The sequence below is a fragment of the Phaeobacter sp. PT47_59 genome, assembly GCF_028890025.1.
GTDB lineage: Bacteria > Pseudomonadota > Alphaproteobacteria > Rhodobacterales > Rhodobacteraceae > Phycobacter.
In genome coordinates this window covers 1-47,439 of sequence record NZ_JARCJL010000027.1, presented here as the reverse complement: position 1 = coordinate 47,439, position 47,439 = coordinate 1, and the positions used below count along the sequence as shown (strand labels likewise).

General features: G+C 63.0%; 48 protein-coding genes, 4 tRNA genes and 1 riboswitch. Of the genes, 30 read left to right on the top strand and 22 right to left on the bottom strand.

What is annotated here, in order from left to right:
- The 4 genes from PXK01_RS18650 to PXK01_RS18635 all read left to right on the top strand — a co-directional run bounded on the left by PXK01_RS18650 (position 1) and on the right by PXK01_RS18635 (position 2,860).
- A tRNA-Gly gene (locus PXK01_RS18650) sits at positions 1-75 on the top strand.
- A gap of 149 nt (positions 76-224) precedes the next feature.
- A tRNA-Gly gene (locus PXK01_RS18645) sits at positions 225-299 on the top strand.
- 188 nt (positions 300-487) lie between these two features.
- Entirely contained in the window at positions 488-1,840 is a 1,353-nt protein-coding gene (locus PXK01_RS18640; protein WP_274861252.1) for an aminotransferase, read from the top strand.
- A gap of 147 nt (positions 1,841-1,987) precedes the next feature.
- A complete protein-coding gene (locus PXK01_RS18635) occupies positions 1,988-2,860 on the top strand; it encodes a calcium-binding protein (protein ID WP_274861251.1) in 873 nt (290 codons plus the stop codon).
- 53 nt (positions 2,861-2,913) lie between these two features.
- On the opposite strand, the gene PXK01_RS18630 is transcribed toward PXK01_RS18635, so the two are convergent.
- Positions 2,914-3,153 (bottom strand): Lrp/AsnC family transcriptional regulator, encoded by a 240-nt coding sequence (locus tag PXK01_RS18630; protein WP_274848312.1) that lies wholly within the window; start codon positions 3,151-3,153, stop codon positions 2,914-2,916.
- A gap of 214 nt (positions 3,154-3,367) precedes the next feature.
- Here PXK01_RS18630 and hisB point away from each other — a divergent pair, with 214 nt between their 5' ends.
- Positions 3,368-3,955 carry an imidazoleglycerol-phosphate dehydratase HisB gene (hisB, locus tag PXK01_RS18625; protein WP_274848313.1) on the top strand — a complete coding sequence of 196 codons (588 nt, stop codon included), beginning with the start codon at positions 3,368-3,370 and terminating at the stop codon, positions 3,953-3,955.
- 7 nt (positions 3,956-3,962) lie between these two features.
- Here hisB and PXK01_RS18620 read toward each other — a convergent pair whose 3' ends face one another.
- Entirely contained in the window at positions 3,963-4,598 is a 636-nt protein-coding gene (locus PXK01_RS18620; protein WP_274861250.1) for a DUF2306 domain-containing protein, read from the bottom strand.
- Positions 4,599-4,703: 105 nt separating this feature from the next.
- On the opposite strand from PXK01_RS18620, the gene PXK01_RS18615 reads away from it, so the two are divergent.
- Positions 4,704-5,312, top strand: a complete 609-nt coding sequence (locus PXK01_RS18615; protein WP_274861249.1) for a TetR/AcrR family transcriptional regulator — start codon at positions 4,704-4,706, stop codon at positions 5,310-5,312.
- A 55-nt stretch (positions 5,313-5,367) separates the two neighbouring features.
- Entirely contained in the window at positions 5,368-6,006 is a 639-nt protein-coding gene (gene hisH / locus PXK01_RS18610) for an imidazole glycerol phosphate synthase subunit HisH (protein ID WP_274861248.1), read from the top strand.
- 13 nt (positions 6,007-6,019) lie between these two features.
- On the opposite strand, the gene PXK01_RS18605 is transcribed toward hisH, so the two are convergent.
- Positions 6,020-6,748: a helix-turn-helix transcriptional regulator gene (locus tag PXK01_RS18605; protein WP_274861247.1), complete on the bottom strand. Its 729-nt coding sequence runs from the start codon at positions 6,746-6,748 to the stop codon at positions 6,020-6,022.
- A gap of 132 nt (positions 6,749-6,880) precedes the next feature.
- Here PXK01_RS18605 and PXK01_RS18600 point away from each other — a divergent pair, with 132 nt between their 5' ends.
- From PXK01_RS18600 to PXK01_RS18590, 3 genes are all read left to right on the top strand, one after another.
- Positions 6,881-7,417 carry a peroxiredoxin-like family protein gene (locus tag PXK01_RS18600; protein ID WP_274861246.1) on the top strand — a complete coding sequence of 179 codons (537 nt, stop codon included), beginning with the start codon at positions 6,881-6,883 and terminating at the stop codon, positions 7,415-7,417.
- A 361-nt stretch (positions 7,418-7,778) separates the two neighbouring features.
- Positions 7,779-8,651, top strand: coding sequence for a calcium-binding protein (locus tag PXK01_RS18595; protein ID WP_274848319.1), 873 nt, complete (start codon positions 7,779-7,781; stop codon positions 8,649-8,651).
- 151 nt (positions 8,652-8,802) lie between these two features.
- Positions 8,803-9,054, top strand: coding sequence for a WGR domain-containing protein (locus PXK01_RS18590; RefSeq protein ID WP_274861244.1), 252 nt, complete (start codon positions 8,803-8,805; stop codon positions 9,052-9,054).
- A gap of 24 nt (positions 9,055-9,078) precedes the next feature.
- On the opposite strand, the gene PXK01_RS18585 is transcribed toward PXK01_RS18590, so the two are convergent.
- Positions 9,079-9,477 carry a DUF2147 domain-containing protein gene (locus PXK01_RS18585; protein ID WP_274848321.1) on the bottom strand — a complete coding sequence of 133 codons (399 nt, stop codon included), beginning with the start codon at positions 9,475-9,477 and terminating at the stop codon, positions 9,079-9,081.
- 160 nt (positions 9,478-9,637) lie between these two features.
- On the opposite strand from PXK01_RS18585, the gene hisA reads away from it, so the two are divergent.
- The 4 genes from hisA (at position 9,638) to PXK01_RS18565 (ending at position 12,097) form a co-directional block, all read left to right on the top strand.
- Positions 9,638-10,360, top strand: a complete 723-nt coding sequence (hisA, locus tag PXK01_RS18580) for a 1-(5-phosphoribosyl)-5-[(5-phosphoribosylamino)methylideneamino]imidazole-4-carboxamide isomerase (protein WP_274861242.1) — start codon at positions 9,638-9,640, stop codon at positions 10,358-10,360.
- A 124-nt stretch (positions 10,361-10,484) separates the two neighbouring features.
- Positions 10,485-10,967, top strand: a complete 483-nt coding sequence (locus PXK01_RS18575) for a DUF2867 domain-containing protein (protein ID WP_274861241.1) — start codon at positions 10,485-10,487, stop codon at positions 10,965-10,967.
- Between the two features lie 39 nt (positions 10,968-11,006).
- On the top strand, positions 11,007-11,768 hold the full coding sequence (hisF, locus tag PXK01_RS18570; protein ID WP_274861239.1) for an imidazole glycerol phosphate synthase subunit HisF: 762 nt from the start codon (positions 11,007-11,009) through the stop codon (positions 11,766-11,768).
- Between the two features lie 11 nt (positions 11,769-11,779).
- Positions 11,780-12,097 carry a phosphoribosyl-ATP diphosphatase gene (locus PXK01_RS18565; protein ID WP_274861237.1) on the top strand — a complete coding sequence of 106 codons (318 nt, stop codon included), beginning with the start codon at positions 11,780-11,782 and terminating at the stop codon, positions 12,095-12,097.
- Between the two features lie 370 nt (positions 12,098-12,467).
- On the opposite strand, the gene PXK01_RS18560 is transcribed toward PXK01_RS18565, so the two are convergent.
- The 4 genes from PXK01_RS18560 to rlmB all read right to left on the bottom strand — a co-directional run bounded on the left by PXK01_RS18560 (position 12,468) and on the right by rlmB (position 14,943).
- Complete coding sequence (locus PXK01_RS18560) at positions 12,468-12,938, bottom strand: CoA-binding protein (RefSeq protein WP_274861236.1); 471 nt, start codon at positions 12,936-12,938, stop codon at positions 12,468-12,470.
- Positions 12,939-13,166: 228 nt separating this feature from the next.
- Positions 13,167-13,640 (bottom strand): YHS domain-containing (seleno)protein, encoded by a 474-nt coding sequence (locus PXK01_RS18555; protein WP_274861235.1) that lies wholly within the window; start codon positions 13,638-13,640, stop codon positions 13,167-13,169.
- A 146-nt stretch (positions 13,641-13,786) separates the two neighbouring features.
- Complete coding sequence (locus PXK01_RS18550; RefSeq protein WP_274848331.1) at positions 13,787-14,080, bottom strand: hypothetical protein; 294 nt, start codon at positions 14,078-14,080, stop codon at positions 13,787-13,789.
- Between the two features lie 71 nt (positions 14,081-14,151).
- The gene (gene rlmB / locus PXK01_RS18545; RefSeq protein WP_274861234.1) at positions 14,152-14,943 is read right to left on the bottom strand and encodes a 23S rRNA (guanosine(2251)-2'-O)-methyltransferase RlmB; all 792 of its coding nucleotides are present in this window, start codon (positions 14,941-14,943) and stop codon (positions 14,152-14,154) included.
- 120 nt (positions 14,944-15,063) lie between these two features.
- Here rlmB and PXK01_RS18540 point away from each other — a divergent pair.
- Positions 15,064-15,147 (top strand) — tRNA-Tyr (locus PXK01_RS18540).
- 162 nt (positions 15,148-15,309) lie between these two features.
- On the opposite strand, the gene PXK01_RS18535 is transcribed toward PXK01_RS18540, so the two are convergent.
- The 8 genes from PXK01_RS18535 to bioB form a co-directional block, all read right to left on the bottom strand.
- Complete coding sequence (locus PXK01_RS18535) at positions 15,310-15,831, bottom strand: DUF2478 domain-containing protein (protein WP_274861233.1); 522 nt, start codon at positions 15,829-15,831, stop codon at positions 15,310-15,312.
- Positions 15,832-15,960: 129 nt separating this feature from the next.
- The gene (locus PXK01_RS18530; protein ID WP_274861232.1) at positions 15,961-17,997 is read right to left on the bottom strand and encodes an ABC transporter permease; all 2,037 of its coding nucleotides are present in this window, start codon (positions 17,995-17,997) and stop codon (positions 15,961-15,963) included.
- Entirely contained in the window at positions 17,994-19,049 is a 1,056-nt protein-coding gene (locus PXK01_RS18525) for a quaternary amine ABC transporter ATP-binding protein (RefSeq protein WP_274848471.1), read from the bottom strand. Before PXK01_RS18525 ends, PXK01_RS18530 begins: the two co-directional genes overlap by 4 nt.
- 11 nt (positions 19,050-19,060) lie before the next feature.
- Positions 19,061-20,020: an ABC transporter substrate-binding protein gene (locus PXK01_RS18520; RefSeq protein ID WP_274861230.1), complete on the bottom strand. Its 960-nt coding sequence runs from the start codon at positions 20,018-20,020 to the stop codon at positions 19,061-19,063.
- 372 nt (positions 20,021-20,392) lie between these two features.
- Positions 20,393-21,691, bottom strand: a complete 1,299-nt coding sequence (gene bioA / locus PXK01_RS18515) for an adenosylmethionine--8-amino-7-oxononanoate transaminase (RefSeq protein WP_274861228.1) — start codon at positions 21,689-21,691, stop codon at positions 20,393-20,395.
- Entirely contained in the window at positions 21,692-22,321 is a 630-nt protein-coding gene (gene bioD, locus PXK01_RS18510; protein ID WP_274848340.1) for a dethiobiotin synthase, read from the bottom strand.
- On the bottom strand, positions 22,318-23,481 hold the full coding sequence (locus PXK01_RS18505; RefSeq protein ID WP_274861226.1) for an 8-amino-7-oxononanoate synthase: 1,164 nt from the start codon (positions 23,479-23,481) through the stop codon (positions 22,318-22,320). The genes bioD and PXK01_RS18505 overlap by 4 nt, the downstream gene beginning before the upstream one ends.
- Complete coding sequence (gene bioB / locus PXK01_RS18500) at positions 23,478-24,470, bottom strand: biotin synthase BioB (protein WP_274861224.1); 993 nt, start codon at positions 24,468-24,470, stop codon at positions 23,478-23,480. The genes PXK01_RS18505 and bioB overlap by 4 nt, the downstream gene beginning before the upstream one ends.
- A 218-nt stretch (positions 24,471-24,688) precedes the next feature.
- Positions 24,689-24,817, top strand: a riboswitch (TPP riboswitch).
- A gap of 121 nt (positions 24,818-24,938) precedes the next feature.
- Here bioB and thiC point away from each other — a divergent pair.
- The 7 genes from thiC to thiD are packed head-to-tail and all read left to right on the top strand — an operon-like array spanning position 24,939 to position 30,980.
- Positions 24,939-26,759, top strand: a complete 1,821-nt coding sequence (gene thiC / locus PXK01_RS18495; RefSeq protein ID WP_274861222.1) for a phosphomethylpyrimidine synthase ThiC — start codon at positions 24,939-24,941, stop codon at positions 26,757-26,759.
- Positions 26,756-27,724, top strand: a complete 969-nt coding sequence (locus tag PXK01_RS18490; protein ID WP_274861220.1) for an FAD-dependent oxidoreductase — start codon at positions 26,756-26,758, stop codon at positions 27,722-27,724. Before thiC ends, PXK01_RS18490 begins: the two co-directional genes overlap by 4 nt.
- Positions 27,693-27,890, top strand: a complete 198-nt coding sequence (gene thiS, locus PXK01_RS18485; RefSeq protein WP_274861218.1) for a sulfur carrier protein ThiS — start codon at positions 27,693-27,695, stop codon at positions 27,888-27,890. The genes PXK01_RS18490 and thiS overlap by 32 nt, the downstream gene beginning before the upstream one ends.
- A gap of 3 nt (positions 27,891-27,893) precedes the next feature.
- Complete coding sequence (locus tag PXK01_RS18480; protein WP_274861217.1) at positions 27,894-28,661, top strand: thiazole synthase; 768 nt, start codon at positions 27,894-27,896, stop codon at positions 28,659-28,661.
- Positions 28,661-29,254: a thiamine phosphate synthase gene (locus PXK01_RS18475; RefSeq protein WP_274861215.1), complete on the top strand. Its 594-nt coding sequence runs from the start codon at positions 28,661-28,663 to the stop codon at positions 29,252-29,254. The genes PXK01_RS18480 and PXK01_RS18475 overlap by 1 nt, the downstream gene beginning before the upstream one ends.
- Positions 29,251-30,225 carry a HesA/MoeB/ThiF family protein gene (locus tag PXK01_RS18470; protein WP_274861212.1) on the top strand — a complete coding sequence of 325 codons (975 nt, stop codon included), beginning with the start codon at positions 29,251-29,253 and terminating at the stop codon, positions 30,223-30,225. The genes PXK01_RS18475 and PXK01_RS18470 overlap by 4 nt, the downstream gene beginning before the upstream one ends.
- Positions 30,222-30,980 (top strand): bifunctional hydroxymethylpyrimidine kinase/phosphomethylpyrimidine kinase, encoded by a 759-nt coding sequence (gene thiD, locus PXK01_RS18465; RefSeq protein ID WP_274861211.1) that lies wholly within the window; start codon positions 30,222-30,224, stop codon positions 30,978-30,980. The genes PXK01_RS18470 and thiD overlap by 4 nt, the downstream gene beginning before the upstream one ends.
- A 12-nt stretch (positions 30,981-30,992) precedes the next feature.
- Here the strand turns inward: thiD and PXK01_RS18460 are convergent, their stop codons facing one another.
- The gene (locus tag PXK01_RS18460; RefSeq protein WP_274861209.1) at positions 30,993-33,542 is read right to left on the bottom strand and encodes an ATP-binding protein; all 2,550 of its coding nucleotides are present in this window, start codon (positions 33,540-33,542) and stop codon (positions 30,993-30,995) included.
- Positions 33,543-34,000: 458 nt separating this feature from the next.
- Here PXK01_RS18460 and dctP point away from each other — a divergent pair, with 458 nt between their 5' ends.
- The 5 genes from dctP to PXK01_RS18435 all read left to right on the top strand — a co-directional run bounded on the left by dctP (position 34,001) and on the right by PXK01_RS18435 (position 39,662).
- Positions 34,001-35,098: a TRAP transporter substrate-binding protein DctP gene (dctP, locus tag PXK01_RS18455; RefSeq protein WP_274848349.1), complete on the top strand. Its 1,098-nt coding sequence runs from the start codon at positions 34,001-34,003 to the stop codon at positions 35,096-35,098.
- 94 nt (positions 35,099-35,192) lie between these two features.
- Entirely contained in the window at positions 35,193-36,515 is a 1,323-nt protein-coding gene (locus PXK01_RS18450; RefSeq protein ID WP_274848350.1) for a TRAP transporter small permease subunit, read from the top strand.
- 3 nt (positions 36,516-36,518) lie between these two features.
- Positions 36,519-37,874, top strand: a complete 1,356-nt coding sequence (locus PXK01_RS18445) for a TRAP transporter large permease (protein WP_274848351.1) — start codon at positions 36,519-36,521, stop codon at positions 37,872-37,874.
- 328 nt (positions 37,875-38,202) lie between these two features.
- Positions 38,203-39,243, top strand: coding sequence for a fatty acid desaturase (locus tag PXK01_RS18440; RefSeq protein WP_274861208.1), 1,041 nt, complete (start codon positions 38,203-38,205; stop codon positions 39,241-39,243).
- A 140-nt stretch (positions 39,244-39,383) separates the two neighbouring features.
- Positions 39,384-39,662 (top strand): hypothetical protein, encoded by a 279-nt coding sequence (locus PXK01_RS18435; protein WP_274861206.1) that lies wholly within the window; start codon positions 39,384-39,386, stop codon positions 39,660-39,662.
- Here the strand turns inward: PXK01_RS18435 and PXK01_RS18430 are convergent.
- The 3 genes from PXK01_RS18430 to PXK01_RS18420 all read right to left on the bottom strand — a co-directional run bounded on the left by PXK01_RS18430 (position 39,644) and on the right by PXK01_RS18420 (position 42,966).
- Positions 39,644-40,528, bottom strand: a complete 885-nt coding sequence (locus PXK01_RS18430) for a DMT family transporter (RefSeq protein ID WP_274861204.1) — start codon at positions 40,526-40,528, stop codon at positions 39,644-39,646. The genes PXK01_RS18435 and PXK01_RS18430 overlap by 19 nt on opposite strands.
- A 146-nt stretch (positions 40,529-40,674) precedes the next feature.
- Complete coding sequence (locus PXK01_RS18425) at positions 40,675-41,706, bottom strand: TRAP transporter substrate-binding protein (RefSeq protein ID WP_446728373.1); 1,032 nt, start codon at positions 41,704-41,706, stop codon at positions 40,675-40,677.
- Between the two features lie 69 nt (positions 41,707-41,775).
- The gene (locus PXK01_RS18420) at positions 41,776-42,966 is read right to left on the bottom strand and encodes a cytochrome P450 (protein WP_274861202.1); all 1,191 of its coding nucleotides are present in this window, start codon (positions 42,964-42,966) and stop codon (positions 41,776-41,778) included.
- A gap of 130 nt (positions 42,967-43,096) precedes the next feature.
- Between PXK01_RS18420 and PXK01_RS18415 the strand changes: the two genes are divergently transcribed.
- Positions 43,097-44,002 (top strand): LysR family transcriptional regulator, encoded by a 906-nt coding sequence (locus PXK01_RS18415; RefSeq protein ID WP_274861200.1) that lies wholly within the window; start codon positions 43,097-43,099, stop codon positions 44,000-44,002.
- Between the two features lie 3 nt (positions 44,003-44,005).
- Here the strand turns inward: PXK01_RS18415 and PXK01_RS18410 are convergent, their stop codons facing one another.
- Complete coding sequence (locus PXK01_RS18410; RefSeq protein ID WP_274861198.1) at positions 44,006-44,998, bottom strand: hypothetical protein; 993 nt, start codon at positions 44,996-44,998, stop codon at positions 44,006-44,008.
- A 164-nt stretch (positions 44,999-45,162) separates the two neighbouring features.
- On the opposite strand from PXK01_RS18410, the gene PXK01_RS18405 reads away from it, so the two are divergent.
- Positions 45,163-45,597: a hypothetical protein gene (locus PXK01_RS18405; RefSeq protein ID WP_274861196.1), complete on the top strand. Its 435-nt coding sequence runs from the start codon at positions 45,163-45,165 to the stop codon at positions 45,595-45,597.
- A gap of 70 nt (positions 45,598-45,667) precedes the next feature.
- Here PXK01_RS18405 and PXK01_RS18400 read toward each other — a convergent pair whose 3' ends face one another.
- Complete coding sequence (locus PXK01_RS18400) at positions 45,668-46,543, bottom strand: hypothetical protein (protein WP_274861194.1); 876 nt, start codon at positions 46,541-46,543, stop codon at positions 45,668-45,670.
- Between the two features lie 171 nt (positions 46,544-46,714).
- Between PXK01_RS18400 and PXK01_RS18395 the strand changes: the two genes are divergently transcribed.
- Positions 46,715-46,790 (top strand) — tRNA-Thr (locus PXK01_RS18395).
- The last annotated feature ends 649 nt before the right edge of the window (positions 46,791-47,439 follow it).

The window sequence follows — 47,439 nt, the reverse complement described above, 5'->3', positions numbered from 1 at the left end:
GCGGGCGTAGCTCAGGGGTAGAGCATAACCTTGCCAAGGTTAGGGTCGGGCGTTCGAATCGCCTCGCCCGCTCCATTCGAAACAAAGGGCCGCCTTCTAGGGCGGCCTTTTTGTTTGCCCCCTTTCGCCCCCTTCGGAATGGCAAAACAAATTCACAGCAGAGCGACATTTTCCGCTTGCAGGCTGCGGGCGGATTTCCTATTCACCGCCCACCGAATGGCAGCGCGGGCGTAGCTCAGGGGTAGAGCATAACCTTGCCAAGGTTAGGGTCGGGCGTTCGAATCGCCTCGCCCGCTCCATTCGAAACAAAAGGCCGTCCCTTGGGGCGGCCTTTGTGTTTTCAAGGGTACAGCACCCGCCTTCCGCCTTTTGATCAAATTCCTTTTGACGCCGCAGCGAAATCGGGCCAATGCTTGCGCCAGCGGCATATCGCCAGTCTTTCCGACCCGCGCCCGCCCTTGCGTTTCTTTCTCAAAGGAGTTCAGCCATGGCCCCTGTCATCTATCCCACCACCAACCTCACCGCGACGGAACAGCTGTGCCTGGACCATGCCAAGGGGATCTATGTCTACGACAAGGACGGCAAGGAATATATCGAAGGATTGGCGGGCCTGTGGTGCACCTCGCTGGGCTATGGCAACGCGGAGGTGATCGAGGCCATTACGGAGCAGCTGACCAAGCTCTCGTTCTCGCACACCTTCGGCGGCAAGACCCATGAGCCGATCCAGCAACTGGCGGATAAGCTGAAGGCCATGGTCCCGGTCGAGGATGCCTACTTCTTCTTCGGCAACTCCGGCTCGGACGCCAATGACACCCACTACAAGATGCTGCGCTACTACTTCAACGCCATCGGCAAGCCTGAAAAGCGCAAGATCATCACCCGTGAGCGCGGCTATCACGGGGTGACCGTGGCAGCAGGCTCTCTGACCTCCCTGCCCGCGAACCTGGCGCATTTCGACGCGCCGGTGGAGGCGCTGCATATCCTGCGATCGGATGCGCCGCATTACTACACGGGCCGCAAGGGCAACGAGACCGAAGCGCAATTCGTGGACCGCATCATCGACAACCTGGAACAGCAGATCATCGCCGAAGACCCCGATACCATCGCCGCGATGATCGTGGAGCCGATCACCGGTGCCTCGGGCGTGATCGTGCCCCCCGAAGGCTATTACGAGAAGCTGCAGGCGGTGCTGCGCAAGCATGGCATCCTGGTCTGGGCAGATGAGGTGATCACCGGTTTCGGCCGCACCGGCAATGATTTCGGCTGCACCACCATGGGCATCAAACCGGATCTGATGACCTTTGCCAAACAGCTGTCCTCGGCCTATTTCCCGATCTCGGCCAGCGTCATTCCCGGCTGGATGTACAAGGAAATGGTCGCCCCTTCGAACGAGGTCGGCGTCTTTGGTCACGGCTATACCTATTCCGGCCACCCCGCCGCCTGCGCCGCCGCCCTGAAGACGCTGGAAATCTACGAGCGCGACAACCTCTTTGGCCATGCCGCCGAGGTGGGTGAGCACATGCAGGACCAATTGCGCGCGATTTTCACCGATCACCCGCTGGTAGGTGAAGTGCGCGGCAAGGGTCTGATCGCCGCGCTGGAACTGGTCTCGAACAAGACCACCGGCGCCAGCTTTGAAAAAGGCGCCGCGGGCGCCGTGGCGCAGAAGCTGTGCGAGGAAAACGGCCTGATCCTGCGCGCGGTTGCGGGCAATGCCGTTGCGCTGTGTCCGCCGCTGATCATCACCAAGGCCGAAGTGGACGAGATGCTGAAGCGGCTGAAGGCCTCGATCGATACCGCCTATGAGCGGCTGAAGGACCAGGGGCTGATCGCCGCCTGATCGACTGATACCGCTTGCGCTCTTGAACAGCGGGGAAAACCGGGGACGGTTTTCCCCTTTCGTGTTTCGGGAAGAACTCCATCCTGCAGGTGATTTACATTTCTTCGCCCCGCCCTGTGTCGGGGATCAGTCATTTGGAGTTCGCTAATGGTACGTTATGTTGTCGATGGTCGCCAAGTTACAGATCAGGCCGGTAGCGGCATTGGCTGGCTGTCCTTTCAATTTCGCTTGGGCGCCGAGGTCACCGATACATCTGCAACCGGGTTTACCTTGAACCGGCCTCAGCTTCCGGCCATTCCCGGCCTGCCCAGCACCCCGGACCCGGCGCCAGATGTCTATTCGGGCACCAATCTCACATTTACCGATGTGACCCTGTTCGGCACCACGCTTGCCACGCCCAGCTCGGGAACCATCACCAGCGTCAGGGAGGCGGGCACCGATTTCACCACCATAGCGACCGGGCTGAACATCGATGCCGCCGATTTCTACCGTGTCTCGGCAACATCGGGAAATCGCGACAATGTACGCCTGCTGGAACAGGTCTTCAGCGGCAGCGACGAATTCCTTGGCGGCGACCTGCGGGACAAGTTCAACGGCTTTGCGGGCAACGACGACATTGATGGCCGCCTTGGCAATGACAGGCTCTGGGGCGGAAAGGGCCACGACACGCTGACCGGCGGCAATGGCAATGACAGCCTCAAGGGCGGTTCAGGAAACGACTTCCTGCGGGGCGGTCGTGGCAACGACACCCTGGAAGGCGGCAAGGGCGATGACCGGCTGCATGGCAGTGTGGGCGAGGACGTCTTTGTCTTCAAAGGCGGGCGCCTGGGCACCGACACGATTGAGAACCTGAACATCCGACAGGATCAGATCCAGATCCAGCATCGCTCGGTCACGGATTTCTCGGATCTTACCCTGACCCAGGTCGGCAGCGACACCCATGTGGAATACGCAAATACGACCATCATTCTTGAGAACGCCGACCTAGCAGGTCTCTCAAGCACCCTGTTCATTTTCTGAAGTAAAAAGACCGGGATGGGGTCTGGCACAGGTCCGACCCCATCCGTGTTCGATCAGAACACCTTGTAGGTCATCGTGGTGAGCGAGCGCTCGATATTGGGGATCACCAGCAGGTGGTCGTTGATGTATTTACCGACATCCTCGCCTTTGGGGATGTAGAGCTTCATCAACAGATCGTATTCGCCGCTGGTGGAGTAAAGCTCGGAGTGGATTTCCCGCAGCGCGATCTCCTCGGCGACCTTGTAGGTGGTGCCGGGTTTGCAGCGGATCTGGATGAAAACGCAGGTCGACATGGGCGTCCCTTTATTGGGTTTTCCGGAAGAACGATTTGGCCGCAAAGCTGGCACAGCGCGCAGGCAGGCGCAATCCCACACATGTGGATGCAACAGATGCCGGAGTTTCGTCCTGCGCGCTCTTGAGTGCCATGGCCTGACAGCCCTATAAGCGCAGCACCGGCCCAAAGGCACCACATGGCACTTGGGCAGCTTGACGAAGGATGGCCCGCCGATGCGCACCGCTCAGATCACCCGTTCCACCGCCGAGACCGAGATTTCGGTGGAGATCAACCTTGATGGCACCGGGGCTTACGACAACCAGACCGGTGTCGGCTTTTTCGATCACATGCTGGACCAGCTGGCGCGGCACTCGCTGATCGACATGACCATCCGCGCCAAGGGTGACTATCACATCGACGATCACCACACGGTCGAGGACACCGGCATCGCGCTGGGTCAGGCTTTGGTCAAGGCCCTGGGCGACAAGAAGGGCATCCGCCGCTATGGCGAATGCCACCTGCCGATGGATGATGCCCAGGTGCGCTGCGCGCTGGACCTGTCGGCGCGCCCCTTCCTGATCTGGAACGTGACCCTGCCGACGCCCAAGATCGGCACCTTCGACACCGAATTGGTGCGCGAGTTCTTCCAGGCACTCAGCACCCATGGCGGCATCACCCTGCATATCGACCAGATCCACGGCTTCAACAGCCACCACATCGCCGAGGCGACCTTCAAGGCCGTCGCCCGCGCCCTGCGCGACGCGGTCGAGACCGATCCGCGCAAAGGCGATGCGATCCCCTCGACCAAGGGCGCGCTCTGACGCGGCCTTATGCCGTGGCGCCCATCGGCGCGCCACGGCCCCGGCGCAGGATCCATTCGGCCAGCACCAGATTGGGCACCCAGGCCAGCCAGCAGATGATCGGATAGCTGGCCTCGAACCCCACCGTGACCGCTCCGATCGGCAGGTAGATCCGCAGGGTCACGGCAGCCAGCGTCAGCGCGGCGGAGCGGATCATCCAGACCCGGTGCTGCGCGATCCGGCGGGCCATGGCGTGCCGGATCGCCACCCCCGTGGTCCAAAGCCAGAAAACCGACAACAGCCCCAGGCCAACCGCGGCCACCGGCCCCTCTTCGGTTGTATAGGCCAGCCACAGGCCACTCACCCCCGCCAGAAGAATCGCAGCGCCATAGAGGCGCCCCAGCCAGCGGTGCACCGCCGGGCGCGCCTTTCGCAGACCGTTCGAGAATTGCAGCGGCAAGAGCGCCAGCGCAATCGGCGCAAGCCCAATGTGCAGGTAGAACATCAAGGGCCGCTCCAGCGCGTGATGCAGCATCGCGGGCATCACCAGGGCGATATCGGCAATCAGGAAGCGATAGGATCCGACCGCGATCAGCAGCGCCGAGACCCACATCGCAGTGACGACCCATTTCGGATAGTCCTTGATCCTTGTTTTGGTCGGCATCTTCTCTCTCCTTGCACCATTGGTCGGGTAAATCTTTACACTGTCAAGTCCATCCAACATAGGCCACAACTTGACGGCGTCAAGATCTCCGGTGATAAAGCTGCCATGACCAAAGGACCCCTGAAGAGCCGCCATCACCACGGCGACCTCAAACCTGCGCTGATCAAGGCGGGTATCGATCTATTGGAGGAAGGCGGGATCAATGCGCTCTCCTTGCGCAAATGCGCAGCCCGGGCCGGGGTCTCCCATGCGGCCCCCGCGCATCACTTCGACGGTCTGGCGGGGCTGAAGCAGGCCATCGCCGAAGAGGGCTTTCACCTGTTCTCCTCCTACCTGCAGGGGGCCTGTGACAGCGGCCCGCAGGACCCCAAGGGGCGGCTCAGGTCGCTGTGCCGGGGCTATCTGCAATTCGGGCTGGATCACCCGGGCATTCTGGCGGTGATCTTTGGCGATCAGGGGCTGGCGGGGCTTGTGCATGGCGGTGGCAAGGAAAAGGCCGACGCCTATCTGACCCTGCGCGCGGTGGCGGCGCCCTTTGTGGCCCCCGGACAGGATCGGCTGGTCGTGGAAACCCAGATCTGGTCGCTGATCCACGGCTTCACCCTATTGTATCTGGCCGGAGAGTTCGGCAGCCCGCCCCCGCCCATCGACGAAGGGCCATTCGCGCAGGTGATTGCCTTGCTGGGCGCGTTGCACCCCGCATCCGCCCCTTGACCCCGCAGCCATTATTGGCCACTTCACAACGGGCAAGACAGGAAGGACCCCGGCAATGCTGACGGCGATCATCGACTACGAAAGCGGCAATCTCCACTCTGCCGAAAAAGCCTTTCAACGCATGGCGCAGGAAGTCGACGCAGGCGAGGTGGTAGTGACCTCCGACGCCGATGTGGTGGCCCGTGCCGACCGGCTGGTGCTGCCCGGCGATGGCGCCTTTCCCGCCTGCGCGGCCGAGCTGCGCGGTCACAAGGGCATCTATGATGCCATGGTCCACGCGGTTGAGGACAAGGGCCGCCCCTTCCTTGGCATCTGCGTCGGCATGCAGCTGATGGCCACCACGGGCCATGAATATGAGGACACGCCAGGTCTTGATTGGGTCGGCGGCGATGTTGTGAAGATCACGCCACAGGATCCTGCCCTGAAGGTGCCGCATATGGGCTGGAACGATCTGGTGATCGATCATGATCACCCGGTGTTTGCGGGGATCTCCTCGGGCGATCACTGCTATTTCGTGCACTCCTATCATTTCCGCGTCAGCGATCCGGCAGAACGGCTGGCGCATGTGGACTACGGCGGCGATGTCACTGCGGTCATCGGCAAGGGCACCATGCTGGGCATGCAGTTCCACCCGGAGAAAAGCCAGCACGTTGGCCTACGGATGATCGGCAACTTCCTGACCTGGAAACCCTGATCCGAGTGCCGGGTCAGGCAGCGCCTTTGCGCAAGCTGACCGGCGCACAGCCATAGGCACGACGAAAGGCGCGGGTAAATCCTTCGGGCGTCTCGTAGGCATAGCGCCGCGCCACCGCCTCGACCCGGTCGCCGCGCAGAAGATCCTGCCGCGCCAGGGTCAGCCGCCAGCGGCGCAGATAGCTGATCGGCGTTTCGCCCAGCTGCAGCGCAAACAGTTCCGAAAACCGCGACGGCGACAGACCGGCCTCGGAGGCCAGATCCTGCATGGTCCAGACCCGACCCGGATGATCATGCATCGCCACGATCGCGCGGGCCAGACGCAGATCCGACAAGCCAGCCAGCAGCCCCGGCTGCGTCGTGCCGACCTCGATCAGATGGCGCAGCAGCCGCACCATGGCCGCCTGGCCAAGGCCCGCCAGGATGCTTTGCGCCCCGCAGCGGCGCAGCTCCACCTCCTGCCGGATCAGATCGAGGACCGCCCGCAGCTCCGGCGCCTGGTCAAGCTGTACCTCCACCCGGTCCGGCAGCGCAGCCACCAGCGGATTATGGGCCCCCGCCCACTCCACCCGCAAGGCAAGGCAGGCCTGCGGCGCGGGCGGCGCGGCCGGGGTGCCGGGGTGAAAGACAAGATGCGACAACCCCGCCGCCCCATCGCCATAGGCAAGCAGAGTGGCAGTCTCGGGCTCTGCCAGATCCACCGCCATGCGAAAGCGCGCCATCAGGCTCGACAATCTGTCCATTCCCGCTCCTCCAACCGGAAGTTTCGGAATAAATGTCAGATTATTCGGAATTATCAAGCATGAAATTGGTTCATAGAGAGCGCACCACCACTCACGGGCACACCGCCCGCTGTCAATCGAAGGAGACCTTTCATGCTGATGCCACGTCAGAAAACCCCGAACCTTTCCCTGCCCCTGTTGGGCGGGGGCACCTTCGATCTGGCCACCGAGACCAGCAGCCGCGGCACCGTGATCTGCTTTTACCGCGGCCTGCATTGCCCGATCTGCGCCAACTACCTGAAAGAGCTGGAAAAGAAGACTGCCGATTTCGCAGAACGCGGTGTCGGCACCATCGCCATCAGTTCGGACGGAGAAGAGCGCACCCGCGAGATCGCCGAAAAGGTCGAGGCCAAGGGCCTGCGCTTTGCCTATGACCTGCCCCTGCAACTGGCCAAGGACTGGGGGCTCTATATCTCCACCTCGCGCGGCAAGACCTCCATTGGCATCGAGGAACCGGCGCTGTTTTCCGAGCCCGGCCTGTTCATGGTGACGCCCGAGCAGACGCTTTACTACGGATCGGTGCAGACCATGCCTTTCGTGCGGCCGCATTTCTCGGAACTGGTCTCGGCGCTGGATTTTGCCATCGCCAACGACTACCCGGCGCGTGGCGAATACACCGGCGCGCTCTGAGGTCTTCCCCCTCATGCCGGAGTTCAGGATCAATGGACCCGGCGCCCAAGCAAACACCCCTGACACCGGGCCGCCTTTGGGCGGCCCAAACCGTTCGCGCATATCGTATTCCGGCAATATCGGCTCCTGCAAAAACGGCCGGATCCGCGCCCATCATTCTTGACAGATTTAATCGGTTAAAATAGCACGTCAGTGCCAGGTATCGGAAACGCCAACCAGAGCCTTCCAGTCGTCGTGCCAAGCGAAGCATCGCGCACAGGCTAACCCAGCAATTCGCAACACTTCGCAATGCAATCACTCGGGGGACCGAGCCGTGGCAGCTTTTGCCATGGCGACAGCCATCCCCGGCACAGGAGATGCCATGACGATCACCATTACAACCGGGCACCGCCAGGTCACCGATTTCAGCGCCTATCTTGAGGATTACACCGAAAACTTCGAAGCAGCCGGACGCGGCGCCTTCTCGAACGGGGTCACCGGCGACTATGCCCGCTCCGAAGCGGAACTTGGCGAAACCGCCGATGACAGTGCCCAGGCCTATATCATGCGGGACGAAGTCACCTACAGCATGAGCACCCACACGCTGAGCGGGTCGGTCAATCAGGTCGAATTCGGATACGGGGCAACAGCAACCGAGGGCGCAGGCGGCACGGCGCTTGAACTGGAACAGCTGGATTACTCCATCGAGTTTTCCCCTGCCGTCACCGGCAGCGATCTGATCTATGCCGTCATCAATGCCGATCTGGCCGAGCTGGTCAACCACCTGAAGGATGACGACATTCTCTTCAAAGGCGCGGCGGGCAAGGATGTCTTCACCGGCTATGCCAACGATGACACCCTGAAGGGCTTCAAGGGGGCCGACAAACTGTCTGGCGGCAAGGGCGACGACACCCTGCTGGGCGGCGGCGGCAAGGATCTCTTGCGCGGCGGTGAAGGCGACGACGCCCTGAACGGCGGCAAGGGCAACGACAAGATCTTCGGCGGCTCCGGGTCCGACACCTTCGTCTTTGCCGGAGAGTTCGGCCGCGATGTCATTCGGGATTTCGAAACCGGTGTGGATCAGCTGGATCTCTCCGCCCTGATGGATGAGGCAGGCAGCCTGCAGGACTTCAAGGACGCAAGCCGCGAAGCCAATGGCAACGTGATCTACGACCTTGGCGACGACGGGCAGAATGTCATCGTCCTGAAAGGTGTCAGCCTGGACGACCTGTCGGCAAGCGACTTCATCTTCTGATCCTCGGATCTGTTCTCCTACCCCTTCGTTCTTTGCGAGGGGGTAGGCCTATCCGCCTGTATTCGCGGCCCGATGCATGCGTCCGGCAATGGACAGGCTGCGCGCTTCGGGGCATATGGGGTGACATTGAAACCCGTTCAGGCCGCGCCCCTTGCAGATCAGACTGGAAAAATTCGACCACCACGGCGGGCGCCATCGCTATTGCGTGCTGAGCCTGAGCCAGACCCTGTTTGGCGATTGGTGCGTCAGCCAGGCCCTGGGGCCGATCGCCGCCCCCGGCGGGCGGGAACGGCGCAGCTATTTCAGCCACCACTGCGAGGCGCTGCAGCTGTTCGAGGCCGCGCGGGACCACCACCTTGGCCGCGGCTATGTGCCGATCCCGGTGCAACTGGGGCTGCTTTGATGTGCAGCAGCCAGCCCCGCCCGATCAGTTGACGCGTGTCCAGGTCTGGCCACGGCAGATCAACCCGCCGGCAACACAGCCCTTCACCTCCAGCTGGTTGCCATTCAGCGACATCTTGGACTTATAGGTCTTGTCCGCATCCGGCGCCCAGATCTTGCCACCGGAATAGCTGCCGTTGCCGTCAGCTTTCATGTCCCAGATCAGCCGCTTGCCGAGGTGTTCATAATCGGCTGTCACCCCGCCCCCGGCGCCATAGGCCTTGGCGATAGTGCCGCAGATGCTGGCACCGCAAGGGGCGATATCCACGTGCAGGTAGCCGCCTTCCTCGCCCTCCTGGGTTTTCCACTTGCCCGCAACCTGATCGGCCCAGGCGCCGGTGGCCAGTGTCAGCGCCATCGCCACCCCGTATGTGAATGTCTTCATGGTCTATCCTCCCTCTTTGATCCCAGTTTGGCGCGACAGCCCCGTTTCAGGCAAGGTTGACTTTGGGTCGCGTTGCAATCCCGGCGCCTGCCTGCCATAGAACCGGCAAAACCCTGCCACTTCTCAGGGCCGCCCCTGACAGATCACAAGGACCCTCGACATGATCCTTTACCCCGCAATCGACCTCAAGGATGGCCAGGCCGTGCGCCTTCTGCACGGGGACATGGACAAGACCACCGTGTTCAACGACAACCCCGCCGCCCAGGCGCTGGAGTTCGTCGCGGCGGGCTGTGAATGGCTGCACCTCGTGGACCTGAACGGTGCCTTTGCAGGCGAGCCGGTCAACGCCGCCCCGGTCGAGGAGATCCTGAAACAGTGCAAGGTCCCCGCGCAGCTGGGCGGCGGCATCCGCGACATGAAAACCATCGAGAACTGGATCGACAAGGGGCTGGCGCGCGTGATCCTGGGCACCGTGGCGGTCGAGAACCCCGATCTGGTGCGCGAGGCCGCACGTGATTTCCCCGGCAAGGTCGCCGTCGGCATCGACGCCCGCAACGGCCGCGTCGCCACCAAAGGCTGGGCCGAGGAAACCGATGTGATGGTCACCGATCTGGCAAAATCCTTCGAGGACGCAGGCGTTGCGGCGATCATCTACACCGACATCATGCGCGATGGCGCCATGAAGGGACCGAATGTGGAGGCGACAGCGGATCTGGCCAATGCGGTCTCGATCCCGGTCATCGCTTCGGGCGGGGTGTCCTCACTAGATGACCTGCGCGCGCTGAAATCCTGCGGTGCGCCGCTGAACGGCGCCATCTCGGGCCGCGCGCTTTATGATGGCGCCATCGACCTGGGTGAGGCGCTGGCTCTGTTGAAAGACTGACCCTACAGCGCCAAAGCAAAGCGGCTTTCAGATCAGACCCGGTTGCCCTGCGGCACCGGGTCTCTTTGTCTTGCCTGTCCAACTGCGGTTGACTGCCCCTATTGATTGATCAGACAGGTGCCCCATGGTCGCTATTTCGAAAACCCCATTGCCCGGACACGCTCGCCTTTGGCAGGAGGTTCAGCCCGGAGATTTCATCGACGGATACGCCGTTCAAAGTCCCCTTTCGCCCCGCGCCGCTGCCGATCTGGGTTTGACCCTGCCGAACTGGGGGCAGGCGCTGCTGAAGCTGCGCAACCGTATCGTGGCTCCCCTCGGCCTCAAGACCGACGTCTCTGACCAGGGTGCGGATGCGATCTTTCCTGTGGTCCATGAAGACGCCCAGGAACTGATCCTGGGCACGAACGACCGGCACCTCGATTTCCGCATCTGCGTGATGCAGGAGGCAGGCCGCATCCACATGGCGACCTGGGTTCACCGCAACAACCTTCTGGGGCGCTTCTACCTCATGGCAGTGATGCCCTTTCACGTGCTGATCGTGCGCGATTCGATGCGCCGCATCGCCAGACACTCCGCCCCGATTGCATCCGGGCCCCGCGGTCAGTAAAGACAGAGCAACACTGCCGCGATCAAGGGCCAATACCTAATGCTGAAAACCCGCATCATCCCCTGTCTCGATGTTGCCGATGGCCGCGTGGTCAAGGGCGTGAACTTCGTCGGTCTGCGCGACGCGGGCGATCCGGTGGAGGCCGCCAAGGCCTATGATGCAGCCGGCGCTGACGAGATCTGCTTTCTCGACATCCACGCCACCCATGAAAACCGTGGCACCATGTTCGACATGGTGCGCCGCACTGCCGAACAATGTTTCGTGCCCCTTACGGTGGGCGGCGGCGTGCGCAGCAAGGACGACGTGCGTGCACTGCTGCTGGCGGGTGCGGACAAGGTCTCTTTCAACTCCGCCGCCGTCGCCAACCCCGACGTGGTGGCCGAGGCCGCCGCGCAATTCGGCAGCCAGTGCATCGTGGTGGCGATCGACGCCAAGACCGTCGCGCCGGGCAAATGGGAGATCTTCACCCACGGCGGACGCCGCGAAACCGGCATCGACGCGGTGGAATTCGCCAGGACCGTGGTGGCCAAGGGCGCAGGCGAGATCCTCCTGACCTCGATGGACCGGGACGGCACCAAATCCGGCTTCAACCTGCCCCTCACGCGCGCCATTTCCGATGCCGTGGATGTTCCAGTGATCGCCTCGGGCGGGGTCGGCACGCTCGATCACCTGGTTGAAGGCGTCACCGAAGGCGGTGCCTCGGCGGTGCTTGCCGCCTCGATCTTCCATTTCGGGGAATACACCATCCAGGAGGCCAAGGAGCACATGGCCGCCGCCGGCATCCCGATGCGGTTGAGCTGAAAGGGAAAGTGATGCGCCTCTTACACGACCTCGAAGCCACCATCCTCTCCCGCAAGGGCGCCGATCCCGACACCTCCTGGACCGCGAAACTCCTGTCCAAGGGCCCCGAAAAATGCGCCGAGAAATTCGGCGAGGAAGCCATCGAGGCCATCATCGAGGCGGTGAAGGACGACAAGGCGAAACTCGCCAGCGAAGGCGCCGATGTGCTCTATCATTTCCTGGTGATGCTGGCCGCCCGCGACGTGGCGCTGGACGATGTACTTGCAGTCCTGGCTGAGCGTCAGGGCCTCAGCGGCATCGCAGAAAAGGCTGCCCGTCCAAAGGGCTGACCCCACACCCGGAGCGCAAGCAAGGAAGCCCTCCCGCGCCTGCGGATGCCCCGGCTCCGCCGGAAACCTCCTGGCAGCCTTGGGCCCGGCAGCGCGCCAGAGGCGCCCTGCGCCCACGCGAGATAGAGACCGCCCCCCGATCTGATCCGGGTCAAGGGCCGCGCCTGCGGCCGCGCGGCACGCGCGGTTCACCCTTGAGGCGGTTCTGATCGGAGATAAACTCGATATGGCGCTTCAGGGCAGACCTGCCCCTGAAGCGCCTCTCAGCGACAAGAACCGCCGCGCGCCAGCGCGGCGCGCGGCCCAACGGGAGCCTGCCGATCTATGATCTGCAAGGCGACGGACGGGAGCCCTCCCCTGCCCGCAGCCCCTAAAGTTTCGAGGAAATGATCCCGGTGGCAAAACCACCCATGCGCAGCTCTCCGAACAGGCGCTGGTATTCGATCTTGGGACAGCGGTTCTGGATCACATCGACCCCGCGCACCTCGGCCTGAGCCGCGGCTTCGGCATGCTGCACACCGATCTGCATCCAGATGGTCTGCAGGTCCGGGAACAAGTCCAGCGCCTCTTCCACGATCGCAGGCACCGCTTCGGACTTGCGGAAGATATCGACCATATCCACCGGCACATCGATCTCCGACAGGCTGGCGCGCACGGTCTCTCCGAACAGCCTCTTGCCCGCATGGCCCGGATTGACCGGGATCACCCGATACCCCTTGAGGCTCAGATAACGCGCCACATAGTAGCTCGGGCGCACCGGATTCGTCGAAACGCCCACCACGGCCACCGTCCGGGTGCGTTTCAGGATCTTGCGCAGATGGTCATCGCTATAGTCGGTCATGGCCAGACCCTACTGCGCAACCTGCCTGCGGAAAACCCGAATTCGACCGCGCCACCGCCTCGAAACACTGCCAGGCATGACATACACGCTCCCAACAAAAAAACGCCCGGGACAGTTCCCGGGCGAAAGGTATGGAACGAGGGACAGTGAAAAAGCTCTCCGGTTGTTCCACTCCGAAGGCCTGATCTTCATGTGGGGGGCGCGACGGCCGATTTAAAGAGGCATCCGCTACTGTCGCAGCAGCCGGGGCCAATGGTCGCGGGCCTCGGCAATCATCTGACCGGCCCGCGCCCGCCACAGATCGCGCGCCGCAGCGCTGTGCAACAGGAACAACTCCCCATCGACAATCATCCAGACCTGCGGATCGCCACTGCTCAACCGCCCCTTCGACATGGCATAGGCGCAGTAGCCGCCGAACCTGGGCGCATAGGCCCGCGGGTTCATCTCGAACCGCAGCTGGTTGCTTGCAGAGGCGAACCTCCAGGTAACCCCTTTCCAGGTCACGGAATATCGCAACTCTCCGGCCACCGCATTGCCGCTTTCGAAATAGGCAACCGTGTCAAAGCCACCAATGGCAATCCCTTCGCGGGATGAAAACAGCATCATGTCGGCCATGGCCGGTTTCGGCTCCAGCCATGAGACAAGGCCAGCAAGCAGAAGGCACAGGCGTAAAACCAGGGGACGCAGGATCAAGTGGCGCACTCCACAACAGGGGTCAGGACAGCGACAGTCTGCCCCAGACATATCGCGCTGCAAAGATATGTGACGCAGTTGTGATCGCAAAGGCGGCGCGACGTCCCTCGCGGTGACAGCCCCGTTGCGGCCCGGCCCCAAAAATCGGCAGGAGATCAGTCGAAGATATCCTCGATCACGTCAAAGGCTTCGGACATCATCTTTTGAAACAGGCTTTTGCGTTTCTTGGGTTTCTTTGCCTTCACCGGCTTGCGCAGTGGCTTGTCGGGAACCGGCTGATGAGAGACCTTCGGACGGGGCGCGGCCCCGGATACCCCTGCGGGCGCCTTTGCCCCCTGGCCCGGGGTCAGGGGGCGGGCCTTTTGTGCCGACAGCGGCGCCCCGCAGGTGCCGCAGACCAGGGCCGACACGCCGCCGCCCCGGCCGCCCGAGATAAAGGCCGACTGCACGCCGCAATAGCAGCAGCTGATGATCTTTCCGCCCGGAATGCTCGAATGTACGATGCTTGCCTCCTATGCGCTCAGGATCGCTCCTTTGATGCATATAGGGCGATGGCCGCCGCATTTGAGACGTTGAGCGAGCCAAATCCGCCGCCAAAGTCGATTTTCACCAGGAAATCCACGGTTTCCTTGGTCTTCTGCCGCAGACCGGGCCCCTCGGCGCCCAGCACCAGAGCCACCGGCATGTCCTTGCGCCCCTTCAGCACCTGCTCGATGGTCTGCTCGGCCTCACCGTCAAGCCCCAGCACCAGAAAGCCCATGTTCTGCAGTTCCACGATGGTGTCGGCGAGGTTGCGCATACGCAGGTAGGGTTGCCGCTCCAGCGCGCCGCTGGCGGTCTTGGCCAGGGCGCCGGTTTCGGGTGCGGAATGATGGCGGGTGCCGATCACCGCACTGGCGCCCAGAACCTCGGCCGAGCGCAGGATGGCGCCGACGTTGTGCGGGTCGGTCACCCGGTCCAGCAGCAAGACACGCGGCACCTCGGCACCGATGCAGTTTTCCGCAAGGCTGCCCCAGTTCAGCGGTTTCACCTCCAGCGCCGCCCCCTGGTGTACCGAACCGGGATCAATCGGCGCCTTGAAACGGCGCGGATCCACCACCTCGGGTTCGATCCCCGCTTCCGCGATGGCCTCTTCCAGCTTGTTTTTCGCATTGAGCGTCACGATCAGGCGCAGTTTTTCCCGGGCCGGGTTCATCAGCGCATCGCGCACCGCATGCAGGCCGAACAGCCAGACGGTTTCGCTCACGCCCGCCTTCTTGGCCTGTTCCTTTTCGATCACCCACTGGGGTTTCTTGGTGGGTTTCTTGGACATGGATCTCTCCTGCAAAAGGAATTTCTGGCCAGCGCGGAAAACTTGGTATTTTCCTGTTGACGCCCGTTTGTGGCGCTAGTAATCACGCCTCCACGTCAGGTGCAACACTCACCTGACAGTGGGCGACAGGCCGCAAGGTGTGGCAGGGGACTGTAACTCCCTCGCGGAGACGCACGCCTGGTTCGATTCCAGGGTCGCCCACCATCTTTCCTCTCTTTGTTCAGATGACTGACAGGTTACGGGATGATGGTGGCCGCCGCCATCCGGCAGCTTGAGATTTCTTGAACACGGCCCGACAAGCAAGAAAAACCCGGACGCAATGCCGGGCCATCTCTTTGAAATTATTATCATATCAGAGACTGAAGCCTAGTCCGCAGTGGCCTCGACGGCTTGCATCACCCAGACTTCCAGCGCATCCAGATCGGCCTCGGCCGCCTCGGCCATGCCGCCGGAAAAGTCCTTGAAGGCCTCCACGTTCATCCGATTCACACCGGACACAACCGGAATGCCCATGGCCAGCGCCTCACCGATCACGGGGCGCATGCCGCGCCCGTCGGCCTCGTGCTTGCCGAACTTGTTGACCAGCAGAACCTGTGGCGCGGCGGCCTCCGCCAAAGACTTGCTCACCAGCCCCACCGCCTGCTCAAGGGCGCCGGGGTTCAACCGGCAACCGCGCGCCTCGGGGCCCAGGGATTGGGAGATTCGGATCACCTCATCGCCCGGCAGAACCCGCACATCCATGTCGCAAAGCTTGTCATCGTAGCATTCCGTATTGGTCTGCACGATTCCCGCCAGCCGCAGGCCCCGCGCCTGCAGCCGTTCTGCAAGGGCCGTCAGCAGCCGGTCGGTGGCGCCGCGTTCGGTTGTCATGACATAGGCGAGGCTCATCAGCGTCTCTCTTCCCTCTTGTTCGGTTCCGCGAAAGAGACCCTAGCGCTCTTTTTTGAACCAAGCCAGAGGCGCATTTGCCACGCCGCAGATCATGCGGCGCGGCAATCGTGTTGCGGGCAAATGGACCTACAGTCCCAGGGCCTTGCGGCGTTCCTCGGCAAAGCCCTGCACGATACGGTCCGCGATCAGGGCGAGAATCGCCATCGCCGCCCCGGCAGAGATGCCAAGCCCCACATCCGCCTGCCCCAGCGCCAGATAGATCGATTGTCCCAGCCCCGTGGTGCCGATCAGCGCCGCGATCACCAGCATGGCAAAGGCATAGAGGATGGTCTGATTGAGCCCCAAGAGAATGGTCGGCGCCGCATAGGGCGCACGCACATCGCGCATCATCTGCCAGCCGGTCGCGCCAGAGGCGGTCGCGGCCTCGATCATCTCCTCCGGGGTCTCGGTAAGGCCATGGCGGGTGTAGCGGATCATCGGCACGATGGCATAGGCCATGATCGCCAGGAAGGCCGAGAACTCACCGATCTGAAAGACCATCAGCACCGGGATCAGGAAGACGAACAGCGGGATCGTCTGCAGCATGTCGCAGATCGGGCGCACCACGCGCCAGACCATGGGCGACACCGCCAAAGCCAGCCCGATGGCGCCACCCAGCACCGCGCAGGCAAAGACCGAGGCGCCCGAAAGATAGAGCGACAGCAGTGCGCGCTCCCACAGGCCCGACAGAAGGATCGTCGCCAATAGTACGACCGACAGCGCCGCCAGACGCAGACCGCCCGCCACATAGGACAGTGCGCCCACGCCCACCAGGACGAAGGGCCAGGGCAGCTGGGAAATCCCGGTCTCCAGCATACCTGCGGCGATCAGGATCACGACGCCAAAGGTCAGCTTGCCCCGATAGGCGCAATAGAGGCCGACAAGGGCCGCAACTCCAAACAGCGCAAGGCTCATGCCAGAGGTCCAGACAAAACCCCAGGTAAAGGGCAGCACCGCCTGATCAAACCCGATCCGAAGCGGCAAAAGCACGTAGAACATCACGCCATTCTTGATGGCGGTCAGCGCTTCGGCATTGGCACTGGTAAAGGCCGACAGCCCTGCATCCACGCGATCTGCCGTGCTGTGAAACAGGCCGTAGGCACCCGGATCCTGCACCTGACCGTAGAACACAAGGCTTGCGATCACGCCGATCCCCAGGATCGCCAGCGACACACGTCCGTCGTAGCTGCGACGTTTCTCATCGGCCAGCGTGCCGCTCATCCGGTCGATCAGGATGGCGAAGATCACGATCACCATGCCGGCCAAAAGGCTGGCGCCGAACTGCGCCTTGCGCATAGTCAAAAGGACTTCCCAGCCGATATCGTCAAAACCGCCGATGACGGCCGCGATGATCACCATGGACAGGGCCGCCATCAGGCATTGGTTGACGCCCACCATGATCTGGGTGGCGGCAGCGGGGATCTCCACCTGGAACAGCTGCTGCGTGCGGGTGCCGCCCGCCATGATCGCGGCTTCCTTGATTTCCGGTTCGATCCGCTGCAGGCCCAGCAACACATTGCGCGCCATCGGCGGCGCAGCATAGATCGCCGAGGCAATCAGCCCCACGACAGGGCCAAATCCAAAGAGCACCAGCAAAGGCGTAAGATAGGCAAAGGTCGGCACCGTCTGCATCACATCCAAGAGCGCCTGCACCGGCGCGCGGACACGTGGGTATTCATTGGCCAGAACCCCGATGGCGCCGCCAATCAGCAGCGCCAGCGGCACCGAAACCGAGACCAGCGCCAGCGTATTCATGCTTTGCGGCCAATAGCCCGAGGCGAGCACCGCCCCAAGCCCCACAGCCGCCATCAGCGCCATGGTCAATCCGCCCAGCCGCCAGGCCAGCGCCACCGTGGCCGCAATCAGCAAGGGCCAGGGCGTGGCGCCCAGGATCCAGTTTGCCGCCTCCATCGGATAGGCCATGAGGCTTGAGAACAGCCGCGCCGAGGGTTTGATCAGGGCCAGAACGGCCTCCATCGCCGTTCCAACCCACTCGGTCGCGGGCAGCACCCAGCCCTTGGGGAAGGCGATCAGCCAGGGCGCCACGCCCTCCAGCGCCAGGCACAGGGCGCCCACCGCCAGCGCGATCAGCGCAGCAATGCTGCCTTTGCTGAGGCGCATCATGCCGCCGGGTCCACCTGCAGGGCGGCGGCAAGATCCGCCGGGTTCACAACCCCCAAGAGCGCGCCATCCTTGTCCCGGACCGGGACGGGTTCATATAGTTCCATGCAACGCGCCAGCGCCGCATCCAGGGTCATGTCGCGGCGCAGCCCCGGATCGTCCGGCCCATGGGGCAGATCGCTCCCCGCCTGCATGACCGAAGCCACGCGCGCGTGCTGGCCCTTGGCGACATCCTTGGAGAATTCGCGCACGTAGTCATCGACCGGGTTCAAGACGATGTCCGAGGGCGTGCCAATCTGCACGATCTTGCCATCGCGCATGATGGCAATCCGGTCGGCCAGCTTCAGCGCCTCGTTGATGTCATGGGTGATGAAGACGATGGTGGTCTTCAGCTTGGCCTGAATATCCAGGAACTCATCCTGCAGCTGGCGGCGGATCAAGGGATCCAGCGCCGAAAACGGCTCATCCAGGAACCAGACGGAACAATCCGCCACCAGGGATCGCGCGATACCGACACGTTGCCGCTGCCCGCCGGACAGTTCCCGCGGGAAGTTCTTTTCCCGCCCGCCAAGACCAACCAGATCGATCACCTGCTGCGCCTTGGCAAGACGCTGCTTCTTGCCCATGCCCTGCACGCGCAGGGGATAGGCAACGTTCTCGGCCACGCTCATGTGGGGGAACAGGCCGAAATGCTGAAACACCATGCCAAGCGTCTTGCGGCGCATCTCGATCAGCCGCTTGGGGCTTGCGGCGCGGATATCCTCGCCCTCGATCAGGATTTCGCCGCCGGTGCCGGGCAGAAGCTGGGAGATACAGCGGATCAGCGTCGATTTCCCCGAGCCGCTCAGCCCCATGATCACGAAGAGCTCCCCCTCCTGCACCTCGAAGGTGGCGTCCTGCACCGCAGGCGTCAGCCCCTCGGCGCGCAAGAGCGCGGCGGCCTCATCGGCGGAGCCGGTGGAAGACAGCGCCCGCTTCAGAGCGCTGTCTGCATTGGCGCCGAACACCTGCCAGACATTCTGGCAGGTGATGGCGGGCGTTGCCTGTCCCGACACGGTGTCTTGGCTCACTTCAGGGCGGCGTCGACAACCGGGCGCCACTTGTCCTCATTGGCAGCCATCCATGCGGCGACCACCTCTTCGACCTTGCCGCCATCGACATCCACGGCGCCCATCATCGGCTGCTGGTCTTCCACCGCCAGGGTATAGGCGGAGAGGATCTCATGGGCAGCAGGCCAGGTTTCGGCCAGGCCCGACCAGCCTGCCTTGAAGATGCGCGAGGGCGCGAAATCGCAGTCATTGACGGCATTGGGGTTCGGACCCCAGGCCGGATCGGTGAAACAGGCCTCTTCGCCCACCGGCAGATCGACGAATTTCACGTCATAAGCCGACATCGCCCAATGGGGCTGCCAGAAGGTGATCAAGAGCGGCGTCTTGCGCTCGGTCGCGGCGCGCAGTTCCACGATCAGCGCGGCTTCGGAGCCCGCAGGCACCGCCTTGAAGGGCAGTTCCAGCCCGGTCATACGGTCGGCACCCGGCGTGCCCCAATCTGCGGGGTAATCCACCAGGCGGCCCTGCGGCAGGGTTTCGGCAGTTGCAAACAGCGGCGCGCAGTTTTTTAGCGCCTCCCAGGCGGGCAGGCCCGGGCAGAGGTCCGCCACATGCGCCGGGTAGGCAATGCCTTCCTTGGCATTGAGTTCCAGGTCACCCAGTTCCTCGACGGTGCCTTCGGCAACCTTCTTGGCGTATTCGTCCGAGACGTTGGAGGACCAGATCTCCAGGGTGGCGTGAATGTCACCGTCCGCAATCGCCTGGAATTGGTTCATCATACCCGCAGAGACATATTCGACCTGATACCCGGCGGCCTTCAGCATCTCACCGGCGATATGGGTGGTCACATGCTGGCCGGTCCATTCGTTCATCGCCAGCTTGATCGGCTTGTCCACGGCGCCAAGATCGGCGGCCCCTGCGGCGCCTGCCAGACATGCAGCTGCACCCAGCGTCAGTGCAAAGGAAGTGGTTTTCATCGATGTCATCCCTGTTCGTTTTTCCGCGCGGCCTGAAGTAGCTGTAGCGCGCTCTGGTTTTCCTTGGTCATCCATAATCGCGGATAATGGTCGCGCCAGACGACATCGCCACGATCCGAGCCGGAGCCTCTTGTTCTGGTGATCCAGTGTGTCCGGCTCCTAACCTTGTTTTTGACCTCAATGCGACCATTTGTCGAGCATTCGCGGCGATCGGAGGTAATTTTCCTGACTCTCCATTTAATTTTTTGGATGAAAGCTCAAATTCACGGGCGCAAGTCCCCGCACAAAGTCCGCAAAAGCTCAGCGTCAGGAAGAATCACCCGAAGGGGCACCCGGCGCGGAGACATCGCCCGATGAGCAAGCTCCCCGCCGTCACAGGATCCCTGCAAGGCGGCGCATTGCACCGGTGATCTGGCTCAGCTCACCCCGCGTCACCACGAACGGCGGCATGGCATAGATATTATGGCCGAAGGGACGCAGGAAGACGCCCATGTCCGGCGCCAGGGCATGGGCCTCATCCGCAGACACCCGTTGATCCAACTCGATCACCCCGATCGCCCCCAAAACCCGCACATCGCGCACCCCGGGCAGATCGCGTGCCGGGGCCAGTTCATCCCGCATCTGCGCCGCAATTGCCGCGATGCGCGCCTGCCAGTCCTGCCCGGTCAATAGATCAATGGCGGCGCAGGCCGCCGTGCAGGCCAGCGGGTTCGCCATATAGGTGGGGCCATGCATGAAGATGCCGGGATTGCCGCCGCCGATCCCTTCGGCCACGCGGTCATTGGTCAGCGTCGCCGCAAAGGAAATGTGCCCGCCGGTCAGCCCCTTGCCAAGGCAGAGGATATCGGGTTCCACGGTGGTGAAGCCGGTCGCAAACATTTCTCCGGTGCGGCCAAAGCCGGTGGCGATCTCGTCAAAGATCAAGAGGATGCCGAATTCATCACAGAGCGCCCGCGCCTGATTGAGGTATTCCGGGTGGTAGAAATACATGCCGCCGGTGCCCTGCACCACCGGCTCCAGGATGAAAGCGGCGATCCGGTCCTGTCCGGCCTCCAGCACACGGCGCAGTTCCGCCAGCCCGTTCAGGGCCGGATCCGCGACCCACGCCTGATCCAGGCGCACCGGCGGGCGGGAAACGAAATGCTGCACGCTCAGCGCGCCCTGGAACAAGTGATGCATGCCGGTATCGGGATCACAGACGCTCATCGCCTTCCAGGTGTCCCCGTGATAGCCCGAGCGCACGGTGGCAAATTCGCTGCGCCCCGGATGGCCCAAGGCATGCTGATATTGCACCGCCATCTTCATCGCCACCTCGACCGAGACCGAGCCGCTGTCGCAATAGAAGATCCGCTGCAGGCTGTCCGGGGTGATCTCCAGCAACCGCCGCCCCAGCTCCACCGCCGGATCATGGGTCAGACCGCCGAACATCACATGCGGCAGCCGGTCCAGCTGCGCCTTCATCGCGCCCGTGATCGCCGGATGGCGATGGCCGTGCATCATGCACCACCAGGAGGACATCGCATCGATCAGCCGGGTGCCGTTGTCCAGGGTGATATGCACGCCTTCGGCCTCTTTCACCAGGAAGGTCGAGCCGGGCCTGGTGACATTCGTGTAAGGATGCCAGAGGTGTTTCTGGTCAAAGGCAAGCGGGGTGAGAGCGGTTTCTGGCATTCAGATCAAGGCTTTGCGAATGGTATCTAGATCGATATGGGCCGCGCAGGCCGAACGCAGGGCATCCGGCGTCAGCGGAGCGATGACAGGCAGGCGGCCAAGGTGAACCACCTTGCCGAACTGGCAGATGGTTTCTTCCACCTGCGGCGCCGGATCGCCGCTGAAGATCACTCCCACAACGGGGCAGTTTCGCGCACGCAGCGCCTCCAGCGACAAAAGCGTGTGGTTGATCGTGCCAAGGCGGGTTGACGCACAAAGCACCACCGGCGCCTGCCAGCGCGCAAAGAGATCGACATAGAGCGCCCCGCGGTTCAGCGGCACCATCAGCCCCCCTGCCCCTTCGACCACCAGCGGCCCATAGACCTGCGGCAGGTCGAGCGCATCAAGGGCAATCTCCACGCCTTCGGCCTCGGCCGACAGATGCGGCGAGGCGGGAAGCTGCAGCCGATAGGCCTCGGGCAGGATGTGGCAGTTTGCCATCCCCGCGACAAAGGCGCTGTCGGTCTCTTCTTCCAGCCCCGACTGCACCGGCTTCCAGTAACTCGCGCCCAGCGCCTGCACCAGCGCAGCAGAGATCACCGTCTTGCCAATGCCGGTGTCGGTGCCGGTGACCACCAGCGCGCGGCTCATGCCTGTACCTCCAGCACCTGCGCCAGATCCTGGAACATCTCCGTGACCACCTCTTTTGGCGTGTTGAGGGTGACCGAGATCCGCAAGCGAGACGTGCCTGCGGGCACCGTGGGCGGGCGGATGCCGCGAATGTCGTAGCCACGTGCCTGCAACGCGGCGGCCACCTGCATCGTCTGCCCATCTTCGCCAAGGATCACCGGAAGAATCTGGCACTGAAGGCCTTCAATTCCGCAGAGCCGCGCCGCCTCGGCATGGGCGTGGTGGATGCCATCCCAGGCGCGCTCCAGCCGGTCACTGCCGCTTTCCAGCAGCCCCAGCGCCGCGCGCACCAATGCGGCATTCAGCGGCGACGGGGCGGTTGCAAAGATGAAGTTGCGCCCCTTGTTGATCAACATCTCGATCAGTACGTGTGGCGCGCAGATCAGGGCCCCCGAGGCCCCCAGCGCCTTGCCGCAGGTATGCAGCGTGATGACGTTCGCGCGATGCGCAAACCCATGCGCCAGACCACGCCCCTGCGGGCCGAACAGGCCGGTGGCATGGGCTTCATCCACCACCAAAACCCCGCCCGCGCTATCGGCCAGCGCCATCAGCTCGGCCAGCGGCGCAAGGTCGCCATCCATGGAATAGACCGCCTCGACCGCGATCCAGACCTGACCGGTGCCGCCCTGGCTGCGCCAGTCCGTGACGCGCTGCGCCGCGTCCGCGGCATCGTTATGGGCAAAGCTCTGCACCTCGGCCCGGCCCAGCCGCATGCCATCGCGGGTGCTGGCATGAATCAGATCATCATAAAGCACCAGATCGCCCCGCTGCGGCAGGGTCGAGAAGATCGCCACATTGGCATTGAAGCCGCCACCCATGAACAGCGCCGCCTCGCTGCCGAAGAAGGCAGCAGCTTCGTCCTCCAGCAGATGGTGCTCGCTGTCATTGCCGCGCAAGAGGCGTGAACCGCCCGCACCTACTGGAACCCCGCGCTGCAAGGCTGCCATAGCGGCGGCGCGCATTTCGGGGCTGGCCGCAAGGCCCAGATAGTCGTTCGAGGAAAAGTCATGCCCCGCGCGCGGGATCAGGCGGCGGTAGCGGTCCTGCTGCGCCAGACCGTCAAGCAGCGCCTGTTGGCGCGGAAACTGGGCCGTGAGCGGTTTGAGGGCCGCAGCGGTCATGCCTCTGCCTCGCCGATACGCCCCTCGCAATGGGCCGCCATGGCCTTGAGGCCCAGCCGGTCAAACAGCTGCTGGTCCTTGTCCTCTTCGGGGTTGTCCGCCGTGAGCAGCGTCTCCCCCACGAAGATCGAATTGGCGCCCGCAAAGAAACACATGGCCTGCAGCTCGTCACTCATGTCGGTACGGCCGGCAGACAGGCGCACATGGCTGTTGGGCATCAGGATCCGCGCCATGGCGATGGTGCGCACAAACTCGATGGGATCGAGTTTGGCCACATCGGCCAGCGGCGTGTCCGGGATCGGGATCAGCATGTTGACCGGCACCGAATCCGGGTGTTCGTCCAGGGTGGCCAGCGCCAGCAGCATGTCGATGCGGTCCATCTGTTCCTCGCCCATGCCGACGATACCGCCCGCGCAGACCTTGATCCCCGCCTCGCGCACGCGGTTCAGCGTCTCGATCCGGTCGGCAAAGGTGCGGGTGGTGATGATCTCGGAGTAATAGCGCTCCGAGGTATCGATATTGTGGTTGTAATAATCCAGCCCCGCATCGCGCAGGCGGAAGACCTGATCTTCCTCCAGCATGCCAAGGGTCATGCAGGTCTCCATGCCAAGATCCTTCACGCCGTGGATCATCGCCTCAAGGGCGGCCATGTCCCGGTCCTTGGGGCTGCGCCAGGCGGCGCCCATGCAATAGCGGGTCGCACCTGCATCCCGTGCCTTCTTCGCCTCGGCGATCACCCGCTCCACCTCGATCAGCTTGGCCGCCGAGAGTTTTGCACCATTGCGCGCGGACTGGCTGCAATAGGCGCAATCCTCGGGGCAGCCGCCGGTCTTGATGCTCAGCAGCTTGGATTTCTGCACCTGGTTGGGGTCAAAGGCCTGCCGGTGCACCGAATGCGCCCGGAACAGCAAATCCATGAACGGCAGGTTGTAGATTTCCTCGGCCTCGGCGCGTGTCCAGTCCGTTCTGATCGGCGCGGCATCCAGCATCGGCCCCTCCATTTCACATTTTATCTATCATTGCGCATCTCGATTTTGCGCTGCGCCATTTTTATAGATAATTTTTTCTCAGGATGGCAAGGCCCAGAAACCGCGCCGCAAAAAGCAATTTTATCAACGCAATTTCAGTAATTTAACAAATTTCACACCCTAGACCGCAGCAAGCGAAGAAACCCCCTTGACGTCCCCCGGGACGCTCTTCTAGGTGTAAATGCACGCAGGGGAGTCCCGCCAAGGGGACTGAGAGGCAGACAGGGCGGAGGCAACTCCAACCGGTGACGCGACCCTTTGAACCTGACCCAGTTGACACTGGCGTAGGAAGCTAGGATGCGCACCCAACGGCCCGGTACAGGCCCAAAATGCGCAGTCTGAACCGAACGGTGGGTACACCCGTTCCGCGTTTCCCCGTCCAAACCTCATCTGGTGTCTTTTTTGAAGTTTGGCTTCGAGGAGCACCGCATGACCCATCAAGACCCAAAGATCGCGCCCAGCGTGACCACCGGCCCGCTGCCCGCATCGCAAAAGATCTACGTGCCGGGCGAGATCCACCAACAGATCCGCGTGCCGATGCGCGAGATCTCGACCCACCCCACGGCAGGCGAAGCTCCGCTGCCGGTCTATGACAGCTCCGGCCCCTACACCGATCCCGATCACACCACCGACATCCGCCAGGGCCTGCCTGCACTGCGCCGCGACTGGATCCGCGCACGTGGGGACGTGGAGGACTACCAGGGCCGCGACATCAAGCCCGAGGATAACGGCTTTGCCCAAGGCGACCGGCTGACGCCAGAATTCCCACATCGCCCTGCCCCCCTGCGCGCCACGGGAAACAAGGCCGTCACGCAGCTCGCCTATGCCCGCGCGGGCCTGATCACGCCGGAAATGGAGTTCGTCGCCATCCGCGAGAACCAGCTGCGCGACACCGCGCCCTGCCATCGCGATGGCAACGACTGGGGCGCCAATATCCCGGACTACGTGACTCCAGACTTCGTCCGCCAGGAAATCGCCGCTGGCCGCGCCATCATCCCCGCCAATATCAACCACCCCGAGCTGGAACCGATGATCATCGGCCGCAACTTCCTGGTGAAGATCAACGCCAATATGGGCACCTCGGCTGTCACCTCCTCAATGGAGGAAGAGGTGGACAAGCTGGTCTGGGCGATCCGCTGGGGCGCCGATACGGTGATGGATCTGTCGACGGGGCGCAACATCCACAACACCCGCGAATGGATCATCCGCAACTCCCCCGTGCCCATCGGCACCGTGCCGATCTACCAGGCGCTGGAAAAGGTGAACGGCATTGCCGAAGACCTGACCTGGGAGGTGTTCCGCGACACGCTGATCGAACAGGCCGAACAGGGCGTGGACTATTTCACGATCCATGCAGGCGTGCGGCTGCATATGATTCCGATGACGGTGAACCGCGTGACGGGGATCGTCTCGCGCGGCGGCTCGATCATGGCCAAGTGGTGCCTGCATCACCACAAGGAAAGCTTCCTTTACGAGCATTTCGAGGAAATCTGCGACATTTGCCGCAGGTATGACGTCTCCTTCTCGCTCGGTGATGGGCTGCGCCCCGGATCGATTGCCGATGCCAATGATGAGGCGCAATTTGCCGAGCTGGAAACCCTGGGCGAGCTGACCCAGATCGCCTGGGCCAAGGACTGCCAGGTGATGATCGAGGGGCCGGGCCATGTGGCCATGCACAAGATCAAGGAGAACATGGACAAGCAGCTGGAGTGCTGCCACGAGGCGCCCTTTTACACGCTTGGCCCCCTCACCACCGACATCGCGCCGGGCTATGACCATATCACCTCCGGCATCGGGGCCGCGATGATCGGCTGGTTCGGCTGCGCCATGCTTTGCTATGTAACGCCCAAGGAACACCTGGGCCTGCCGGACCGCGATGATGTGAAGACCGGCGTGATCACCTACAAGATCGCCGCCCATGCCGCCGATCTGGCCAAGGGGCTGCCGGGGGCGCAAAGGCGTGATGATGCGCTATCGCGCGCACGCTTCGAATTCCGCTGGGAGGATCAGTTCAACCTCTCGCTCGACCCTGAAACAGCGCGTGATTTCCACGATGCCACCCTGCCGAAACAGGCCCACAAGGTGGCGCATTTCTGTTCCATGTGCGGGCCGAAATTCTGCTCGATGCGGATCAGCCACGACATCCGCGCCGAGGCCCAGAAGGAAGGCATGGAGGCGATGGCGGCCAAGTTCCGCGAGGGCGGCGACCTTTATGTGCCGGTGAAGGACGCAGAGGACGCGGGCGCATGATCACCATCGCAGGTGCGGGCCTTGCCGGGCTGGCTTGCGCGCATGAGCTGGCCCGGCGCGGCGCAAGCGTAACCATCTATGAACGCAGCGCGCGCATCGGCGAGGGCAGCGTCTCGCGCTACGCAGGCGGCATGCTCGCCCCCTGGTGCGAGGGTGAAAGCGCCGAAGCGCAAGTGATCACCCTCGGCAGCCGCGCCCTCGACTGGTGGGCCCAGATCACCCCGGTGGTCCGGCGCGGCACGTTGGTCTTGGCGCCTGCCCGCGACCGGGCCGAGCTCACCCGCTTTGCCAAACGCACCGAAGCACATGAGGTGGTTGACGAGACGCAGATCGCAGCACTTGAGCCGGACCTCGCTGGCCGGTTCCGCAGCGGTCTGCACTTTGCCCAGGAAGGCCACCTGGACCCGCGCAGGGCGCTGATCGACCTGGCCCGGCGGGTTGAGGAGATGGGCGTGACGATACATCTGAACAGGCCCGCGCCAAAGCGGGTGACGCTCGACTGCACCGGCATGAACGCGCCCTTGCACGGCCTGCGCCCGGTGCGCGGGGAGATGGCGATCCTGCATGCGCCGGGGGTGGAGATCCGCCGCACCCTGCGCCTGCTGCATCCGCGCATCCCCATCTACCTTGTACCGCGCGAGGGCCATCACTTCATGCTGGGCGCCACCATGCTGGAAAGCAGCGCCACCTGCCCGCCGACCTTGCGCGCCCTCAGCGAGCTGATGAACGCCGCCTATGCCCTGCACCCGGGCCTGGCCGAGGCCTCGGTTGTCGAGCTTGGCGCAGGCCTGCGCCCGGCCTTTGCAAACAACCTACCACAGCTGATCTGGCAGGACGGCACATTGTTCCTCAACGGGCTTTACCGCCACGGCTTCCTGCTGGCGCCCGCCATGGCCGCGCGCGCGGCAGGCATGCTGATACCGGAGATTGAAGATGCAGATCATCGTGAACGCAGAACCGCGTGAGATCCGCGCGGAGACCCTGGATGCGGCTCTGCAGGAGCTGGGCCTGACCAGCCCTGCGATTGCAACGGCGCTGAACGGGCAATTTGTTTCGCGTGCGAAACGCGTTGACACGACCTTAACCGATGGCGACCGGCTCGAAATCCTCGCCCCGATGCAGGGAGGCTAAGAGATGAATCTCTATGGCGTAGAGCTCAGCTCGCGGCTGTTGCTCGGAACCGCGCAATACCCCTCACCCCAGGTCTTGCTGGAGGCGATCCATCACAGCCGCTGCGAGGTGATTACCGTGTCGCTGCGCCGCGAAAGCGCAGGCGGATCCGGCGCGGCCTTCTGGGACATGCTGCAGGACCTGTCTGTACGGATCCTGCCCAATACCGCCGGCTGCCACACGGTACGGGATGCGGTGACCACCGCCCATATGGCGCGGGAGGTCCTTGGCACCCCCTGGATCAAGCTGGAAGTGATCGGCCACGGCGACACGCTGCAACCGGATGTCTTTGCCCTGGTGGAAGCCGCGCGGATCCTCAGCGCCGAAGGCTTCCAGGTCTTTCCCTACACGACCGAGGATCTGGTGGTCGGCGAGCGGCTGATTGAGGCAGGCTGCGAAGTCTTGATGCCCTGGGGCGCACCGATCGGATCGGGTCAGGGGTTGCTCCGCCGCGACGGGCTCAAGGCGATGCGGGCGCATTTTCCGAAGGTGCCGCTGATCGTCGATGCCGGCATCGGCCGCCCCTCGGATGCGGCAGAGGCGATGGAGCTGGGCATGGACGGGGTCCTGATGAACACGGCCGTAGCCAAGGCGGGCGATCCGGTGGCCATGGCCCGCGCCATGGATCTGGCCTTGCGGGCCGGGCGCGCGGGTTTTGAGGCCGAGCCGATGGAGCGGCGCGACATGGGGGTGCCCTCCACCCCGGTTCTGGGTCTGGCGGAGTTGTTGTGATGGAGCGCTTCTACCTGATCGTGGGCCATGTTGGCCGATTGGAGCTGCTGGTGCCGCAAGGGGTGAAGCTGGTGCAGTTGCGCCTCAAGAAACAACCCGAAGCCGAAGTGCGCCGCCAGATCGCCCGTGCGCGCGATCTCTGCGCGGTGCATGGCGCGCAGCTGGTGGTGAACGACCACTGGCAGGCGGCGCTGGATCTCAACTGCAGCTTCGTTCACCTCGGCCAGGAGGACATGGACACGGCGGATTTTGCCGCCCTGCGCCGCGCCGGGCTGCGTTATGGTCTTTCGACCCATGACGAGGGCGAGCTTGAGCGCGCCCTGTCCCATGATCCCGCCTATGTGGCCCTTGGGCCGATCTATCCAACCCAGCTCAAACAGATGAAATGGCCGCCGCAGGGGCTGGAGCGGCTGCGGCGTTGGAAAGCTCTTGCCGGCAACACGCCCCTGGTGGCCATCGGCGGGCTTACGCCCGAACGCCTGCCCGGCGTCTTTGCCGCCGGGGCCGACAGCGCGGCGGTGGTGACGGATATCCAGCAGGCCAGCGACCCGGAAGCCCGCACCCGGGACTGGATCAGGGCCTGCGGCGGATGAGCAGGATCGACCGGTACGCCCGCCAGATCGCCCTGCCCGAGGTGGGCGCCAGCGGCCAGGCGAGGCTTGCAACGGCCCATGTTCTGATTGTTGGCGCCGGTGGGCTTGGCTGTCCGGCCTTGAGCTATCTGGCCGGGGCCGGTGTTGGAGAGATCACCCTGATGGACCCAGACGTGGTGGAGGAAAGCAACCTGCACCGCCAGCCGCTCTATCATACGGGCGATATCGGCCTGCCCAAGGTCGAGGCGGCCCGGCGCCACCTGCAAAAGGCTCATCCTGCCCTGAACCTGCATGCAATCGGCAGCGCGCTGACGCCAGAGAATGCCGCCGCCGCCATCGCCCGCGCCGACCTAGTGCTGGATGGTGCAGATACCATCGCGGCCTCCTACATCCTGTCGGATCACTGCCACGCGCAGGGCACACCGCTGATCTCTGCCTCCGCCCTGGGGCAGAGGGGCTATGTGGGCGGGTTCTGCGACGGCGCGCCCTCCCTGCGGGCGCTGTTTCCCGATCCCCCCGACAGCGGCGCCACCTGCGCCAGCCTCGGCGTCATGGGGCCGCTGGTGGGGGCGATCGGCGCGCTGCAGGCGCAGATGGCGCTGAAGGTCTTGCTCGGCCATGACCCCTCCCCCCTGGGGCAGGTGATCTCGCTGGACATGGCGGACCTCAGGCTGTCGGGCTTTCGCTTTGACGATGCGGAAGAACCTGCCGACGGATTTGCCTTTATCGCCCCCGACACCATCGAGGACGGAGATTATGTCATCGATCTGCGCCCCCCGGAAGAAGCCGCCACAGCTGCGGCGCCACAGGCCAGGCGCCTGCCCCTGCAGGCACTTGCGGCGGAACACCTCCCGAAAGACCGGCGGATCGTCCTGTGCTGCCACTCGGGTCAACGCGCCTGGCGGGCCGCGCGGCAGTTGCAGCAGCGTGGATATGACCATCTGGCCCTGCTGGCCGTGGCGACGACATGACTGCGGCGCCACGCATCCTGGTGATTGCCGGAACCGATTCCAGCGGCGGCGCCGGGCTGACGCGCGACACCGCCACGGCCGCCGAGCTGGGCTGCCGCGTCGCGCCGGTGGTGACCGCTGTGACCGCACAGACCAGCGCAACCTTACGCTGCGCCTTGCCGCTGCCCACCCCGATCATCGTCGAACAGATGCGTGCCAGCCTGGATGAGGCGCCGGTCGATGCCGTCAAGATCGGCATGCTCGGCACCGCAGAGGCCGCCCTGGCGATCGCGGCGCATCTGCCGCCACGGGTGCCGGTGGTGTTGGATCCCGTGCTCAAGAGCTCTTCCGGCGGTGACCTTGGACACCGGCAGAGCCTGGCTCCCCTTTGGGGGCGGGTGAGCCTGCTGACCCCGAACCTGACCGAAAGCGCAGCGCTGGCGCAGCAGCCGGTCAGCGAGGACCCCGACGATCTGCAACGACAGGCCATCAGTTTGCTGGGCAACGCATCGCAACCGGGGCCCGCAGCCGTTCTGATCAAAGGCGGCCATGGCAGCAGACAGGAGTGCTTGGACTACCTGTTCCGCCCCGGCACCGTGGATGTTTTGCGCGCGCCGCGTCAACGGCAGGGCGCCAGGGGGACCGGCTGCAGCCTGGCCACGGCGATTGCCTGCTTCCTGGCGCGGGGGCTGCCATTGGCCACCGCCTGCGAAGAGGGGAAACACTGGCTGACGCAGTGGTTGACGATACAGGAGATCAGCGCGCGCCCAAGCTGATCGCCATTGCGACTAGCCGATATTCGCCGGTTCCGGACGGTCTGCAAGACGCGCGGCGCGCAGAGTGGCGAGGGTCTCCAGAAGCACGGCCTTGCGGATCGGCTTTTGCAGGAAATGATCCATACCGGCGTCAAGACAGGCCTTTCTGTGGCTATCAAAGGCATTCGCGGTCAGCGCCACGATCACCGGCTGCGGGCCTTCCAGCGCGCGGATCTCGCGGGTGGCCGCCGCGCCGTCGAGCTCCGGCATGGACATATCCATCAGCACGAAATCCGGCATTTCGGCCCGGCACAGCTCCACCGCTTCGCGACCGTTTTCCGCCTCCTTGCAGTCCACAGGAAGCCCGGACAGGTATTTTCGCACCAGCAGCCGATTGGTGCGGTTGTCTTCGGCCAGGACGATGCGACTGCCGCGCAGAACCTCAAGATCCACTTGCGGCACGGCTTCCTCCTGCCGCTCGCCGAGCGGCGTCTGCTCTGGCTCCAGCTGCACTTCAAGGCGGAAACAGGCCCCCTGACCCTGCGTCTTGTCGCGGCAGAGGGTGATGTCGCCCCCCATTCTGTTGGCCAGGATCCTTGAAATGGTCAGGCCAAGCCCGGTGCCGCCAAAGGCGCGTGTCGTGGCGGCATCGGCCTGGGAAAACCTGTCGAAGATACGCTCTGCCTGGCTTTCGGTGATCCCGATGCCGGTGTCCTCGACCTCAACCACCAGCCGGTTGGGGGTGACCGGCGAGATCTCGGCGCGCAGAATGACCTCTCCCTTGGCAGTGAATTTTACCGCATTGCCGACCAGATTGACCAGGATCTGACGCAGACGGGAATCATCCCCGTGCATGCGCTGAGGCATGGCCGGATCGAGTTCGACCTTCAACGCCAGGCCCTTGCTCTCGGCCTTGGGGCGCAGAAGGTTGGCGGCGTGCACGATACAGCTGCGCAAGTCGAAATCAGTGGGCGTGATCTCAAGCTTGTCGGCCTCCAGGCGCGACAAGTCCAGAATGTCGTTGATGATCTTCAACAATCCGTTCGAGGAGTCCCGGATGGTGTCGACAAAGAGCCGTTCCTCCTGAGGCAGCTCTTTCTCGGCCAGCAGGTCCGCCATGCCAAGAATGCCGTTCATGGGGGTGCGGATTTCATGGCTCATATTGGCCAGGAATTCGGTCTTTGCCCGGTCGGCCTGCTCGGCGGCAAGCTTTGCCTCCATCAATTCACTGTTGCGCTGGGTCAAGGCCCGGTTGGCGCGGATCAGCTCCTCGCGCAGATGCACATCCCAGGATACATCCCAATCGACCCCGATCACGCGCTGCCGCCCGGCGAAATCGAAGTAGACACAGCCCAGGGCCCGAATGTACTTCTCCTCACCATTGTCGAGCAGAACCCGATACTCGGACTGGTAGTTCGCACCGTCCTGGGTGGCGCGCCAGAAGGTTTCGACAGCGGCCTGGCGATCATCCGGGTGCAGGCACTCCTTCCAGTCGGCAAAGGTCATCTTGCGATCCTTGCCCTGCACCCCGTAGAGCTCCAGCATACGCCGGTCCCAGATCAGTTCACCGGTTTCCACCTCCATCTCCCAAATCCCGATCTTGGAGGTCTCCACCGCGATTTCCAGGCGCCGAGACAGGGTCTCCAACTCGCGCTCGCGGCGCTTGAGCTTCTCGATCGCCTGCCGACGCGCGGCGGACATCCGACTGGCCATGATGATCGGGATGAGCACCAGCGCACTGCCCAGCAGCAAGGACAAACGCAAGGCCCAGCGGTTGCCGGGTACAACACCCCAGCCCCGCGCCGGACGCGCAGCCAACAACCAACGGCCCTCCGGCAGGGTGATATCCATCAGCACCGGATCGCCCGCCAGGACATCCGCGGAGCCAAAGAACAACTCTCCCTGCGCGCCCTGCCCGTCCTTGCCGATCAGCGCCACCTCAATACCAAGCCCCGGATCGTTCAGCCCGGCGGCCTCATAGACCCCCTGCTCGTCCATTACCGCGGACAAGATCCCCCAGAACTGCCGCTGCCCGCCGGTGCGGGTGAAAATCGGGAAGCGTGCGATGAAGGCACGCCCGCCCTGTACCAGGGTCAAAGGACCGGCCAGGACCATCTTGCCACTGTCCCTGACCTGATTGGCCGCCTTGTGCTGCGCCTCATTCTTGGTCAGGTCCAGACCCAGAGCCTCCTCGTTTCCCGCCAAGGGATGAATACGGGTAATCACCAGGTCCGGGGCGGCGGCCACATGGGTGATCTCGCCATGATCCCCGATAATATGTGTGCCAAGTTCGGAAAACCGCTGCTGCGACATGTCAGGCTCGGTGGACAAGACCCCGACCAACCCCCGCACCAATTGGATATCGGCGCTCAGAACGCCCTCGAGGCGGGAGCGGATCAGGCCGGCTTCATTCTGCACCTGCGCCCTTAGACCTTGTTGAAAGATGATGGAATTCTGGCGTTCGGCAAACACCCAGGCGCCGACCAGCACGGCCAGGGTGACCAGGATTGGCAGGTAGGTGCGGTTGAAGACACCGCGCAGAACACCACGCACATCGGCACGGCCATCGAGAACCACCACCATTTAAAGCCTCTTGAAATCGCCGGACACACCTAAACCGCTAGCTCGGACAGTATGCTAACAACTGGTTCAATAGCTCTTAACGACCAAAATATAAATATCGGGGTAGCCGCGCCGGGTCACGCACAACCAGGAAGTGCTCGATTCACCCCCTTCGGCACGGCCACACTCGCGCCTCAAGATGCGGACATTATGGCGATTATCCTCATTTTTCCGGCCCTGAATATCGTCAAAATGTCCGCCCTGCATTTTGGTAAAAAAAACAGTCCAATTTCTGAACTCGCCCTATGCAGCAATCTTCTTCGAAAATCAGATCGTTAATCGCGACCGGTCGGGACGGCACGAAAAAACAACACATATGATTTTGAAAATCTAAAATGCGCCCCCTAAAATGTCACTGTCTGCGCCAGGGTTGGCGCGGGCTGAACTGTCGCAAGACAGGCAAAGGGAGGAATAAAATCATGTCAAAAATCGTATCGCGCCGTCGCGCGCTGACGGGTCTTGCCGGTCTGGGAGCTGCCGGCCTGGCCGCTCCGAGCCTTGCAACGGCTGCAGGTCAGACCAAAACCTGGAAAGTGCAGACATCCTGGCCCGGTGGCGCGGGTCTGCAGATCTTTAAGGACTGGTGCGGCACCATCGCCGAAAAGACCGGTGGCGAGCTGGCCTTCCAGCCCTTCGGCGCCAATGACGTCGTGGGTGATTTCCAGCTGTATGACGCGGTGAAGAACGGCGTTCTGGACGCGGTGAACCCCTTCACCATCTACGCGCAAGGGATCATTCCGGCGGCGGTCTTCCTGTCGTCCTTCCCGCTGGGGCTGCGCAACCCGCATGAATATGACGTCTTCTACTACGGGCTTGGCGGCATCGACATGGCGCGCGAGCTCTACAAGGCGCAGGGCATGCATTTCGTCGGCCCGATCCACCACGGCCCGAACATCATCCACTCCAAGGTGCCGATCCGCTCGATCGACGATTTCCGCGGCCGCAAGATGCGCCTGCCCGGCGGCATGGTCGCCGAGATCTTCACCGAGATCGGCGCCGAAACCACCGTTCTGCCCGGTTCGGAAATCTTCCCGGCGCTGGAGAAGGGCACCATCGACGTGGCCGACTACGTGGGTCCGGCGGTGAACTACTCGCTCGGCTTCAGCCAGGTGACCGACTATATCGTCATGGGCCCTCCGGGCTTCATGTCGCTCTATCAGCCGGTGGACATCATGGACCTGACCGTGGGCATGGACAGCTGGAACGCGCTGTCGCCGCAGATGCAGCAGTTCGTCGAGATGGAAACCCACGTCTATTCCGACATGCACCACGCCGCGATCCAGGCCGCCGACCAGGAAGCCTGGAAGAAGTTCGAGGCCGATGGCACCGAGGTCACCCGCCTCAGCCAGGACGACGTGGAACTGATGACCGAGGTCGCCGTTCCGGTCTGGTTCAAATACGCCAACCGCGACAAGTCCAGCGCCCGCGTCTTCAAGACGATCCTGGATTACATGCAGTCCGGTTCGCTTGGCTATGTCGACCCGGCCCTGACCGAAGGCATGTCGCTGGATCTGTAATCCAGCCCACGACAAATGCAAACACGACGGACCCGCACATCGCGTGCGGGTCCGTTTGTGACACCACTCATCACCGACAATAACGGGGGAACCCATGCCCAGTCTCGATGTTTCCTTGCCCCATTGGGCCTATTGGGTGGGACTGATCGTCTTCCCAATGGTGGCCATGGTTCTGGCCAGACGGCCAAAAACCGGCCCCAGCACATACACCAATGCCCTGGGCTATTTCATTCTGGTGACCGGCGGCATGCTGGGTCTGCACCGCTTCTATCTGCGCAGCCTGTTGGGGCTGGCCTTCATTCCGGTCTTCGTTCTGATCCTGATCGCCAATTCCAACGGACAGGAGGCGCGCAGCATCCTGTCGGACGCCTCCAACGTGGTGCGCCAGGCGGAACGCACCCTGGAGCGTGAAGAGGGCCGCGTTGCCGCCGCCGAAGCGGATATGCCCGACCTGCGCGCAGAGCTGGCCGCCGCCGAGGAAGGCTCCTTCGCCCAGCGGCGCGCGGAAAAGAACATCACCCGCGCCGAAAAACGCATCGAGGACGGGCGCGAGCGGATCACGGCAGCCAAGACCGACCTTGAGACCGCAGCCCCCGCGCTGGAGGTTGCTGGCGAAACCATGGCCTTCTGGAACCGGGTCGGCGCCTATGCGCTCTATGTGCTGCTGGCGGCGATGCTGGTGGATGCGGTGCTGATGCCGGGCCTAGTGCGCCGCGCCAACGCAAACCTGCCCGAGGAAGAGCCGGAAACCGAGGCCGAAAAGGCCCTGCGGGAGCTGGAAGAGGCGGAAAACGTCGAGGATTCTAGCCATGTTTCAACGGGTTGGACCGGCTGGATCGACCGCACCTCGCTGATGGCGGGTGAGTTCGTCAGCTACTGGGCGGTGATCGCGGTCTTTGTCTATTACTTCGAAGTGATCAGCCGCTATGTCTTCGGCTCGCCCACCAACTGGGCGCATGAAGCCATGTATCTGATGTTCGGCATGCAGTACCTGATTGCCGGATCTTACGCGATGCTGACCGAGGCGCATGTACGGGTGGATATCTTCTACGCCCCTCTGTCGCGCCCGAAACGGGCCTGGGCGGATCTGGTGACCTCGATCTTCTTCTTCATCTTCGCCTTCACCCTTCTGTTCACCGGCTACAAGTTCGCACTGGACGCAAATGCGGTGGCCACCGGCAACGGCGTGGTGTCCGAATGGGCGCGCGGCGATATCGGCTTTGGTGAGATGCTGGGCAGCTTGAACCTGGCACAGTGGACCGATCCGAATATCCGCTGGGGCGAGATTAGCTTCAATGAATGGGAAATCCCGCTGTGGCCGATGAAATGGGTCATGGTGATCGGCGGCCTGCTGCTGGTCCTTCAGGGTGTTTCCAAGCTCGCGCAGGACGTGCGCGCAATCGTGAAAGGGGCCTAAGTCATGGGTCTGGAAATTGGAATCGAGTGGCTGACACTCATCATGTTCGGCTCGCTCCTGGCCCTCCTGATGGCAGGGCTGCCGCTGGCCTTTGTGACCGGGGGCCTGGCTTGCGTCTTCCTGTACGTTTTGGGGGACGAGCGCGCGCTCAATATCGTGCCAAGCCGGATCTTCCCGCTGATGACCAACTATCAGCTCTCGGCGATCCCGCTGTTCATCTTCATGGCCTCGATGCTGGAAAGGGCCGGGATCATCAACGACATGTTCGATGTGATCTACAAGGTCCTTGGTGGCGTCAAAGGCGGGCTTGCGGCGGCAACCATCATCGCCTCGACCGTGCTGGCGGCCATGGTGGGCGTGATCGGCGCCGCCGTGGTGACCATGGGCATCATCGCCCTGCCCGCCATGCTGAAACGCGGCTATGATCCCAAGATCGCCATGGGCTCGATCATGGCGGGCGGCACTCTCGGCATCCTGATCCCGCCGTCGATCCTGGCGATCATCTATGCGGTGGTGGCGGAACAATCCGTGGGTGAGCTGTTCATCGGCGCGGTCTTCCCGGGCCTGCTCCTGTCGGGCACCTATGTGCTCTACGTCATCGCACGCTCCACCATCAACCCGACCCTTGGCCCGCCGATCCCGGTGGAAGAGCGCGTCAGCTTTGCCGAGAAGATGCGTCTGATGGGCAATATGTCGGCACCCATCGCCCTGATCGTGATCGTTCTGGGCGTCATCTTCACCGGCGTTGCAACCCCGGTGGAAGCGGCCGGCATCGGCACCTTCGGCGCCTTCATCGTTGCAGCCATCCACCGCAAGCTGGACTGGCAGACGGTGCGCGAAGCCTCGATCGGCACGCTCAAGGCCAGCGCCATGGTGATCTGGATCATGTTCGGCGCCACGATTTTCGTGGGCCTCTATGTGCTGGAGGGCGGCCAGCAGTTCGTGCAATCGGCGCTTGAGGCGACGGGCTTTGGCCCCTGGGGCATCCTGATCATCATGATGTTCGTGCTGGTGATCCTGGGCATGTTCCTGGACTGGGTCGGCATCCTGCTGTTGTGCGTGCCGATCTTCGTGCCGATCATCAAGGCGATGGGTCCCGAGGCCTTTGGCCTGGCTTCCGAGGCCGATCTGGTGCTGTGGTTCGGGGTGCTTTACCTCGTCAACATGCAGATGAGCTTCCTGTCGCCGCCCTTCGGCTATGCGTTGTTCTACCTGCGCGGCGTGGCCCCGGCCGAGATCCCGATGTCGGATATCTTCAAATCGGCCCTGCCCTTCCTGGGCCTGCAGATCGTCGGTCTGGTGCTCTGCATGGTCTTCCCCGAGATCATCACCTGGCTACCGCGCCTGATCTACGGCTGAGCCAGGATCACCGGAGGTGAAAAGATCAACCGGTTTGAGCCGCCCCCTTTGGGGCGGCTCATCTTCTTTTGCGGATTATTTGCAGATTTCCGCCCATGCCCGGTTGCGGCGCATTGTCTCCGCCTCAGGGCGATTTCGCGCATTTGCGGCCCTCGTTTGCTCAACAAAATCAGAATATTGCATGTGATTTCGGCTTGGGTGAGCCCCCCTTCAACCGGGCAAGCATGCTGCGCTTCTCCCGTTATGGTGATAACCGAGTTTCAAATTCTGCTTGCTATAGCCATCTACTCAGGTATCCGGGCAGCAACAAACACAAGACGACAGGCGCATGACCGACAAAACCGATCGACCAAGCTCCCAACGCGGCGCAACCGCTGCCCGCGACTGGGTCAAGACCCTTGCCAGCTACCGCGACCCCAACCGCCTGCGCAGCGCCTTTGAACTGGCCGCGACGGTTGTTCCCTTTCTGCTGCTTTGGGGACTCGCTTGGTGGAGCCTGTCGATCAGTTACTGGCTGGCCTTTGGTATCTCGCTTGTGAATGCCGGTTTCCTGGTGCGGCTCTTTGCGATCCAGCACGATTGCGGCCATGGCGCCTTTTTCCCCAGCCGCGGTCTCAGCGACTGGATGGGACGTGTGATGGGGGTGATCACCCTGACCCCCTATGATGTCTGGCGGCGCACCCATTCGATCCACCACAGCGCCACCGGCAACCTGGACAAGCGCGGCATGGGCGATGTGCACACGCTGACCCTGGCCGAATATCGCGCCATGGGGCGCTTCCAGCGGCTGGTCTATCGCCTCTATCGCAACCCGCTGGTGCTGTTCGGCATTGGCCCCGGCTACCTGTTCCTGTTGCAGAACCGCATTCCGCTGGGGCTGATGGACAGCGCCAAATACTGGGTCAGCGCCATGCTCACCAACCTGGCCATTGCCGCGGCCCTGCTAACGATCTGGTACTTCGGCGGCTGGCAGCCCCTGGTGCTGATCTTCCTGCCGACGACGCTCTTGGCGGCCACCATCGGCGTCTGGCTGTTCTACGTGCAGCACCAGTTTGAACACACCAACTGGGATCACGATCCCGACTGGCAATTGCATGAATCCGCGCTGCACGGCAGTTCCTACTACCAGCTGCCCGCCATTCTGCAGTGGTTCAGCGCCAATATCGGCATCCATCACGTGCATCACCTTTACAGCCGCATCCCCTTCTACCGGCTGACCGAAGTGCTGCGCGACCATCAGGAACTGGCCGAAAGCAACCGCATGACCATCCGCGAAAGCCTGGCCAATGCGCGCCTGCATCTCTGGGACGAAGACAGCCGACGCCTGTTGTCCTTTGCCGAGGCGCGCCCGCTTCTGGCGGCGTCCTGATTGCTCGTTCCGATGTAAAAGCGCCGTTATCTAACATTAATAAAGAGAAAACTCTCGGCATTATCCCCCGTGCCCGGAAACCTTCTGTTTGCCACTTGGGTGGCAGGGTCAAGGTATCTCTTGGGTGTGGGGACCTGACCATGATGCATGTTGTGCTCGACAAGGAAGAAGCGGCGCTCAGGCGGCGTGCGCTGTTCCGGCTGCTGCGCCGGTTTGATTTTGATGCGCCAAAGTTCCTGGGCGAGGCGATCTCGGCGCCAGTGCCGGACAATCTGAGCGCGCCGGAGTATCTGCCAGCGCGCGCGCCTGTGACCGAGGCTCCGACCCGATCAAGGGACACGGCCCAGGCCTGCATCAGCAAGATCGCCGGGCCAGGCGGCTGGCGGCACGAAGAGCGCGGTTACCCGCCGCGCGGCTGATCGCGCACCAGGGTCACCACGACCAGGCCGACCAGGATCATCAGCGCCCCTGTCACGCTTTGCAGGGTGACAGGCTCTGCCACCACCAGGCTGGCCAGCAGCCAGGCCGTGACCGGTTCCGCCAGGGCCAGCGTCACGGCGGTGGAGGCCGCAACCCGCATCAGCCCCCAGGTATATAGCGCATAGGACAGTGCCGTGGCCCCCAGCCCGAGGAAGATGAGGCCCGACCAGGCCGAAGGCCCCGCCAGCCAGTCCAAGGGCACGAAAAACAGCACCGGTGCCGTCACCACGGCAGCCACGGTAAAGGTCGCCGCCGCAATCGCGGTAGAGGGCGCCTGCCCGCTCAGGCTGCTGGTGGCCAGCGAATAGGCGGCATAGCAGCCCCCCGCCATCAGCGCCAGGACCACGCCCAGAAGCGCCCCTTCGACGCCGCCGCCCGCATAGCCCAGGATGCCAACGCCCAGCACCGACACCGCCTGCCCCAAGAGCCGCAAGGGACCGGGCCTGCGGCCCAGGGCAAAGCGCTCCCACAGGGTGGCCCAGATCGGCGCGCTGCCGATGGCCACCGCCGTGCCGATCCCCACCCCGGCCAGGGTCACCGCGTAGAAGAAGAACAGGTTGTAGCCGCCGATGGCGACACCGGCGAAGAACACCCCGCGCAGAGGCAGGCGCAGCAGGCCGCGACGGCTCGCACTCTGTATCAGCGCCATCAGAACCAGCCCCGCCGCGCCAAAGATCAGCCGCAGGGCGCCCACCGCCAGCGGGTCACGGCCTTCGGGCAAAAGGGTCTGCACGGTCCCGGTGGTGCCCCACAGCATCGCCGCCAGAACCACGGAGGCAATCCCGATCGATCTGAAACCCTGCATGCTGCGCTGCTCCCTCTTCTTTCCCGATCTATCCCGGCTCAGCTCCGAAATGGCAACAGACAGCAGAGGCATTGCACGGCAGCGCAGAAAGAAAAAGGCGCAGGCTGGTGACCTGCGCCTTCACTGCCCGATAGGGGTGCCCGGCTTTACCCGCCGTGTTTAGCGATCAGAGCCTTGGCCTCTTTGATCAGGGCCTCGCCATCGATGCCCTTGCTGCCGACCTCTTCGATCCAGCGGCTGATCACCGGCTGGGCCTTTTCTTTCCAGCGGGCCACCTCGGCCTCGTCCAGCACGAAGATCTCATTGCCCTTGTCCTCGGCGATCTCACGTCCCGGCGCGTCGCGCTCCAGCATCACGCGGGCTGCAAAGGCCGAGAGCTTCTGCCCCGACTCCGCGTCCAGGATGGCTTTCAGGTCATCCGGCAGGGCGTTGTACTTGTCCCGGTTCATCACCAGCACGATGGTCGCCGTGTAAAGCGACTCCTTGCCGCTGAATTCGGTGTGATGGCCGACCAGATCGGTGAGTTTCACCGCAGGCGTCACCTCCCAGGGGATCACGGTACCGCTGATCACGCCCTTGGAGAGCGCCTCGGGGATGGCGGGCAGCGGCAGGCCGACCGGGGTTGCGCCCAGCTCCTTCAGCATGTCGGTGATGATCCGGGTCGGCCCGCGCAGGGTCTGACCGGCCATGTCCTCCAGCTTGGTGACGCCGCTTTCGGTATGGATCACGCCGGGGCCATGCACCCAGGCACCCAGCACCTTCACGTCCTTGTACTCGCCTTCCTGCAGGTCGCTTTCGACCAGTTCCATGAAGGCCTTGGAGGTCGCGATCGGGTCGGTCATCATGAAGGGCAGTTCAAAGACCTCAGTCTTGGGGAAACGGCCCGGCGTGTAGCCCACCACGGTCATCACCATGTCGGCAACGCCATCGGCAGCCTGATCCATCAGTCCCGGAGGCGTGCCACCCAGCGACATGGCATCGAAATGTTCGATCTTGATGCGCCCGCCGGAGGCTGCCTCCACCTCAGCCGCCCAGGGCTTCAGGATCAGCTTTGGCACCGTGGCGGGCGGCGGCAGGAACTGGTGCAGTCGCAGCGTCACCTCCTCGGCCGCGGCCGCCAGCGGCGTCATGGCAGTTGCGGCGGCAAAGAGCGCTGCGCCCAGAATATTGCGTGTCATCATGTTCTCCTCCCAGATGATGATGCGTCTTTTCCCGGTATGACCGGTATCTCCTCCTCCGGCGCTGCGTCAGTTCAGCGTCACCGGCAGGTTCCTTGGCCCACGAAAGCCGAACCCGTAGAACTGCACCGGCTCGGCCTTGGCCAGCTCCATCTTCGGGAACCGGTCGAACAGCATGGGCAGCATGATATTGGCCAGCATGCGCCGGGCGATATGGGTACCCTGGCAGAAATGCGGCCCGTTGCCAAAGGCCTGGTGCGGCTTGCGGGGGCGGAAAATGTTGAAGCTTTCGCCGTCCTCGAAGATGTCCTCATCCCGGCAGGCAGAGGCCTGGATGGTCATCACCGTGTCCCCCTTGGGGATCACATGGCCACGGATCTCGGTATCCTCCATCACCAGGCGCGAGCTGGCCTGGATCGGCGCCACCCAGCGCACGCCCTCCTCGAAGGCCTCGCCCCACATCTCCTTGGCCTTGGCCTCGGCCAGTTGATCGGGGTTGGTGAACAGCCCATAGAGAATGGTCAAAAGCGCATCGCGCGGCTCGTTGATGCCGCCGCCGATGGCGATCTTGATATTGGAAAAGATCTGGCTTTCGGGGATCGGATCCTCGGCATTGACCATCACCGACAGGACGCTGGGGTTGGGATCTGCCAGGTGGCGTGGGATGGCGGCCCGGAACAGCGCATCCATCTCGTCATTGGCGGCATCGCAATCGGCAAAGAGCTCATCCGTGAAGCCGAAGTTCCCTGCCCCGTCGATCAGGATCTGGCTCCAGCGCTGCATGTCATCGTCGCTGGCCTCAGGGATGCCCAGAAGATGCTTCAGGCAATGGGCCGCGAAAGGTCCGGCCAGCGCCGGGAACAGATCCACCGTCTCCCCGCGCGGCAGGCCCGCCACGAATTCTTCGGCGATCTTGGTGTAGATCCCCTCCCAGCAGCCCTTGATGTTGCGCCCGGTAAAGCTGGGCGCCATGGCTCCGCGTTCGCGCGCGTGTTCGTCGTCATCCTTGCGCATCAGCGTATGGGCGCGAAAGGCGCGGGTCATCGGGGTCTTGGGATCGTTGGAGCTGAAGATCTGAGGCGTGTCCTTGACGTATTTCGTATCCTCGGCCTTGGTCAGCAAGGTCCGCCCCAGAGAGGCCACCCGCACCACCGGCGCCTCGCGGCGCAGGCGCTGGTAGATGGGATAGGGATCCAGCGTCAGATCCCGGATGGTGATCTGATCGTCCTGCGGTGCCTGGCTCAACGTGGAAACGCTCATCTTCTCCCCCCGGTCGTTGGCTTGAAGAGCAAGCCTAAAAGCCGAGGTAAAAATGAGGCAATCCGATCAGACTGGTTTTCTCAATCGAAAATTTGCATAATTGATCTAAGTGCAAGCCTGGAGCGGCAAAATGACAGAGACACCGGATCCGCTGAGCCTCGATTTCGCCGCCCTGCGCACGCTGCGCCTGGTGCATGGCTATCGCTCCTTCTCGCGGGCGGCGGAAACGCTGGACGTGAATCAATCCACCGTCAGCTATACCGTCGACCGACTGCGCCGCGCCTTTGGCGACCCCCTGTTCGTGCGGCAAGGCGGCCAGATGGTGTCGACCGAGCGCTGCGAGGAAATCGTGGCCAGCACCAGCCGCATGCTGGACGAGATGCTGCAACTGGCCGAACCGCGCGCCTTTGATCCCGGACGGGCCGAAACGGAGATCACCATCTCCTGCAACTATTACGAACGCGCCACCATCCTGCCGCGACTGATGCGCAGGCTGCGCCGGGTGGCACCGGGGCTGCGGCTGACGGTGCGCACCTCCACCGTCGAGGGCAAGCAGCATCTGGATCGCGGCGAAAGCGACCTGGTGATCGGGCCGGTGCGCATCGAGGGCGGCAGCTACTACCGGCGCACGCTGTTTTCCGAACGGGCGGCCGTGGTGATCGCCCATGATGCCCCACCCGAACAGATGCCCCGGACCGAGGCCGCCTTTCTGGCCGCGCCGCAGGTGGTGATCGCCTATGGGGACTCCTGGCGTTCGCGCTTCCTGATGGAGATCGCGGCCGCCGGCAAATCGCTCAATCAGGTGATGTCCATTCCCAGCCCCGCCGCCCTGCCCGAACTCCTGGAAGGGACCGATCTGGTGGCCACCCTGCCCAGCCGCCTGGCGGATCACTTCGGGGACCGGGTGCAGACCGCCCCCAGCCCGTTTCGCGGCGAATTCGAGATCGACCTGACCTGGACCTCCCGCACCCATCATTCGCCCATGCATGCCTGGCTGCGCGAACAGATCGCACAGGCCTGCCAGCGTCAAACCTAGGCGTCAGCGCATCCACAGGCCTTCGGATTTGATCCGGTTGCGGATCAGCTGTTCCCGGCGCGGCAGGTTGGCCTGATCGAACAGGGCGCGCACCTTGGCCCCGCGCCCCTGGTAGACCATGCGCTTGATCGGCTCATAGGTCTTCAGCACCTTTTTGATCCAGTTGGGGGCCGCGACCTCTTCCAGCACCTCGATCACCCGGTCGCTTTCGCGGGCATAGAGCAGCGGAAACAGCCGGTAGTGGCAGCTGGTCCGGCCATCCAGATAGCCGGGCGCCAGCGTATCGCGCCCGCCACCGAAGGAATGGATCACCAGGGGCAGCGCGACCTGGTCCAGCCAAGGATCCAGCGCCTGGCCCACCAGCTCTACCGGCAGGTCGTCGCGGATCGAGGTGGCATAGTCGGCAAAGCGTGCGCCAAACTGGCGCGGACAGGCGCCATAGAAGAACCCGGCGTTGAAATAGAGGTAGCGGCGCCAGTGCCCCTCGGGCTGGTCTGGATCCTGACTGCTAGCGAAATCCAGGTCAAAGCGGTCATAAAGCGCGCGCCAGATCGCCTCGATGCCCGGCCCATACAGCGTCGGCTTCGGCCAGGTGCCCTCGCGCCGCAAAGAGGCCGACGGGCGGTCAAAGTCAAACGGCACCTCGGAAAGCTCCCCCGTGATCAGCGTGTCGCTGTCGAAAAAGACGAAAGGCGCGCCTTCGGGCAGCGCCATCAACGCCTCGATCTTGTTGCCATTGGGGTAGCTGTCGCCAAACCGCTCAGAGTCAAACGGCAGCACCTCGGCCCCCAGCCGCGCCAGCAGCTCCAGAACCTGCCCGTTGCGGATCGAGACGTCCTTCTGCCACAGCGGACCGGGGCGCGGCGTTGCCACGAACAGGCGGCCCGCGAAATCGGGCGACGCATGGCGCAGAGAGGCTGCAAACAGCGCCGCCTCATACTGCAACCGGCCATTTTGCCCAATGATCACGATGTTGAAGGGCTGCTGCTCTGCCATCGGGGTCCTCTTTGCCCGGCCCGCACCGGGCGTCCAGTTGTGCCCGGCGGCTATGCCTGGCGTCCATCTTCAGTATAATCCAGCACAGGCCGGGTCAAAATCAATCTGCCCGCAGCCCTTTTCGTATCGCCCGTTTCGTTTCCATGTGTGATGGAGAGAGTAAGATGTTTCAATCCTTCCGACGCAGAATTGCGCTGCTGTTGACCGCCCCCCTGCTGCTGGCCGCTCCGGCCGAGGCGGACCCCCCCTTCACCACCGCCGCTGAGGTCAAGCCGATCCTGGCGGTCACCCGTGCAAACTGGATCTCGGTACGTGAATTCAACGGCCAGGACCTGGTCTATGTCACCCACCTGTGGTCCTGGCGCTGCGGCCTTGCCCGCATCCGCCTTGCCATCAATGACGGCGGATATGAGATCTGGCCCCTGCCGCCCTGCCATCTGGACCAAGCGGCACCCAATTCGATCCTAGAGGAAGATGGCTCGCCCTACCGCGCCTTTGCCATCGGCAGCGTCGAGAAGATCGAGATCGAGGTCACCTATGACGACATGACCGTGGAAAGCCAGGTCGTGAACCGGTTGGGTCAACCGATCAGCCCCTGATGCCTAGGCCCGCAAGGGCTGCAGGTCTGAGACCGGGTTCGGGCCGGTCCAGGCCAGGCTAAGCCGGACTTCAGGCTGACAGCAAAGTCACACCGGGAATGCGGGCGATCTCGTCGAGGTCTGCCTCATAGCGCCTCGTCAGCTCTGCCATCAAAGCATCTGTCCAGCCGGGCAGATCCACCTCTTCCTCGATGGCCTCGTCGATGGCGTATTTGCCCAGAAAGGCGGCAATCACCCGCTGCTTGTGTGCCTCACCCATGTCGCGGTGTTCGTGCAGATAGGAGCGCAGACGCTGCATGCCTTCCGTGCTCATGATAGAGGCCAGAAGATCCATGCCGCCGGCGATACGTTCCTGATCGCCAACCCCCAGCATCCCCCGGATCACCTGTCCCCAGATCATCGGCATATCCTCATAGACCCAAACGGTAATCGGGATATCCGGCACCGCCGTCCTGAGGCGCATCAGCAGGTTGGACCACTGCAACGAAAGCGGCGCACATCGGTCCAGGAGATTTCCGCCGCGTTTCGGATCCGTCCCTTTCACCAGAGCAGGCAGGAAACTGGCCGGATCGCGCACCCCGAAGTGAAGCTCCAACTGGTCCTGCGGAAACAGGGTCTTCAGCGCACCCATTCGCATCTCGGCCTCGGGGTAAAAGGAGTGCATCTCCACGGCCTGGCGCGGCGCGCCAAAGAAATGAGGGTTGGACAGGATCACCCGATCGACCTGCTCCGCTTCCAGGATCGCATCCCAAAGCACGTCGCTGGATTGCGCCACCGCCCCTCCGTTCAGCACCGCCTCCACACATCCGTTCAGCAGGTTGCGAAACTTGCTGGGCCCGGGCACAGCAACGCCCCGTTTCGCCGCAAGATCACCATTGCGCAACAGGGTCTTCAACACCCGGTCCTCTTCGGTTTCATGTGCACCGGCATGAATGATGACCTTCATGAAAGGGTCCTGACTGTCCTATTGCCAACGGGTTACAGGCTTACTCCGGCCATGCCTTGCGGTCAAATGGAGTGGCACCAATCCCGTAACATTCAGAGCAACCCAGGTTTTGGCACCACCTTGCGTTTTCATCTTGCGAGCCGTGCCCAATCTCGCTAAATGCCACCCAGTGCCCCTATAGCTCAGCTGGTAGAGCAACTGATTTGTAATCAGTAGGTCCGCGGTTCGAGTCCGTGTGGGGGCACCATTTTCATTTAAAATCAACATCTTAGATATTCGCGGATCAACCTTAGCGGGCATTTCTTGACACAGTTCGGTCACTGTGTCCCTCGATTTCTTACCACGATGTGAGTCTTTTCGACCGATCAATCGCCCCCACCCCTCCAACTATTTGAAATTAAAAACATTTTTGACCATCCATCTTTTCTTAATGCAGAAAACCAGTCGGACTCTACTGTGTCCAAACTGTGTCTGCAGCCCTACATCTAATCAGTTGCATCCCGGTTCGCCTTTGTCATTTCCCAGTTATTCTTCATTACTATCAGGCCCTTGCAATGCTATTCGGCGGCGGCTTGGCATCCGGAAAGCAGAGCAACTGATTTCCTCTCTGTCTCACTAGATGTGATGCCCGTGGAACGTGCCGGTTGAACCCGTAGAGAATGACCGATGCCAACGATGGCCGTCAGGCCTACGACCGTCGCCTAGCTTGCAAGGAATAATGCTCACAGGTTGATAGATAGCTGCTTCCTTTTGGGGCAAAGGTGACTAAAGTAAAAAAATTGAACCCGCACTTTTGAGAACTGACGCATGAGCCGAGCACTAGGCTCAGGACTCATAGCCAGTAAATGACGAGGGCTGCGAGGGCGATGGCGGACAGGAAGACCTTCGGACATCTG

Coding starts and splice junctions, on each gene's coding strand:
- PXK01_RS18450 (WP_274848350.1), top strand. CDS start 35,193: ATGCCCAGTCTCGATGTTTCCTTGCCCCATTGGGCCTATTGGGTGGGA.
- PXK01_RS18560 (WP_274861236.1), bottom strand. CDS start 12,938: ATGACCGACTATAGCGATGACCATCTGCGCAAGATCCTGAAACGCACC.
- PXK01_RS18405 (WP_274861196.1), top strand. CDS start 45,163: ATGTTTCAATCCTTCCGACGCAGAATTGCGCTGCTGTTGACCGCCCCC.
- PXK01_RS18565 (WP_274861237.1), top strand. CDS start 11,780: ATGCGCCTCTTACACGACCTCGAAGCCACCATCCTCTCCCGCAAGGGC.
- thiC (WP_274861222.1), top strand. CDS start 24,939: ATGACCCATCAAGACCCAAAGATCGCGCCCAGCGTGACCACCGGCCCG.
- PXK01_RS18445 (WP_274848351.1), top strand. CDS start 36,519: ATGGGTCTGGAAATTGGAATCGAGTGGCTGACACTCATCATGTTCGGC.
- hisB (WP_274848313.1), top strand. CDS start 3,368: ATGCGCACCGCTCAGATCACCCGTTCCACCGCCGAGACCGAGATTTCG.
- PXK01_RS18615 (WP_274861249.1), top strand. CDS start 4,704: ATGACCAAAGGACCCCTGAAGAGCCGCCATCACCACGGCGACCTCAAA.
- PXK01_RS18620 (WP_274861250.1), bottom strand. CDS start 4,598: ATGCCGACCAAAACAAGGATCAAGGACTATCCGAAATGGGTCGTCACT.
- hisA (WP_274861242.1), top strand. CDS start 9,638: ATGATCCTTTACCCCGCAATCGACCTCAAGGATGGCCAGGCCGTGCGC.
- PXK01_RS18605 (WP_274861247.1), bottom strand. CDS start 6,748: ATGGACAGATTGTCGAGCCTGATGGCGCGCTTTCGCATGGCGGTGGAT.
- PXK01_RS18575 (WP_274861241.1), top strand. CDS start 10,485: ATGGTCGCTATTTCGAAAACCCCATTGCCCGGACACGCTCGCCTTTGG.
- PXK01_RS18490 (WP_274861220.1), top strand. CDS start 26,756: ATGATCACCATCGCAGGTGCGGGCCTTGCCGGGCTGGCTTGCGCGCAT.
- PXK01_RS18420 (WP_274861202.1), bottom strand. CDS start 42,966: ATGAGCGTTTCCACGTTGAGCCAGGCACCGCAGGACGATCAGATCACC.
- PXK01_RS18435 (WP_274861206.1), top strand. CDS start 39,384: ATGATGCATGTTGTGCTCGACAAGGAAGAAGCGGCGCTCAGGCGGCGT.
- thiS (WP_274861218.1), top strand. CDS start 27,693: ATGCAGATCATCGTGAACGCAGAACCGCGTGAGATCCGCGCGGAGACC.
- PXK01_RS18520 (WP_274861230.1), bottom strand. CDS start 20,020: ATGAAAACCACTTCCTTTGCACTGACGCTGGGTGCAGCTGCATGTCTG.
- PXK01_RS18600 (WP_274861246.1), top strand. CDS start 6,881: ATGCTGATGCCACGTCAGAAAACCCCGAACCTTTCCCTGCCCCTGTTG.
- PXK01_RS18470 (WP_274861212.1), top strand. CDS start 29,251: ATGAGCAGGATCGACCGGTACGCCCGCCAGATCGCCCTGCCCGAGGTG.
- PXK01_RS18530 (WP_274861232.1), bottom strand. CDS start 17,997: ATGATGCGCCTCAGCAAAGGCAGCATTGCTGCGCTGATCGCGCTGGCG.
- thiD (WP_274861211.1), top strand. CDS start 30,222: ATGACTGCGGCGCCACGCATCCTGGTGATTGCCGGAACCGATTCCAGC.
- PXK01_RS18640 (WP_274861252.1), top strand. CDS start 488: ATGGCCCCTGTCATCTATCCCACCACCAACCTCACCGCGACGGAACAG.
- PXK01_RS18585 (WP_274848321.1), bottom strand. CDS start 9,477: ATGAAGACATTCACATACGGGGTGGCGATGGCGCTGACACTGGCCACC.
- PXK01_RS18425 (WP_446728373.1), bottom strand. CDS start 41,706: ATGACACGCAATATTCTGGGCGCAGCGCTCTTTGCCGCCGCAACTGCC.
- PXK01_RS18475 (WP_274861215.1), top strand. CDS start 28,661: ATGGAGCGCTTCTACCTGATCGTGGGCCATGTTGGCCGATTGGAGCTG.
- PXK01_RS18415 (WP_274861200.1), top strand. CDS start 43,097: ATGACAGAGACACCGGATCCGCTGAGCCTCGATTTCGCCGCCCTGCGC.
- PXK01_RS18630 (WP_274848312.1), bottom strand. CDS start 3,153: ATGTCGACCTGCGTTTTCATCCAGATCCGCTGCAAACCCGGCACCACC.
- PXK01_RS18400 (WP_274861194.1), bottom strand. CDS start 46,543: ATGAAGGTCATCATTCATGCCGGTGCACATGAAACCGAAGAGGACCGG.
- bioA (WP_274861228.1), bottom strand. CDS start 21,691: ATGCCAGAAACCGCTCTCACCCCGCTTGCCTTTGACCAGAAACACCTC.
- PXK01_RS18440 (WP_274861208.1), top strand. CDS start 38,203: ATGACCGACAAAACCGATCGACCAAGCTCCCAACGCGGCGCAACCGCT.
- PXK01_RS18480 (WP_274861217.1), top strand. CDS start 27,894: ATGAATCTCTATGGCGTAGAGCTCAGCTCGCGGCTGTTGCTCGGAACC.
- hisH (WP_274861248.1), top strand. CDS start 5,368: ATGCTGACGGCGATCATCGACTACGAAAGCGGCAATCTCCACTCTGCC.
- PXK01_RS18430 (WP_274861204.1), bottom strand. CDS start 40,528: ATGCAGGGTTTCAGATCGATCGGGATTGCCTCCGTGGTTCTGGCGGCG.
- rlmB (WP_274861234.1), bottom strand. CDS start 14,943: ATGTCCAAGAAACCCACCAAGAAACCCCAGTGGGTGATCGAAAAGGAA.
- PXK01_RS18595 (WP_274848319.1), top strand. CDS start 7,779: ATGACGATCACCATTACAACCGGGCACCGCCAGGTCACCGATTTCAGC.
- bioB (WP_274861224.1), bottom strand. CDS start 24,470: ATGCTGGATGCCGCGCCGATCAGAACGGACTGGACACGCGCCGAGGCC.
- bioD (WP_274848340.1), bottom strand. CDS start 22,321: ATGAGCCGCGCGCTGGTGGTCACCGGCACCGACACCGGCATTGGCAAG.
- PXK01_RS18460 (WP_274861209.1), bottom strand. CDS start 33,542: ATGGTGGTGGTTCTCGATGGCCGTGCCGATGTGCGTGGTGTTCTGCGC.
- hisF (WP_274861239.1), top strand. CDS start 11,007: ATGCTGAAAACCCGCATCATCCCCTGTCTCGATGTTGCCGATGGCCGC.
- dctP (WP_274848349.1), top strand. CDS start 34,001: ATGTCAAAAATCGTATCGCGCCGTCGCGCGCTGACGGGTCTTGCCGGT.
- PXK01_RS18635 (WP_274861251.1), top strand. CDS start 1,988: ATGGTACGTTATGTTGTCGATGGTCGCCAAGTTACAGATCAGGCCGGT.
- PXK01_RS18505 (WP_274861226.1), bottom strand. CDS start 23,481: ATGACCGCTGCGGCCCTCAAACCGCTCACGGCCCAGTTTCCGCGCCAA.
- PXK01_RS18535 (WP_274861233.1), bottom strand. CDS start 15,831: ATGAGCCTCGCCTATGTCATGACAACCGAACGCGGCGCCACCGACCGG.
- PXK01_RS18410 (WP_274861198.1), bottom strand. CDS start 44,998: ATGGCAGAGCAGCAGCCCTTCAACATCGTGATCATTGGGCAAAATGGC.